We start from the raw sequence: 56821 nt of genomic DNA, 5'->3' as shown, positions 1-56821 counted from the left end.
TTGGCGATAAATGATGAAGTGCGGCCGGTCGCGTCAGCCGGCGGCGCGGCTGTGGCGGGCCGACAGACCCCAGATGACCAGCAGCCCGGCCGAACACAGCATGTTCCAGGCCGCCATGGACAACGTGAACAAGCGCCATTGCACCTCGTCGCAACGCACGACCGGCGCGCTTTGCAACTGCGTCATCAGGTCCTGGGTCGACATGGTCGCCAGATTGCCAACCCCGCCCGAACAATGGCTTGGCCCCGGCCACCAGCGATACTCGACGCCCACATGATACAGCGCCAGCCCGACGGCGACGCCTGCCGCCGCCAGCCCCAGCACCGCCAGCCAGCGGCTCCAGCCAAGAAACCAGATCGCCAGTGCGATCAACGCCGCCGCCACATGCGGCCAGCGTTGCAGGATGCACAACTCGCAAGGGGCATAGCCGAGGGATTGAAAGGTAAAGGCCGCAGCCAGCAGTGCGGCCGAGCCAAGTCCGGCAAGAACTGCCAGCATCCGGGGGGAAATATCGTTCATGACCATCGAGTTAGGGCCGGGCGCGGGCGCCCGCAAGTCTCATTCTCGTGAACTCAATGCGGTTTCCAGGTGATGACGCGATAGAGATAGATCACCACCACCGTGATCACCACCAGCTTGGACAGCGGATCGACGTAATCGGCGACGCGGGCATAGTTTTCATGCAGGATCAGCCCGGCAAAGGTCAGCAGCCCGGTCCAGATGGCACTGCCCGCCACCGTATAGGCCAGGAACTTCCACAAGGGCATCCGCGCCAGACCGGCGGGAACCGAGATCAGCGTGCGGATCGCCGGGATCATGCGGCCAAAGAACACCGCCATCGCGCCGTGGCGCTGAAACCAGTCATGCGCGGCGTCGATATCGCCCGGCGACACCGTCAGCCAGCGGCCATAGCGGGCGGCGAAACGCTTCAACCGCTCGGTCCCGAACCACATGCCGACGTAATACCACATCAGCGTGCCAAGGACCGATCCAAGCGTGCCGATCAGCACGGTCAGGGTCAGCGACATCTTGCCACTGCCGACCAGAAAGCCGGCAAGTGGCATGATCACCTCGGACGGAATCGGCGGAAAGACGTTTTCGGCCACCATCAACAGCAGCACGCCCAGATAGCCCCAGCTGTCGATCGTCGTCACTACCCAGTCGAACATCGCGGTTCCTCATGATTTCCGGCTAGGTCGCCGCCAGCGGCGGAACTGTCAACCCCATGGCAGAGTTGCGCAGCCACAGGGTTTGCATAAGATCGCCCGAGACACAGGTTTGCGGCCGGTCCGGTCGAGGAGGTTCAGCAATGGAATGGCGGGGGCGGCGCGGCAGCCGTAACGTAGAGGATCGCCGGCGCATGGGCGCGGGCGGGGCCGGCAGCATCGGCATCGTCGGCATGCTGGTCGTGCTGGCGGTGGGTTACTTCTTCGGGGTCGATATCTCGCCCATGGTCAGCCAGATGGATGGCGGCAGCAGCCAGACCGGCGAGTTGAGCGAGCGCGACCAGCAATATGGCGAGTTCTCCTCGGTCGTGCTGGCCGATACCGAAGAGGTCTGGGGCAGCGTCCTGCCGGAACAGGCGGGGGTTGATTATGTCCTGCCGACGCTGGTTCTGTTCCGTGGCTCGGTGCAGTCGGCCTGTGGCGGTGCTTCGGCGGCGATGGGGCCTTTCTATTGCCCCGGCGACCGCAAGCTGTATCTGGATACGCAATTCTTCGACGTCATGTCGCAACGCATGGGCGCGGGCGGGGATTTCGCCGCCGCCTATGTGATCGCCCACGAGGTCGGCCATCATCTGCAAAACCAGCTGGGCCTTCTGGGCGAGGTGACGCGGATGCGTCAGCAGTCGAACGAACGCACCTCGAACGCGCTGTCTGTGCTGACTGAATTGCAGGCCGATTGCTTTGCCGGCATCTGGGCACGGCAGGCCAGCGAACGCTTCGGCACCATCGAGGAAGGCGATCTGGAAGAGGCGCAGAATGCCGCCCGCGCCGTGGGCGACGATGTGATCCAGGCCAGCGCCGGTCGCACGCCTGTGCCCGACAGCTTCACCCATGGCAGCGCCGAACAGCGGCAGGAATGGCTGTTGCGCGGCTTCCGCTCGGGTCAGCTGGATCAGTGCAATACCTTTGCCGAGGCCGGGCTGTAGGCCCGTATCACAGCCGCGGCATCGGCGGGCGGCGCGGATTGTCCAGCGTCGCCCAATCGGGCCAAAGCCCGAAATGTTCCAGCCCCAGCAGCGTCAGTCCAAGCGCGACGATGGCAAAAACCAGCATCACCATCCGCCGGCTTGGCGGGTTTCGTGCCCAACGCGAGGCACGGATCAGCCAGATCAGGTTGTTCATCGCGTGGCCTTTTTGCTATGCCCGCATCCGATATAGTCACCCAGACGCAAAGTCACGAGACCGCCTTGCCCCAATCCCATGACAGCCGCGTGCTGCCCTATACGGCGCGCCAGATGTATGACCTTGTCGCCGATATCCAGCGCTACCCGGAATTTCTGCCCTGGAACAGCGCCGCCCGCATCCGGTCGCGCAGCCCGCGCGATGACGGCGCCGAGGTGGTCGAGGCCGATCTGGTCATCAGCTTCAAGGTCTTTCGCGAACGTTTCGGCAGCCGGGTGGTGCTGTGGCCCACCGATACCGATGGCCCCTTGCGAATCGATACGGAATATCTGGACGGCCCGTTCAAATACATGCGCAGCGGCTGGACCTTTACCGACCTTCCCGACGGCGGCAGCCGGGTCGATTTCCATGTCGATTTCGAATTCAAGAACGCCATCCTGCAAAAGCTGATCGGCGTGGTCTTTGGCGAGGCCATGTCGCGCATCATCCGCGCCTTCGAGGAACGCGCCCGCAAACTCTATGCCTGATCGCGGTTTCGGGCTATCCTTGCACCATGCTTCGTCGTCGCACCCTTCAGGCCGGTCTGGCCGCCCTTTCCGCGCTGCTGTTGCCGCGGCGACGTGGCGCATCGGCGCAGCAGGGGCCGGTACCTGATTTCACCTTTCCCTCGATCGACGGTGGCACGCTGAACATGGCCGATTGGCGGGGGCGTCCGGTGCTGGTGGTCAATACCGCCTCGCTATGCGGCTTTACCCCGCAGCTTGAGGGGCTTCAGGCACTGCATGAGGAATTGGGGCCCAAGGGGCTGGTGGTTCTGGCCACGCCTTCGGACGACTTTGCGCAGGAACTGGATGATGCGCAGAAGGTCAAGGAATTCTGCACCCTGACCTATGGCATCACCCTGCCGATGACCGACATCATCCATGTCGCGCGGGGCGATCTGCACCCGTTCTATGCCTGGCTGCGCGAGACGCGCGGCTATGCGCCGGCGTGGAATTTCTACAAGGTGCTGCTGGGGCCGGACGGGCAGGTGGTCCAGACCTGGCCCGCCACGGTAAAGCCCGGATCCGACGTGATACGGCAGGCGATCACGCCCTATCTGTCGGCGTGACCCGTGGCGCCCGCATGCAGGGCGCAATCCTCGGCCAGATGATCGCGCAGCGCCGCCTCGGCGGCGGCGGACAGCGGCGTGTCAGCATCGGGAGAGGCGTTCAGCCAGTCCAGATCGACCGTGCGGCCCAACTGATCGGCCAGATAACGCGTCAAATCGCCCATGTTTTCATAGCGATAGACAAGGTCGGCACCAAGCCGGCCATCCTTGTCCGCCAGAAAATCGGCCTGTGTCCCGATCCGTGCATAGGGCGCGCGGTCGCCGGGTTTCATGACCTCGGCCACGAAATCATGGAAGGACAGGCCGCGCGTGCTGGCGGGGCGGCCAACCAGATCATCGCGGTTGCGGTATCTATACCAGCTGCGCAACCGGTCCACCGGGTCACGGACAACGGCAATCACCCGGAACGGTGCCCCATTGTCGTTGAACAGCGGGGCGATGCGGTTCTGGTAGCCCTTCAGTGGCAGATGCTTCAGATGCGGCGGGTTGCGCAGCACCAGATCGGCGTCGTCCGACAGTGCCGCCTCCAGCGCGGTGGTGCCGGTCTTGGGGACCGACAGCAGCACCAGCCGGGGGCGGGCAAAGACCAGCACCGGGTCAGTCCGACAGCGCCGCGCGCAGCGCCTCGGCCCGGTCCGTGCGTTCCCAGCTGAAGGCGGTGCCGCCGGCCAGCGCATAGGGATCACGCCCGAAATGGCCATAGCTGGCGGTGGGGCGATAGATCGGATGCAGCAGGTCCAGATCGCGGATGATGGCAAAGGGGCGCAGGTCGAAAACTTCGCGCACAGCTTTGATAATCTGGTCTACTGGCATGGTTTCAGTGCCAAAAGTGTTCAAACTGATCGAGGTCGGCTGCGCCTCGCCAATGGCATAGCTTACCTGAATTTCACAGCGCCGCGCCAGACCGGCCGCGACGATGTTCTTTGCCACCCAACGCCCCGCATAGGCCGCGCTGCGGTCGACCTTGCTGGGATCCTTGCCCGAAAACGCGCCGCCGCCGTGACGCGCCATGCCGCCATAGCTGTCGACGATGATCTTGCGCCCGGTCAGGCCGCAATCTCCGACGGGGCCGCCGATCACGAACTTGCCGGTCGGGTTGATGAAATATTTGGTGTCGGCCGACAGCCATTCGGCGGGCAGCACGGGTTTGATGATTTCCTCGATCACCGCCTCGCGCAGGTCCTTCAGCGCAATCTCGGGATTGTGCTGCGTGGACAGCACCACGGCATCAATCGCCTCGGGTCGGCCATTGTCGTCATAGCGCAAGGTGACCTGCGACTTCGCGTCCGGACGCAGCCAGTTCAGTGTGCCGTCGCGGCGGACCTGGCTTTGCCGTTCCACCAGCCGATGCGCATAGGTGATCGGCGCCGGCATCAGAACGCTGGTTTCGTCGCTGGCATAGCCGAACATCAGCCCCTGGTCGCCGGCCCCCTGATCTTCGAGGTTCTCGCGGTCAACGCCTTGATTAATCTCGGGTGACTGCTTGCCGATGATATTGATGACCGAACAGGTCGCGCCGTCGAAACCGACCTCGCTGCTGGTATAGCCAATATCGTTGATCACATCGCGCACGATGGATTCCAAATCGACCCAGGCACTTGTGCTGATCTCGCCCGAGATGATCGCCACCCCGGTCTTGACCATGGTTTCGCAGGCGACGCGGGCGCGCGGATCCTCGGCCAGAATGGCGTCGAGGATGGCGTCCGAAATCTGGTCGGCGATCTTGTCGGGATGGCCCTCGGACACGGATTCCGAGGTGAACAGCGAATATTCGGTCATGGGTCAGTACCGGTAATGGTCGGATTTGAAGGGGCCTTCGGGCGTGACGCCGATGTAATCGGCCTGTTCACGCGACAGGGTGGTCAGCTTCACACCGATCTTGTCCAGATGCAGGCGCGCGACCTTTTCGTCCAATGCCTTGGGCAGGATATAGACGCCGGGCTGATAGTCATCGCCTTTGGTCCACAATTCGATCTGGGCCAGCACCTGATTGGTGAAGCTGGCCGACATGACGAAGGACGGATGGCCGGTGGCATTGCCAAGATTCAGCAGACGACCCTGGCTCAGCAGGATGATGCGATTGCCCGAGGGCATCTCGATCATGTCCACCTGGTCCTTGATATTGGTCCATTTGTGGTTGCGCAGGGCGGCCACCTGGATCTCGTTGTCGAAATGGCCGATATTGCCGACGATGGCCATGTCCTTCATCGCGCGCATGTGTTCCAGCCGGATGACGTCCTTGTTGCCGGTGGTGGTGACGAAGATGTCGGCGCTGTCGGCGACGTCTTCCAGGGTCACGACCTCGAACCCGTCCATCGCGGCTTGCAGGGCGCAGATCGGGTCAACCTCGGTCACCTTCACGCGGGCACCGGCGCCGCGCAGGCTGGCGGCGCTGCCTTTGCCCACATCGCCATAACCGCAGACGACGGCGACCTTGCCGGCCATCATAACATCGGTGGCGCGGCGGATGCCGTCGACCAGCGATTCCTTGCAGCCATATTTGTTGTCGAACTTCGACTTGGTGACGCTGTCATTGACGTTGATCGCCGGGAAGGGCAGCAACCCCTTCTTGTGCAGGTCGTAAAGACGATGCACGCCGGTCGTGGTTTCCTCGGATACGCCCTGGATCGCCGCGCGCTGTGCGGTGAACCAGCCGGGGCTGGCCGCAAGCCGTTTGCGGATCTGCGCGAACAGCGCGATTTCCTCGTCGCTGGTGGGCGCGTCGATCAGCCCGGTCTCGCCGGCCTCGACCCGTGCACCCAGCAGGATATACATCGAGGCATCGCCGCCATCGTCCAGGATCAGGTTCGCCATGCCCGGCTGATCTTCATTGGCGGGGAACTGGAAGATCTGGTCGGTATAGGACCAGTATTCCTCAAGCGTTTCGCCCTTGATCGCGAAAACCGGAATACCTGCCGCCGCGATGGCGGCCGCCGCATGATCCTGTGTCGAATAAATGTTGCAGGATGCCCAACGCACCTGCGCGCCCAAGGCCACAAGCGTCTCGATCAGCACGGCGGTCTGCACCGTCATGTGCAGCGATCCGGCGATGCGCGCGCCTTTCAGCGGTTGCGCCGCGCCATATTCGGCCCGCAGAGCCATCAGGCCGGGCATTTCGGTTTCAGCGATATCCAGCTCTTTGCGGCCATAACCGGCCAGGGCGATATCCTTGATGATGTGATCGGTCACGGGGGCGATCCTTCGGTATTCGATGTCAGGCTGCGACATAAGCCAAAGCCGCTGGCGCTGAAAGGGGCAGGAAGAAATGAAAATGCCGGGACGCAGGGTCCCGGCACCTGATTTCGGCAAAAGGCCGGGTCAGCCGTCGAAATTCACCTCTTCGATCAGCTTCAGCGCCTCGGGGCGCAGGGCGCTGATTTCCGACAGCGGCGTGCTGTCGGCGGTGAAATCGCCCCAGCTGGCCACAAGCTCGGACCGCTTGACGTGATCGGAAACCGGGAACTCGTTATTCGTCTCGGCATAGATGGCCTGTGCCTCGTCGCTGACCAGGAAGTCCATGAGTTGCTGCGCGGCTTCCTTGTTCGGCGCCGCGGCGGTCATGGCCACGCCCGAGACGTTCACATGCGTGCCGCCGCCTTCAAAGGTCGGAAAGACGATGCGGACGGATTCGGCCCATTGCTTCTGTTCGTCATCCTTCAGCATCGCACCCATGTAATAGGTGTTGCCCAGGCTGATGTCGCATTCGCCGGCCCAGATCGACTTGACCTGGTCGCGGTCGCCGCCCTCGGGCTTCTTGGCCAGATTGGCCTTCAGGCCTTCCAGCCAGGTTTTGGTGGCCTCGGGGCCGTGATGGGCCAGATAGGCGGCGGTCAGCGCAACGTTGTAATCATTGGTGAAGGAACGGGTGCAGATGCGGCCCTTCCATTTCGGATCGGCCAGATCCTCATAGGTCGTGACGTCGCCATCGGCCACGCGATCCTTGCTGGCATAGACGATACGGGCGCGGGTGGTCAGGCCGAACCACTGGTTGTCAGCATCGCGCAGCCACTCGGGCACGACGGACAGCGCCTCGTCGGTCACGGCCTGCGTCACGCCGGCATCCTTGACCTCGCCCAGACGTGCCACGTCGACGGTCATGACCAGATCGGCCGGCGAACGGTCGCCCTCGGCCTTCAGACGCTCGACCATGCCCTTGTCGACAAAGGCCACGTTCACCGTGATGCCGGTCTGGGCGGTAAAGGCGTCGATCAGCGGTTGCAGCAGTTCCGGCTGGCGGTGCGAATAGACGTTCACTTCCTGGGCCAGGGCGGGCAGGGCGGTCGCGCTTGCCAATGCGGCAAGGATCAGAGTACGCATCGTTGACTCCTTTGGTCAGAATTATGCCCGGATTTCTGGCATCCTAGCGTTTAGGCGTCAATAGTTGACTGAAAAAATTAGTTATCTGGCTGATTGACCGGATGCCGGGCGCGCATTACGTGGCGCGGCATGGCACGCGCACCTTTGTTACAACTGACCGACATTTCGCTGACCTTCGGCGGCAATCCTGTCTTTGACGGGCTGTCCCTGACCATCCAGCCGGGCGACCGGGTGGCACTGGTCGGGCGCAACGGCTCGGGCAAGTCGACCCTGATGAAGGTGATGGCCGGGCTGGTCGAACCTGATCGGGGGGCAGTCGTCACCCCGTCCGGCATCAGCGTCGGCTATATGGAACAGGATCCTGACCTGTCGAGCTTCGCCACGCTAGGCGATTTTGCCCGCGCGGGGCTGGACGAAGGGCAGGGCTACCGCGTCGAGATGGCGGCCGAGGGGCTGAAATTCGACCCTGACCGGCCGGTTGCCACGGCATCGGGCGGCGAACGCCGCCGCGCCGCGCTGGCCCGTCTGCTGGCCGAGGCGCCCGATCTGATGCTGCTGGACGAACCGACCAACCATCTGGACATTCAGGCGATCGGCTGGCTGGAAGAACAGCTTTCCAGCATCAGATCCGCCTTCGTCCTGATCAGCCACGACCGCGCCTTTCTGCGTGCGCTGACCCGTGCGACCCTGTGGATCGACCGGGGCGAGGTGCGCCGGCAGGAAAAAGGCTTCGAGGCGTTCGAGGACTGGCGCGAAACCACTTGGGCGGCCGAGGACGAGGCCCGCCACAAGTTGGACCGTAAAATCAAGGCCGAGGCGCGTTGGGCAGTCGAGGGCATCAGCGCCCGGCGCAAGCGCAATCAGGGCCGGGTGCGCGCACTGGCCGAGCTGCGGGCTGAACGGGCCAGCCAGATCAGGCGGCAGGGCACAGCCGCCATGGCGATGGATGCCGGCCAGCAATCGGGCAAGCGGGTGATCGAGGCCAAGGGGATTTCAAAGGCCTTTGGTGATCGGGTGATCCTGAAACCCTTTGACCTGCGGGTGTTGCGCGGCGACCGGGTGGCCTTCGTCGGCCCCAATGGCGTGGGCAAGACCACGCTGATCAAGATGCTGACCGGCGAGGTCGCGCCCGATCAGGGCGTCGTCACGCATGGCACCAATCTGGACATCGCCGTTTTCGACCAGACGCGCAGCGCGCTGAACCCCGATCAAAGCCTGTGGGACGCGCTGACCGGCGATCCCGATATGCGGGTCTCGGGGCAGTCCGATCAGGTGATGGTGCGCGGTGCGCCCCGTCACGTCGTGGGCTATCTGAAAGATTTCCTGTTCGACGAAGGCCAGGCCCGCGCCCCGATCCGCAGCCTGTCGGGCGGCGAAAAGGCCCGGCTTTTGCTGGCGCGGATCATGGCGCGGCCCTCCAACCTGCTGGTGCTGGATGAGCCGACCAACGATCTGGACGTGGAAACGCTGGATCTGTTGCAGGACATTCTGGGCGATTATGACGGCACCGTGCTGCTGGTCAGCCACGACCGCGATTTCATCGACCGGGTGGCCGATACGACTGTCGCAATGGAAGGCGATGGCCGTGCGGTGATCTATCCGGGTGGCTGGTCGGATTACCGCGCGCAACGCCCCGATGACGCGCCCGAGTTGACCGCGGCCCCGGTGGCTGAACCCGAAAGGGCAAAGCCAATGGACAAGCCCAAACCCGCACGCGAAGGGCTGAGCTTCACCGAAAAGCACCGGCTGGAGGCGCTGCCCGGCATCATCGAGCGACTGGAGGCCGAGATTGCCAAACTGTCAGAATTTCTGGCCGATCCGCAATTGTTCTCGACCGCGCCGGCCAAGTTCCAGAAGGCCAGCGAAGGCCTGGCTGAACGGCAGGGCAAGCTGGCCGAGGCCGAAGAAGAATGGCTGATGCTGGAAGAAAAGGCAGCCGGATAGGCGGGTCAGCCGTTATCCGGCTCGGCCAGCAGTTCCTCCATTAACACGGAAAAAAGCTGCGCCCGGCCATCCACCCCGGCTTTGGCATAGATACGCGCCGATTGCGCCCGCCCGTGCTGTCCGCCCCGGAAAAATCATGTCGGGGCATCGGTCTATTCCGTCTCGTAGGACATTTTGGTGATCATGCCGGTCTCGGGGGAAACATAGACCTCGCCCATTGCGGCATCGGCGGTGAAATAGACCTCGATCTTTTCATCCTCGGCCTCGCCCTTGCGAATCTCGAAGCCAAGGGCTGTCAGGTTGGTTCCCACCTCGTCCAGCGTTTTGCCCAGCACGGCACCGGTCGCCAGACCCTGCGGGCAGGTGGCATCCTGTGCCAAGGCCAGACCGGGGGCGGCAAGGGTGGTGAGAACGGCGATTTGAACAAGCATGCGCATCGTGATGTCCTTTCCTGTATCGGCGCGGCGTCATGCCTACGCCAAGGAAAGGAAAAAGCCTGTCTGCCCGGCAAAGGCGATTGGCCCGAAACCTATATCACGGCCCATAAGCGCGGGCTTACGGGGCAGCCGGAATCGGATCGACCCGATATTCGCCTATTTCCACAAGGCCGCAAGCGCGGCGGCAGGGTCGTCGGCTGTCCATATCTCCGCCCCGAAGGCGATGAAATCGGCAACGGGCGACAGTTCGGCCAGAAGCGCGGCGGTAATGGCGCCCTCGGCCACGACAGGCACCTCGATCATCTCGGACCACCACTGGAACAACTCGACCGGGGCCGGCTCGCCCCGGCCAAGCTGGGTGTCGCCCACCGGGCCAAAGCTGACATAATCCGCCCCCGCCTCGCCCGCCGACATCCCGTCATGACGCGAGGTTCCACAAAACGCCCCCACGATGGCATCGGCGCCCAGTTCCTTCCGTGCGGCCCTGACGCCCCGCGCGCCATCCGTCAGGTGCACCCCGTCCAGCCCGTGCCTTTGCGCCAGCTTTACATGGTCGTCGATCACCACGGCCACATCGCGGGCATGGGCGATCTCGCGCGCAAGATCGGCGATGCGGCCCAACTCGTCCTCGTCGCCGGTGCCGCGGATCCGCAGGCAGGCGGGGGGAAAGCGGTCCATCACCTCGGCCAGCAGGGGTCCAAGCGCCGAGGCCTGTGCGCCGGCCGGGGTGATCAGGTAAAGCTGGGGGGCGTCAGCCATTTCGGGGCTCCTTCGTTTCAACCGGAAATAGCGCAGCTTGCCCGTCGCCGCCAGAGTGGCTATTGCCCGGCCCATGCAAACCGACCGCCAACCCGTCATTATCCTCGTGCGCCCGCAAATGGGCGAGAATATCGGCGCCGCCGCGCGTGCCATGCTGAATTTCGGCCTGACCGAGATGCGGCTGGTCGATCCGCGCGATGGCTGGCCCAATCCGCGCGCCGTGGCCATGGCATCAGGCGCAGCGGGGCGGGTGCTGGATACCGCGCGGGTCTATCCGACGCTGGCCGAGGCGATGGAAGGCGTGGATTACGCCTTCGCGACCACCGCGCGCGGGCGCGAACTGACCAAGCCGGTCTTTACCCCCGCCACCGCGATGGAACAGGCCCGCGCCCATGACGGGCGCACGGCGATCATCTTTGGCCCCGAACGCGCCGGGCTGGAAAACGAAGATGTGGCCCGCGCCAATGCCATTGTCACAGTGCCGGTGAACCCGGATTTTCCATCGCTGAATCTGGCGCAGGCGGTTTTGCTGATGGGCTATGAATGGGGCCGCGATACATTGCCGCCCGAACCCGCACCACAGGGCCGCCGGCCGGCGGGCGAAATCGCCGCCGACCGGATCGAGATCGAGAAGCTGGGCGATCACTATGAGGAAAAATTGCAGGCGGCCGGTTTCTTCTTCCCCGAAACCAAGGCGCCGGCGATGCGGTTGAACCTGCGCAACATGTGGTCGCGGCTGACCCTGACGCGGGGCGATGTCCAGATCCTGCACGGCATGCTGCGCCAATTGACCCGCCGCTAGGCCCGTCCTAGGGTCCGCCCGCGATTCCAAGGAGCCAGCCAATGGCCAAACGTCCCGTATTCGAGGAAATTTCAGATCCCGCCGCAGCCACCCGGCCGGTGGCAACGACCGGTGCGATCGACGCGGCCCCCAAGGGCGCGCGACGGGCGATAAGGGCCTGGCTGGCGGTGCTGTTCCTGCTGGTCGTGGCCATGATCGCGCTTGGGGGCGCGACGCGGCTGACCGGCTCGGGGCTGTCGATCACCGAATGGGCGCCCGTCACCGGCGCGCTGCCGCCGATGGACGAGGCCGCATGGCAGGCGGAATTTGAGGCTTACAAGCAGATCCCGCAATTCACCGAGGTGAACCCGGATATGGATCTGGCCGGGTTCAAGCAGATCTATTGGTGGGAATGGTCGCATCGCCTGCTGGGCCGCGCCGTGGGGCTGATCTGGGCCCTTGGTTTCCTGTTCTTCTGGGCCACCAAGCGCATTCCGACGGGCTGGACGCCGCGCCTGCTGGGGCTGGGCGCGCTTGGCGGGCTGCAAGGCGCAATCGGCTGGTGGATGGTGTCATCCGGGCTGGTCGAGGGTATGACCCGTGTGGCCAGCTATCGGCTGGCGATCCATCTGGGGCTGGCCTTTGCCATTCTGGGCCTGATCGCCTGGTATGCGCTGCTGCTGGGCCGGTCCGAGGCGGAACTGATGCGCGCGCGCCGGGCGGGCGAGGCGAAGCTGTTTTCGATGTCCACCGGGTTGATGCATCTGGCCTTTCTGCAAATCCTGATCGGCGCGCTGGTGGCGGGCATCGACGCAGGCCGGCAATATACCGGCTGGCCCACCATGGGCGGCGAATGGATCCCGACTGAAATCTGGGACGCGACGCTTGGCTGGCGCAATTTCTTTGAAAACCCGGCGCTGGTGCAGTTCATTCACCGCATGACCGGCTATCTTCTGGCGATCTTTGCCGTCGTCGTCTGGCTGCGCGCCCGTCGTTCCCCCCATCCCGTGACACGCGGTGCCTTTACCGCCATGATCACCATGGTTGCGGTTCAGGTGGGTCTGGGGATCATGAACGTGTTGCATGCCTCGCCGCTGGCGCTGGCGCTGGCCCATCAGTTCGGCGCGGTGGCGCTGTTCGCCCTGATCATCCGTGCGCGCTATCACGCGCGCTATCCCTATGAAACCTCTGTCCGGGGGACCATCCGATGAGCGCATTCGACGACCTTCTTGCCTTTCAGCGCCAGACCGAGGCGCTGTCCTCGGTCGCCGAACGCCTTGGCTGGGATCAGGAAACGGTCATGCCGCGCGGCGCGACCGAGCAGCGATCCGAGGAAATGGCCGCGATGGAATCGGTGCTGCATGAACGCCGCACCGATCCGCGCATCGGCGAATGGCTGGAGGCCGCGCAACCCCGGACCGAATCCGAGACCCGAGCGGTCGAATTGATTGCCCGCGATTTCACCCGCCAAAGCCGGATTCCGGCCCGGCTGGCTGCGGAACTGGCGCGGGTGACCTCTTTGGCGCAGGGGATCTGGGCCGAGGCGCGGGCGAATGACGCCCCTGACGAGTTCCTGCCGACGCTGGACAATGTCCTGATGCTGAAACGCGAGGAAGCCGCCGCCCTGGCCGATGGCGGCGATCTGTATGACGCGCTGCTGGACGATTACGAACCGGGCGTCACCGGGGCCGAAGTGGCCGCGCTGTTCGATGCCATGCGCCCGCGTCTGGTGGCGCTGCGCGAGGATGTGCTGGGCGCCGATAACCAGCCGGCAGCCCTGTCCGGGCATTTCCCCCATGACACGCAATTGCGGCTGGCCCGGTCCTGCGCCAGCGCCTTTGGCTATGACTGGTCGCGCGGGCGGATGGATATCGCCGTTCACCCCTTCAGTTCCGGCCGCTGGCAGGACAGCCGCATCACCACCCGCGTGGTCGAGACCGAACCCTTCAACTGCCTCTATTCCACCATCCACGAGGTTGGCCATTCCAGCTATGAACTGGGCATTGACGAGGATTATGCCTTTACGCCGCTTGGGCGTGGTGTCTCGCTTGGGGTGCATGAAAGCCAAAGCCGCATCTATGAAAACCAGATGGGCCGCAGCCGCGCCTTTACCGGCTGGCTGTATTCACGGATGCATGATGCGTTCGACGGGCTGAACATCGCCGATGCCGATGCCTTCTATCGCACCGCGAACCGGGTGACGCCGGGCTATATCCGCACCGAAAGCGACGAGGTGCAGTATAACCTGCACATCATGCTGCGCTTTGATCTGGAACGCGATCTGGTCGCCGGGCGGCTGGACACGGCCGATCTGACCGAGGCCTGGAATGCCCGTTTCCTCAAGGATTTCGGCGTGGCCGTCGACCGGCCGGCCAATGGCGTCTTGCAGGATGTTCACTGGTCGGTGGGGCTGTTCGGCTATTTCCCGACCTATGCCCTTGGCAATGTCTATGCCGGCTGCCTGAATGCGGCCATGCGTCAGGCCGTGCCCGAACTGGGCGATGCGCTGGCGCGCGGCGATGCCGGGCCCGGCGTGGAATGGCTGCGTGAGAATGTCCAGCGTCACGGCGGGCTGATGCCTCCGCGCGAGCTGATCCAGCAAGCCACGGGCGCCGAGGTAGGGCCAGAGCCTTTGCTGGATTATCTGGAAGAGAAATTCGGCCGGATCTACGGGCTTTGATGCGCGAAGCCGTCGGTTTCGGCTGATGCAATCCATGGCTGATCAAGCCCGCACCGGATCCCGTCTGCTGCCCGAATTGACTGGACAGCGGGCGGCGCGTCTTTAGGCTGGGCGGAACGCGGTTTTCTGTAACGGGGAGGAAGTATGGCTACCGAGGGTCTGGGTGCGATCATGGCGCCGGCCGTGGCGCTGCTGGGTGCGACGGTACTTGCGATTCCGCTGTTCCGGCGATTGGGGCTTGGGTCCGTGCTTGGCTATTTCGCCGCTGGCGTGGTCGTCGGCCCGTTCGGGCTGGGTCTGTTCAACGATCCCCAGGCGATGCTGCATTTCGCCGAATTGGGCGTGGTGCTGTTTCTGTTCATCATCGGGCTTGAACTGCGACCGGCCCGGTTATGGGCGATGCGGCAACAGATTTTCGGCGTCGGCCTGTTGCAGGTTCTGACCTGCATCGCGCTGCTGACCGTCACCTGCATGGGCTTTGGCTATACGCTGATCGTGTCCTTTGTCGCATCGTCCGGCTTCGTGCTGTCCTCGACCGCGGTGATCATGTCGATGCTGCGCGAGCAGGGCGAGCTTGCGACGCCCGATGGCCAGAAATCGGTGGCGATCCTGCTGTTTGAAGATCTGATGATCGTGCCGCTGCTGGCCATCATTGCGCTGTTGTCACCGGTCAGCTCGGGCGAGCCGACAAATCTGTGGCTGGATTTCGGCATTGCCATCGGCGCCATCGCCGGGCTGCTGGCGGCAGGCCGCTGGCTGATGGACCCGATGTTCGCGCTGCTGGCCCGTGCCGGATCGCGCGAAGCCATGAGCGCGGGCGCGCTGCTGGTGGTGCTGGGTGCGGCGCTGCTGATGGACAAGGCCGGCCTGTCGACCGCCATGGGCGCGTTTCTTGCCGGGGTGATGCTGTCGGGGTCGAACTATCGCCATCAGATCGAGGCCGATATCGAACCGTTCCGGGGCATCCTGATGGGGCTGTTCTTCCTGTCGGTGGGCATGGCGCTGGAACTGGGCATCGTGGCCAGCCAGTTGGGATTGGTCGTCAGTTCCGTCATCGCGGCGATGCTGGTCAAGGGCCTTGGCGTCTATGCGGTGGCGCGGCTGACCGGCAGCACCTCGCGCGCGGCGATCAGGCGAACCGTGCTGTTCGCGCAGGGCGGTGAATTTGCCTTTGTGCTTTACACTGCGGCGGGCACGGCCAGCATTCTGACCCCGGAAGCCGAGGCGCTGTTCTCGGCCGTGGTGATCCTGTCGATGGCGCTGACGCCGCTGGCGGTGCTGGCGATGAACCGATATCTGCCGGCCGAGGGCGAAACGGTGGATGGCGTCGAAACGCCCGAGAACCTGCATGGCCGCGCCTTGCTGATCGGCTTTGGGCGTTTCGGGCAGGTGGCCAGTCAGGGCTTGTTGGCGCGCGGGGTCGAGGTGTCGATCATCGACACCGATACCGAGATGATCCGCGCTGCCGAGGCACTTGGTTTCAAGGTGTATTACGGTGACGGCTCGCGGCTGGACATCCTGCATGCCTCGGGCGCGGAAGAGGCAGAGCTGATCCTGGTCTGTGTCGACAATCCCGTCTCTGCCAACCTGATCGTCGAACTGGCGAAAAGCCATTTCCCGCAGGCCAAGCTGCTGGTTCGCGCCATCGACCGACGCCATGCCATCGAATTGCGCGGCGCGGGCGTCGATTTCGAGATCCGCGACACCCTGGAATCGGCAATGCAAATGGTCCGGGAATCCATGATCGAGATCGGCCTGGACGACGAAGAGGCAGATGAGGTCCTCAACGACCTGCGCAGCCGCGACAGGCGACGGATGGCGATGCAGGCATCCGGCGGGATGCTGGAGGGGCGCGATCTGCTGCATCACAATATCGCCGACAGCTTCCGGCAGGGTGGCGGCAAGTGATGCCGATCAGGGCAGGCTGCCGATTATTTGATCGTTCGGTCAGTTTCTCTTAACCTTTGACGGGAATTGCGTATTCTGTCCTTGCTCTGTCTGGCCTGGCGCGTGACCCTGGCCCGACAGGCGGACCCGACCCGCAAAGAGAGGACCGAAAGGTGACCGACAAGCACGATCTATTCATGGCACAGGCTTTGGCCGAGGCCGAACAGGGTATGGCCGATGGCGGCCTGCCCATTGGCGCGGTTCTGGTTCGCGATGGGCAGGTGGTGTCGCGCGGCCATAACCAGCGCGTCCAGCAGGGCGATCCGATCGCCCATGGCGAGATGGACTGCCTGCGCAAGGCCGGCCGTCAGCACAGCTATCGCGACACGGTGCTTTATACGACGCTCAGTCCCTGCATGATGTGCACCGGCACCATTCTGCAATTCGGTATCCCCAAGGTCGTGGTCGGCGAGGCCGAGACCTTCGAGGGCAATATCCCCTTCCTGCGCGAACGCGGGGTCGAGGTCGTGCTGCTTGACGACGAAGGGTGCAAGGATGTGATGCGGCGTTTCATGGCGCAGCCGGGCAACCTGGCGCTGTGGCACGAGGACATCGCCGAGGATTGAGACCCGGCCGAAAGGAGCAGCAGCCATGACCCAGCAAGACGCAATTCCAGGCGGCGCAGGCGAGGCCCAGGACTATCCGCTGTCCGAGGTGCCGCCCGGCGCCCGGAAAAGCTTTGGCTCGCTGGTGGTGGTGCTGCTTGGATTCACCTTCTTCACCGCCACGATGTTCGCGGGTGGACAACTGGGCGTTGCCTTTCCCTTCTGGCCCGATCTGGCCGCGATCATCGTGGCGGGCAACCTGCTGCTGGGGCTTTATGTGGCGGTGCTGGGGCTGATCGGTCAGCGGACCGGGCTGAACACGGCGCTGCTCAGCCGGTTCAGCTTTGGCCGGATCGGGGCGCGCCTGCCCGATGCGCTGCTTGGGTTCACGCAGATCGGCTGGTATGGCTGGGGCACCGCGACCATGGCGGTCGTGCTGCTGAGGCTGCTGGGGGTCGATGCTGATGCCAATCCGACGCTGACCTATGGGCTGATGATCGCCTTTGGCATGGCCTTCTGCTGGACCGCCTATATCGGCTATCGCGGGTTGGAACTTCTGTCGCTGATCTCGGTGCCGTTGATGGTGTTGCTGCTGGCGGTCTCGCTGTGGATTGCCCTGGGCGATGCGGGCGGGTTGCAAGGGTTGGCGGCGATCCAGCCGACATCCAGCCTGGGAATCGGCGCGGCCATCACCATCGTTTTTGGCACCTTCGTATCCGGCGGCACGCAGGCGACGAACTGGACCCGCTTTGCCGCAACGCCCGGCCATGCGGTCTGGGGGGCCTTGGTCGCGTTCTTTATCGGCAACGGGCTGATGATCACGACCGGTGCCATCGGTGCGCTGGTCTATCAGCAACCCGATGTCGTCGAGGTTTTGGTGATCCAGGGACTGACCATGCTGGGCATCGTCATGCTGGTCCTGAACCTGTGGACAACGCAGGACAACACCATCTACAATTTCTCGGCCGTGGGCTGCACCGCGCTTGCCACCGACCGCCGGCGGATGGTCACGATCGTTGGTGCGGTGATCGGAACGGTTCTGGCGCTGCTGCGGATCGACCTGCATCTGGTGCCTTTCCTGCTGCTGCTGGGCACCTTCATCCCGCCGATCGGTGGTGTGATCATGGCCGATTATTTCTTCAAGCGCCGGGGGAAATACCCGGCCATCCAGGGGGCCGATCTGCCGGCATTCAATGTTGCGGGGCTGGCCGGCTATGGCGGGGGCTGTCTTGTCGCCTATCTGACGCCGGGCATCCCGCCGTTGAACGGCATCTTCGCCGCGATGGTGATCTATGTGCTGGTCGACAGGGCGTTGCCAAAGCCGGGTTAAGGCCCTGTGCAGGTCCGGGGGCGTCGACAGGGTTATGGCATCGAACGGGCCATCGACAAGGCCCGTCAGGATTCGCGGCGCGGGCCGGGATAGGGCTGGTTGTGTTTGCCGGACGCCAACGGCGGTGCTGACCACAAGCTCGGGCCATGTCGTGACGATATAAGAGCGCAGCAGAAAGCCCGTCCGCTTCGAGTCACCGATCGCGGCGATCCGTTCGGTTATTTCGGAATGTTCCGGTCCAGGCTGCGCCGAAGGTCTGCCAACGGCAAGGGCGCCGGCGAACAGCGACGCGATCCATAGCGGGTCGACCCTGAACAGCCGCAGCGATTCCAGCGGCAGATGATTGGCATCAGGCACAAGCTGCGCGAAGGACAGGGTCTTCAGCGCGATCAGCCGGTCGAACCAGCCCGCCGGAAAGCCGGGGCCGTCGTCGGGCATCGTGTATGGCAGATGCGCCAGCCGGTCGGACATTCCGGCCCGCCGGTAATGCGTCGGCGTTGCTCCACCGGCCCGCGCCTGATTGCCGTCTGTGCCCGCACGCAGAAAGCCGATGCCGACCCTCTGCGCCATCGCCTTCAACCCGGCCGTGATTGCCGGTCGGACATGGAACCGCCAATGGCCAAGGCAGACATATCGGATGTAGGACTTGCCCAAGGCCGAGGCCAGCGTGCCAAGTTTGCCGTCAGGCGCAAAATGCCCCTCCAGCGACAGCAACAGCAATGTTGCGCGGCAGGGTTTGGGCGCCCGGTTGCAGATCAGCACCGCAGGTTCCTGATCATCGGGAGGCTCCGGCGGGGGTGGTTCCAACAGGCCATCAGTATCAAGACCGAAGAACGGATTATCCACGGAATCTTCCGGCGCAACGGCCGGTTTCTTCTCAGGCGCCGTATCGGAATTTGTGTTGGGTGGTGGTGCGCCGTCGGGTTGATTCGTCGATGGATCGTCGTTATCGGGCAGGCCAGCAATGGTCCCATCGCGCATCACGACGGATTGGCGCATCAATGCCGGCCGTTCCGGGACGAGCGTGTCTGCCAGAGCGATCGCGAGGTCGATCACCTGGACCTGCCCGGTTTCAGGGTCGGATTTTTCGGCACTAAGGGCCGGGAAGAATGCGTCGGAATCGGATGAATCACCCACGGTAAGCAGGATTTTCCCATCGCGCTTTGACAGGACCGCGCTGCGCAATGGCCTCTTGCCATCATCGGCCAGACGGACACCCGCCAGATCGTCCTCGTTCAACATGACCAGGGCAAGCCAGGGTGTCGGCAGTTAGCTATCCGGCGGGGTATTCGGACTGGGGATGGGGGAACGTTCCCAGGGCAGGGTTGGCCGTGTCAGGATGACATGGGGCAGCACCATCGAGAAATCGCCGTCAGCGCCATCCGCGGGATAGACGGCGCGGATATCGCCCGGCGAAAGCGCAAAACGCGGGCCGGCAACGGTGAAGTCCCGCTCGGCCTCGAACGCGTCGGGGATGTTCACCGCCTGATCATTGATAGTCGTGGCGCTCATCGTCTGGGTGACCTTCAGGACATAGTCACCGGGCTGAAGGTTGACGGTTCGGCAGTCGTCAAAGACGATTGCTGCGGCGGGGCGGTCATCAGCCATGGGCGGTTTCCGCCTGCCTGGATTCTGGCGCAGGCCTGCCCAGATGAACGACCTCCCAGACAAGCCCGCCGGCCGGCGGCGGCATGGTGGCGCGTTCATGGGTGAATTCATGCTTGATCCAGCGCGGCGTGCTGGTCGCGGATCTCGAAAGAGAAAGACGCCGCCCGATCACGGCCTCATCAAGGGTCCGGTCGCCGTTCAGTGACGGCTCCGAGACAAGGATGGCGTTGTCTTTGAAACTTGGCTTGCTTGCGCCCCAAAGCCAAGCCGGCACACTGCCCCGGATCGCGTCGACCGCAAAATGTCTGGTCACATCTATGTCTTGGCCGTCACGCCGCGGGGCGAGCTTCAGGCTGCTTTCGTATTTACCGGATGGCACACCCAATGGTGGCAGACCATGTGCTTGAGAATGCCCCGCGTCGACAAGGGGCGCAGAAAGGGCGATGTCGATGACCACATCATGCGGATCGACCTGCCAGACCTGATCGCTGGATCCGACCAGCGCGCCCTTGCGGCAGGTCATCGCGATGGGTTGCGCGGGCAGAAATGCCGCGCGGACGCGTTGCCAGTCGATTGCCTTGGCTTGTGCGAGACCGGCACCGAAGCAGACGGCAAAGTCGATGCGGATGCCGATCACCTTCAGGTGGACTTCGGCGTTTCCGGCAAATTCCGGGCCCCAGATATGCATCGAGGCGCTGGCATCCAGTGTATATGTTCGGCTGACGAAGAAATTCACCGTCAATGACACGCTGAGACCAGCCACCCGATCACCGGAGGATCGGGGCCCTGGGCCTCGACCATCTCGTTGTCATTGTCATCCAGCCAACGGAACACAGGCGCGCCGGCTGCGCAAGCCTGGGCGGCAGCGGAACCTGGCCGTCATGGGGCCGATGGTTCTCGCCCATGGTGCCGGCGGCAAGCACCTGCGAGCGGTCGAAATCCAGATCCTGAAAACGGCCAAAGCTGTCCGGCAGCCGCAGGGCGCGCACCGACATTGCCCCCGCACTGATCGGCACGAAGGCGTTCCATGGCAGGACGCCGGTATGTGTTTCTGGTCCGACCGCCTGGCGCATTCGTGCCGCAAAACGCTGGTCGGAATCGAACCCCAACGGATCGTCAATGGGTAACTGAGGGGCCTGATGCCGCATGGCCAGCGCCTCGGAAAATCCGCCGATCGCCTGTGAAAGCACCCTGTATTCGGCCGGATCGTCCGCCTGATACAGCCGGTAATGCGTGGCGATCAGCTCGGCGGCGACAGGGTCGTCGACAAAGGTGCGGCTGAACCAGACAGAAAGCGTGGCGAATGCTTCTGCGTCGCTGCCAAACTCGGGCGGTGGGGTTCCTGCGACTGTCATGGCAGCGGCGTGGCGTGGTTCCAGAATCTGCCGGATCATGGCTTCGATCCGACCGCGCAGTTGCAGCTTTGCATGCGGTGTCAGAATCGAGGCGGCCCGATGGACCTGCGGCTCGGCCTCGATGTCGGCCCAAACGGACCTTGTCGCGCCATTCGCGCCGGGCGCCAGGTCGACGCAATCACTGGGCAGGTGCCAATGTCCGATCAGCGCATTGGTATCGAGTCCCGCATCCGTCCTTGTGGGCGAAATTCCCCGCGCGGGGTAGAAAGCCACCTCCCCTTCAAGGATCAGCGGATTCCACGGCTCTTCATGACAATGGTTGCAGCTGGCGGACCCGTCCATGGCGCAGGCGGGGATCGCCGCGACAAGCTGGTCTAGCGCGAGGTCGATTGACGCGGCCGAGACAGGCTGAACCCGGCAGGCAAGGTTTCCGTCCTCGCCATGACGGGGCGGGACAGTCGCCGCCTCGCCGGTGATCAGCAGAACCGCATCGTTGGCGCGCCAATAACGTAGCCCGGTCGTCGGTTTCAGCTTCAAGCCGGGATATGCGGCCAGCGCCACGGCGATCCTATGCAAATCGCCGTCTCACTGCCCGCATAACCGGGACAGTTGGCTTTCCGGCACGGTGATGTCATCCCGCTTCAGCGCGGCCAGAGGCCCCGCCTCGATCAGGGCGCGCAACGTATCAGGCCTTGGTTCGGGGTCGAACCCTTCACTGCCCGGATAGCTGACGGCGAGATATTTGCACCAATCAGCGAAAAGCTGCATCCGCTCGGCCGAAACCCGAGAGGCGGCGGCCTCTATCTGCCGCTCGCGCGCATTGAGCATCTGAAGATCCGCGAGGATGGGGCCATAGATGTCGGCAGGTGGCGTGCCGTCGGGTGGCGCGTCCTTGTCTGCCACGATGGTCCAGACCCGGCCACCTGCCGAAACCCCGGTGAACCCCTGCCCGTGCCGTTCCTCATGCAGTGCGGGCAGCAGATCGGGGTCGCCTGTCGGCAGGCGGTCGGCCAGCTGAACGGCCTCTGGCAGTTCTTCCATGCGCCTCGCTGGCCAGTGGGTCCTGTTCGGGTCGCGGAAACCAGCCCAGGACGTCATAGATCAACTGTTCCGGCCCTGATCCCGGCTTGGTCGGTGCCTCGGCGTCGTGCATCCCGAAAACGCCACGACAGTTCGGATAAAAGGTGGCGAAATTCGCGTCCCCATAGCCCAGCGCCGTCAGTTCCGGCAGATAGGCCTGGGGCAGGTCGGGCCGCCATGACGTGCGGGGTGTGGTGCGTGGCAGGCGCCCGAATGGCGGGGTTCCGGTCCGTGGATAGCTTGTGCCGTCAGGCCCGGCTTCACCAGGGGTCAGTTGATCGCTTTCGATGATCCACTGGCCGCTAATAGCATTGTCGGCCCGCCGCGTGACCAGCCAGCGGGTCGGCAGGGCCGGGAAGGTCAGCGTGGTTTTCACGATCCGAAGCCGGCTGCCGCCGCGTTGATGATCCTGAACCAGCCCAAGGGCGAGATGGGTTGTTCTGCTCAGATCCGTGATGCGCCATTGTCGCGGCCCCTGGGCGGCAATGACCGGCGAGCGCGCGTCAAATGCGGCCGCAGCTGCGCAAGTCGCGGCGTAACCTCGGACCGGTCAAGTGCTGCTATCTGATGTTCATCCGCCGCCATGCCAGCCACCGGGACGCTGCTTGCGCCCTGATGAAAGCTGTCGGGCAGCGTCCAGTGCAGATGCATCCCGCCCCACAGCACGGTCGCGCGGGGTGCAAAACTTCCTGTGTCGCGCTCGGAAAAGGGCGGGGTGGTCAGCACCTCGGCAAGATAGGGCAGATCACCGTTACTGTCGCCATCGAGGGCCGTCCAGGGCATCCGCGAGAAATCCAGAAAGGGATGCGCCACCGCCATCGGTGTCCCGACCAGCAGGGCATCGACACGCATGGGAACCATCACAACCGGAAAGCCGGACATCGGATTTCATTCTTTCTTTCTTGTTGCAGGGAACCTCATGTCGGATCGGATCCTGACAACTGTTCGGGTGGTGATCGACCAGCACCGGTTTCAGGGCGACAGCCCGCCGTGGTGCGGTCCAGCGATCCGGCCGGCAGGCGAGACAGCCAGCGGCCAAGTTCCCTTGGATCGCAGGGGCAATCGGCCAACCATTCGGCAAGCGGCGCTGTCGTTTGCGCCGCAACAGGCGGGGGGCGATCTTCTGCGGCTTTTTGGAGGGGCAACCGCCGGCTTCGGTCACGGCCAGAAGGAAATCGCGGTAATTGTCGGCAATCCGGTCCCAGCAATCCGCGCCGTTGACGGTAGGCCGCGCATTTTTCAGATCATCTGTGCCGTCGCTTGGCAGGTAATGGGCGATGCCCTTGCGCCCCCCGTTCCAGCGCCCGTCCATCAGCCCGAGGATCGGGATTCGGGCCGAGCTCTGGGGATCCATCATTGCATCGGGCTCGGCCTCCAGGTCGACGCCGGCATCGGCCGAGCAGGCACGATAATTGTCCAGCCCGGTCCATCGCGGCGGTCCCTTTCGCCGTGGATCGCGTCAGGCTTGCCCGACTTCGCCGAATCCGGCGTCGGGGCGTCATCCGCGAACTTGATCGTGGTGCTGTCCATGTATTACCCTGCATCTGGCCGCTGCGGGGGCCGCGACCCCGGCAGTGAGGGCAGCAAGAAGCTGACCCCGGCGTGCTGATGCTTTTCTACCAGCTTGTCCTGTCGTCCTTGCCGGTTCTGTGTTCGTGCTGCTGTCGGGCCGGCTTGTGGCGCATCGGACATCCATCAGCGGACGTGATCTGGTTCTCAGCGTATTCCGGCCCGGCACCCTGTTTGGCGAGATGGCTGCGCTTGAAGATCAGCCACGCTCACTGCGTGTCTATGCCGAGACACATTGCAGGCTGTTATACATGCCGACCGGCGCTTTTCGTGACAGCCTGCTTGCCCAGCCCATCATCGCGCTGAATCTGGCGACCGAACTGTGCCATCGTCTGCGCAACAAGAACGAGCAGATGTTCGGCTTGGTGATGCAGGATGTCGAGGCGAGGCTGCGCCTGTTGTTGCTGCAACTGGCTCGGGAAAGCGGCCAGGTCCGCACGCATGCCCTGCTGCGGCCTGCCCCCACGCAAGAGGCCCTGGCCGCCAGGATCGGCGCCAACCGAGAGGCGGTTTCACGTGCGCTATCCCGGCTGAAGCGCCTCGGGCTGATCGGGACCAGCAGGCGGAACATCGTGATCCGAAATATCGACGCTCTGGCCGCACATGCCGAGATATAGCGGCGCGATGGGCGCCATTGCCGTCGCCAGACAGCCGCCATTATGGCCCTTAATCCGTGGTGTGCTGTCGCAATAGGGTGGAATACCCACTGTAAACGATCGCTTTCTTCGTCGCGGCCCGATGCGTCCTGTTGCGTCCTGCTGCACGGCTAATGGCGGGTAACAATTGGGGGTGCAGAATGCAGCGAATTTCCAAGGAACTTACGGCGCTGGATGTGAAGCGGTTGCAGCATCCGGGCAGGGGCCGGAACACCACATTCAACGTCGGCGGTGTCGCCTGGCTGGTCCTGTAGATCAGTCCCAGCAGATCACTTCCAGCGGCGGGGGCTGGCCTTCGCAGATGCGGTGGACCGTTACCCTGAGGCCAAGTTGGACGCCTTCAAGAACCCGAAGCACCGGCAACAATGGCGCAACACGCTGACCACCTATGGCGCGCCGCAACTCGGCGCGATGCTGGTGCAGGATGTGACTACGCAGGACGCGCTGCGGGTGCTGAAACCAATCTGGCAGGACCGGACTGAAACCGACTCCCGGATTCGCGGTCGCATTGAAAGCGTGCAGGCATCGGCGGCCGTAGCCGGACATCGGACGGGCGACAACCCTGCGCGCCGAGCGGGGAACCTGAAAGAGCTGCTGCCTGCTTTGACCAAGGTGGCCAAGAGCGGCAATCATCCTGCCGTGCAGCTGAACAATGCCCCGCGAACGTAGAGTCTTCTCGGCAAAATGAACGTGACGATCCCGATGAAGAAAAGCCGTTTCGGGGCGACACGGTTTTGCGCCGCATCGCCCCCTGGTCTTAGGCCGCGCAGGCGGTGATGGTCTGGCGTCGTCCGAGCCAGACCAGTGTTAGGCCTGCTGCGGCGGTCATCCCGCCGACGACCGGCACGGCGGCATAGCCGAGATCGGCTGCGATGACCGCCCCACCAAGTGCCGCGCCGATGGCGTTGCCAAGGTTGAAGGCACCGATATTGACCGACGAGGCAAGGCCGGGGGCATCCGCCGCCGCCTGCATCACCCGCATCTGCACCGGGGGCACGATGGCAAAGGCCGCAACGCCCCAGACGAACAGCGTGACCGCCGCGCCGATCTGGCTGCCCAGTGTCAGGGGGGCCACCAGCATGATCACTGCCAAGGCACCAAGGAAGATCGCCGTCGCCCCGTCCAGCGACCAGTCGGCCGTACGTCCACCCAGCCAGTTCCCGAAGGTGAAGCCCATCCCGATCAGCACCAGCCCAAACGTGACGAACCCGTCCGATGCCCCGGCAAGTGTGGTCAGCACGGGCGCGACATAGGTGTAAAGGGCGAACATCGCACTTGCCCCCAACACGGTGGTCAGAAGGGCGATTGCCACATCGGGGCGGGTCAGGACGCGCAGTTCGCGCCGGACCTCGGGGCGCGCGCCGGCATCACCAGCAGGCAGCGCCCACCACAGTGCGGCGATGGTCAAAAGGCCAAGAAGTGCAGTCCCGCCAAATGCTTCGCGCCAACCAATGCTCTGGCCGACCCATGTCGCCAGCGGTACCCCGCCGACATTGGCAATCGTCAGGCCCATGAACATGGTGGCGACCGCGCTGGCCTGCTTTTCCTTCGGCACCAGACTGGCCGCGACGACCGAGCCGAGGCCAAAGAACGCACCGTGGTTCAGGCTGGTGACAACGCGCGAGGCAAGCAGCGTCCAGTAATCCGGCGACAGCGCCGACATCAGGTTCCCCAGCGTAAAGATCGCCATCAGCGCCATCAGCGCCGTGCGCTTGCCAAAGCGGGCAAACAGCAGCGTCATCACCGGCGCGCCGACCATCACCCCGATGGCATAGGCGCTGACAAGCAGCCCGGCCGAGGGGATCGAGGCTCCGACCCCGTCAGCAATGACCGGCAGCATCCCCATCGGAGAAAATTCGGTGACGCCGATACCGAAGGCGCCGACGGCGAGGGCCAGAAGCGGCCAGTTGGAATTGCGCGTTTTCATGATCTTTCCTCATGCGTTCCAGTCGGGGGCAAGGCCCTGTGGGCGGACGATGGGTTCATCCGGCTCGCTCCATAGATTGATGGCAGGACAGATAGGCCCGATATTCCGGCTTGATAATCCGGCCAATCTTCTCATCATCTGTGAACTTGATTCACAGACCAGGGTGAGTAATGGACAACCGAGCGGGTGAAATGCAGGTCTTTCTGCGCGTGGTCGAGACTGGCAGCTTCTCTGAGGCCGCCCGGCAGCTCATGATAACACCCTCTACCGTGTCGAAACTGATCGGGCGCATAGAGACGCGGTTGGGCGTGCGGCTGCTGGAGCGCTCGACAAGGCGGCTGGTGCTGACCGGCGAAGGCGAGATTTACTATGCCCGCAGCCAGAACCTGCTGGCCGAACTGGACGCGATCGAGCATGATCTGAGCCGGGGCGCAGCCAGCATCACGGGCACGGTCCGAGTCTCGGCTTCGGTGGGGCTCGGCATGGTCGCCATCGAGCCGCTGCTGCCGGAATTCTGGCGGGAGTTCCCCAACATCGCGCTGGATCTGTCGATCTCGGACGAGGTGATCGACCTTTACCTCGACCGCACCGATGTGGCGTTCCGGGTGGGAAAGCTGGCGAATTCCGGCATGACCGCGATCCGGCTGGGGTCCGCGCCACGCAAGATCGTCGCCTCGCCCGAATATCTGCGCCGGTGCGGCCTGCCCCAATGCGTCGCCGATCTCGGCCGCCACGCCTGCCTAGGCTTCAACTTCCGCCGCGCTGCCTCGGTCTGGTCGCTGCGCGAGGGCGGGCAGATCGTCGACAGCCGTGTCTCGGGCCCGTTGTCGGCCAACAATGGCGAGACGGTGCGGCGAATGGCACTGGCCGGGATGGGGCTGGCGCGGATGGGCGAGTTCCACATCCGCGGGGATCTCGCCAGCGGCGCGCTGGTCGAGGTCCTGGCCGACGCCACCGCAGGCGAGAGCGAGGATGTCCATGCCGTCTTTCTTGGCAGCGACCACATCCCGCGCCGCGTCCGCGCCTTCCTGGATTTCATGGTGCCCAAGCTAAGGGCGTTTCTGGATGCGGCCCCAAAATGAAACCCCGCTGCATGGCTGGGTTGGCTACCTGTGAGCGGACCTTCTTGCCCGCGCAGCGAATTAGCGCTCTGTCCCGCACACGACCAGTTCACAGTCGACCCGACTTTGCACTTGCAGCGAAAGTCCAGATTGACGGGCCGCACCGCAGCGGCGGCACGGTGAGGTCAATGGCCGTTCTGGGCCGGTAATCCTCCTCATGGTTATACCCGGCGCGCGTCAGTGTTTACGCCTTGCGCACGCTCAGGCCGCTGCGTTCCGCGAATTGCCGATGCCTTCGCCCTTCACGTTAATGCACTCCCTGCTCAGCAAGGAAGCTTTGTCGTTCTGGCACAAGCTGACGCATCAAGTTGCATGCAAGCGTTTTTTGTATGGTGGGTTTGATGGTGGGTATGGATCAAGAAAATTCAAAAAATCATCATAGATCAATGGCAAGTGGCGGACCTGCCGGGAGAATGTTCGAACTCCCTGTTTGAGTTTTTGGAGGACTGGGAAGCGCAGTTGAAGCCGCATGAGGCGGACCTGCCGGGGTTGGAACCATGACCCATCTCCAGCGCCATACAATTGAACATCTGCAGCTTGCCTTCGCACCTGCTGCCCGCAAGCGTGTTCGGCGGACGGTCAAGACACCGCCGCCTTTCTCCCTGCGTCTTAGCACGGAAGAGCGTGACAAGCTGGAGGCTGCCGCCGCAGGCATGCCCCTCGGCTCCTACATCAAAACCAAGTTGTTTGGCGGCGACCTGTCTGCCCGCCGGACGCGGGGTAGCGCTCCCGTCAAAGACCATGCCGCCTTGGCACAGGTTCTGGGAATGCTCGGCAATATGCGTCTGGCCAGTAACCTGAACCAGCTCGCCCGCAGTGCCAATATCGGCACACTGCCGCTCGCGCCGGAAGTGGAAGAAGAACTGGCGCTTGCCTGCGCGGCGGTGATCGCCATGCGCGCCGAGTTGCTGCGGGCGCTCGGGTACGAGGCGGAGAACCGTCCATGATCCTGAAAGGCTCGCAGCGCAGCGGGGCCTTGAAGCTGGCAGCCCATCTCCTGAATGACCGCGACAATGATCATGTCGAGTTGCATGAGCTACGGGGCTTCATGGCGGATGATCTGCACGGCGCGCTGCGGGAATCCGAAGCTATCGCCAAGGGCACGCGCTGCCGTCAGCATCTCTTCTCCCTAAGCTTCAGCCCGCCAGACACCGAACGTGTGAGCGTGGTGCAGTTTGAAGCGGCCATTGCGCGTGCTGAAGAGAGCCTTGGCCTCTCAGGTCATGCGCGGGCGGTCATCTTCCATGAGAAGGAAGGCAGGCGGCACGCCCATGTGGTCTGGTCACGGATCAATGTGAACGAGATGAAGGCGGTTAATCTGTCCTTCTACAAGAAGAAGCTGAACAGGGTCTCCAAGGAGTTGTTCCTCGAACATGGCTGGCGGCTGCCGGAAGGCTATCGGGACAAGACTAGCCGCAATCCCCTGAACTTCACTCTCGCCGAATGGCAGCAAGCCAGACGGGCAAAGGAAGATGCGGGTGATCTGAAGCTGCGCCTGAAGGAATGCTGGTCGGTCTCCGACAACCGCGCCGCGTTCGAACACGCGCTCGAAGATCAGGGCTTCGTTCTGGCGAGAGGGGATCGGCGCGGCTTCGTGGCGGTCGATACCAAAGGTGAGGTCTACTCCCTGACTCGCTGGCTGGGGGTAAATGCGAAAGACCTCTCCGCGCGCATCGGGGACCGCAAAGACCTGCCATCCGCCGACCAGGCTAAAGACCTGATGGCCTGCCGCATGAGCGACAAGCTGCGCAGCTTCCTGCGGGAGGCTGAGGAAGAAGCGGGACGACAGGAGGAAGAGTTTAGCCGCAAGAAGGATGCCCTTAGGAAGAAACAGCGGGCTGCGCGGCAAGCCCTGAAGGACAAACAAGCGGAACGCGCCCAGGTTGAAGCCCTCCAGAGGGCGGCACGGTTTCGCAAGGGCATCGGCGGAGCTTGGGACTGGCTGTCAGGCAGGACCCGCAAGATCAGGAAACAGAATGAGATCAATGCAAATGAAAATATGAAAAGGGATGCGCGAGAAAGAGAAGTTCTTATTTCAAAGCACATTTCACAAACGCAGAAAATGAAACACGAGCTCGCAGAGATATCCAGAGGGAATCACAAATTAGATATCGAAAAAGAAATCCGCAGACTCATCGAGCCTAGAACCACCCCTCATAAACGGCTACGATTCTAGTTTTCAACAAATATGTATTGCCCAGAAACAGTCACCCATAGATTGAGTCTATTAATCAGGATCGAATCGTGAAACAATATTATAACCATAAGAGGTAAAGAATGAGGTATCAAAAACTAGTTCTATCACTGTTCATAGTGGTCGTCTCACTTTTAATAGGAACTGCAGATGTCATTTCTTCAGAGCCAGAATCGGACCCATATACAGACTGGAAACTCGCAAAAAATGAAGCATTGCAAGCGCTCAACTCTGGAAAATGTGAAAAAACGTGGATCATCTTGCTCGATGCTGCGCGTTCAGATATTCCAGAAATTGCTTATGACGCAAGGAGAACTCTATACAACTCAATCATGCCTGATAGCGGTAAGTTCAGAATGATACCACCAGGAATTCTAAAAGATGAGTTTTCCATATTGGAGCACGCGACAATTATCGCTACTCATTCAAACCCCACCCTCATTAAGAACAATAAGACACCGGCGGTTTCACTCCTAAAGGCTAGACTGCCAAAATCGAGATACAGCGATAGATACCTTGAATGCATTTCAACCTCAAAAATGGACAATTGCGCCAATATTCTAGTGCAATCGGAAACTATGCCAAGCTTTGGCGACTATTCCCGAGAGGTTCAAACGCTATGGCATAGCGGACTAAGGAGCTCCTGCGCAAATAATTAAAGAATCACCTTTAAACTCTCAATACAAGGGGAATTAATGCCTATAAGAACAAATACCAAACTGAGTACTGGCGAAAAAAACTTGCTGCGGGATTTCTTCAATGACCCCACAGGCGGATCGGAGTTGATGGATTATGATGAAATCGATGTCTTTGAATACAAATCACCAGTGAACACGAGCGGAAAGAATAACCCCCATATGGTTGGCGGCGACATGTATTTCCCAACTGCGTACGGGCTTTCCGATGATTATACGTTTTCCAACATAGTAACTCAATCCGTATTCGTACACGAAGCTTGGCACATCGCGCAACTGGAACACCCTGGAAGTCAAGAGGCTCTGTCTGAACGAAAAAAGAATTCCGTCGGAGGAAAAGAAAACCGAGACTATACGCCCTTTATCGATGGCACGATCGAGTGGCAAGACCTAGCTGTCGAAGCACAGGCAGAGTTCATGGAAGATTTATATATTCTGGAATCGGTACTGGAAAATGATCTTGATCCTGCTGATTATGCAAACCCACATTTACCGCTTATTGAATCTTTCAGGCTATCGGAAGCTCTGACATATGAGGAGGTCGCCGCCTATCTTCGATACCTATTGAATGAATCTGATTACCTTACCGTTCCTATTAGTGGCGGATCATCAAGAAATAACAATCTGATGTCGGATCAGGACGCAGATGGGACTGGCCTCACTACTGATACGATTTCTGATATCATCACGGCTGCCTTTGCGACCATTGAAACTTTTGCGTCACCACTCGTGTTTGACTTTGGAACATCTGGAATTGACCTGATAGACCTTAATTCTTCCGGATTTGTCTACTGGGACGGGGACTCAGATGGTATTGCCGAGGCAAGCGGATGGATAGGCTCATCTGAAGGGTTTTTGGCAATTGACATCAACAGCAATGGTCAGATTGACAGCAATGATGAACTCTTTGGATCAAACAGCTCGGATGGCTTTTACGATCTGTCATTACTTGACTGCAACAATGACGGCCAGATTGATGATGACGATATTATGTTCGGAGATTTGTTGGTTTGGAGGGACTTGGATACCGATGGCTATACTGATGCGGGAGAACTGAAGTCGCTTTCTGAGGAGTCAATAAAGTCCATTGCGTTAGCAAGTACGAGAACGGATACTATATCCTCTGGAAATTTGATTTTAAGCTCGGGTACCTTTGTGTATGATGATGACAGTGTTGGAATAATTCAGGACATTTGGTTCCAATATAATAACCGAAATACTATTAGTTCTGGGGCTATTCCACTTGATGATCGAGTGCAGTTTCTGCCGGAAATTCGCGGCTACGGTGATATCCATGACCTTTCCGTCGCCATGAGTATAAGTAATGGTGCCGGCGGTTTAATAGAGGATGTTGCCGAACTTTCCTCAGAAAGCCTGGCTGATCTGATGTCTGAGTCAGGATTTATGGGTAGTATGCGTCAAATTATGCACCGCTGGGCGAACGTGGATGGCGTTATTCCAAATAGTCGCGGTTATTACGTTGATGCGCGCGATCTAGAATTTTTAGAAATGTACGTAGGGCGGCCATTCCTTCAGGCAGGTTACTTGTCCGATCCCGGTGTCCAGGCTGGCAAAGCGCTGACAAAGGTTTTCTTCGACGCTGAGGCCGCCTTCACTGCTCGGCTCCTTTTGCAAGCCGATGGAACGGCACTATTTTCAGATACTGTGACTTATGATCTCGCATCTGATACTTTCACAGACCCCGGCACACTCTCTGTCACTGCCCTTGCCGACCTTGAGGATGTAGCTTCCGATGTCAGCAACGATGCCCTGGATGTATGGACCAACGTGCTGTTCTTCGTCACGGGCGTTCGCGGCGGCGATCAAGAACTGACTACCGCAGATATCAACGCTCTTGATACCGCTATTACTAACAGCGATGCCTCCTTAAGCTTTGCCGAAGTGCATGCCAACCTCTACGGCATTGAAGCTGGTAGCCTCGACCTGAACGGGACAGGCAGCGGCGAAACCCTGATCGGCTCGTCCTACGGGGATCAGATCGAAGGCGATGCAGGGGATGACACGCTATACGGCAACGGGGGTGACGACTACATCGCGACCGGGAGCGGCAATGACATCACCTACGGCGGTGCCGGACACGACGAAATCTATAACTACAGCGGCAACGACACCTTCTACGGCGGCACGGGGGCCGACCTGTTCCGCAGCGGGACCGGTAACGACACTTACGTCTTTGAGCAAGGTGACGGGGACGATACGATTGTTGAGTCCTGGGCGACCTCTGCGACTGACAAAATCCAGTTCGGCAGCGGCATCACGATCTCTGATCTGACCTTCACGCGCGTATCCAACGAAGACCTCCTGATCACGATCAGCTCAACGGTCGGCGGCGGCTCAATCCTCGTGGATGGCCATTTCAAGAACTATGCGGAAGATATCGAGCTGATCGTATTTGCCGATACCTCTACCTTCAATCCCGAGAGCATCAACTACACGCTGCACGGTATCGATGTGGCTGAAAGCCTGAACGGCGTCTTCACAGGATCGGATGACGACACGATCTACGGGCACGGCGGCAATGACTGGATATTTGGCTACCAGGGCGCAGACAACCTGTATGGCGGCGACGGGGACGATACGATCTATGCATATGACACGAGCGGTGAGAATTCGGATACCCATGCTCATACCCTTGACGGCGGGGCTGGTAACGACCTGATCAAGGCTGCGGACGGTAATGACACCATCACGGGCGGCACGGGTAATGACAGCCTGTTTGGCTTTAGCGGCAACGATACTTATCTCTTCGCTTATGGTGACGGCAACGACACGATTGCCGATGATGCCGGAACCGACAAGATTGAGCTGGGCGCAGGCATCGTTCAGGGCGATTTGAGCTATTCCGTGGTCGGCGCTGACCTGGTCATCTCAATTGATGGCGGCGCAGGCGGCAGGATCACCATTACCAACCAGTTCTACGGCACGACAAACCGCGTCGAAACCCTCGTTCTTTACGACACGACTGTGATCGACCTGCTGTATGAGGACTTGGGCTGGGTTGGCACCTCGGGCAACGACAACATCTATGGCCGCGACTTTACGACCGGGATTGATACCATCCACGGCCTAGCTGGCAACGACAACATCTACGGCTACCAGGGCGTTGATATCCTCTATGGGGATGACGGCAATGATTACATCGAAGGCGGCTATGGCAACGATGAGCTGTATGGCGGCAGCGGGGTTGATAACTTACGCGGCGGATACGGTGAAGACATCCTCGACGGCGGGGACGGCAATGACGATGTGCGCGGCGGTGAGAACAATGACATACTAAGCGGCGGTCTGGGCGATGATTATATCGACGGCGAAGGCGGCAATGACACGGTTGATTATAGCGGAAGCGCGAGCGCTGTTGTCATCGATCTGAATACCCGCACGGTCACGGGCGAAGGCACGGATACGCTCTACTCCATCGAGATTGCCAAGGGCTCTGCTCACGATGACACGCTGATCGCGGACTACTATTCCGTTGGTCTGGACGGCGGCGACGGCATTGACACGCTTGACCTGATGCAGAGCTACGGCCCCGGTTACTCCTCTACCATCAACCTTGCAGCGGGCACGTCTTCGGGCTACGGCACGACCTTCTGGCTGGCCAATATCGAGAATGTCATTGGACGCTCGGGCAATGACACGATCACGGGCAGCAGCGGTGCCAACAAGCTGGAAGGCCGCGACGGCAATGATACCCTGATCGGCGGCGGTGGTGATGACCTGCTGCTTGGCGGTAATGGCAGCGACACACTCTCAGGCGGCACCGGCGCGGACACCTTCAGATTGCTGAACGGTGAAAGCGGCACAGACACGATTGCTGATTTCAACACAGGCCAAGGCGATGTGCTCGATCTTGCGGACTTGCTCGACCTGTTCGATCCGATGAGCGATGTCATCACGGATTTCGTGGAAATCACTACCAGCGGTTCAAACTCACTGGTGAAAGTGGATGCTGACGGCGGGGCAAATAACTTCGTCCTGAAGGTCACGCTCAACGGCGTGACGGGCCTGACCGATGAGGCCGCCCTTGTGACCTCGGGCAACCTGCTTGTCGCCTAGAACAGGCAAAGCTGCCTGCTCTGCTCGACGTGCCGCTGCCATTCCTTGGACTTAGCGCGCTCATCCAGCCACCACTTGACCTGCTCGATCAATGTGCCTGCGTTGGCCTCAACGGTTCCCACGGGATGATAGTGCGAGAGATAGCCTGTTTCGGTGATCGGCAGCGGCGCGCTCTCCGGCTTGATGCTGCGCACCTCCAGATGTGCCGTCGCGCCGCCGTAAGCTTTGGGCTCGTAGATCAGCTCAATCTCAATGCCCTGCCATGTGAACGTATGGTGTTCCTTGCTCATCTCAGTGGCTCCAGAACACATGGACTTGCTCGAAGCCTGTTTCGATGGTGAACACGTCCCCGATTTCCATGTCCCGCGCCATGCGGTCGTAATCAATGTAGAACCGCAAACGCTCTGGGATGTCGCCTGTCTCTTCGGTCAGCTCTTCCGCAAAGTCGGCCAAAGAGCGGTATTCACCTGCATAGGCATCCTCAATGGCCTTCCGCGCCTCGTCCAGATTACCGAAATGCCCGACCAGCTTGCCGCCGATCTCGCCGTGTTCCTCGATGAACGCCGCCAGCTCTGCCACCTGTTCAATGCCCATGTATTCGGACACCTCCGCTCCCTCGAAGCCCTCATGGTCATGGATTGCCCATTCTTCGGCGTCCTCAATGGGTGAGGCTGCCAGCATCGCGCGGATGTCAGCATAGATGTCGTAAGCCTCGCGGCTTGCAGCGATCCAGCGCCCGTGCAGGATGCCGTTGTTGTACGCTGCCAGACAGGCCACATAAATTCTTATAGTTCCTTGATCTTCTTCCACTTTCTTTTCCTTCCATTGGGTATGGGTTGCTCATGCAACCCTGCCTCGTGGCGAACAGTGGGTGTGCAAGGGGCAAGGAAAATCGGCGAAAGAATCTTGCTTTGTTGGCGGCGGCCTTCAGGGGGAACCGACAAAGCAAGATTCTCTTCGATCTGTTTTGCTTGAACCGCGCCGAGGGCGAAGCCCTAAGCCTTCTTCCTTGCGCAAGGGATGGACGCCCAACGAGCCGGGACAGATTTTTCTTGCCCGGTTCACGACAGCCCTGCCCCGCAAGGGGTGAGCATGACTTTGCAGCAGGATCAGGTTGCCTAGCTGATCGGCCAATCATAAGGAACAAGCGCGCTATCACCGCGCCATTCTTCAACAATAGCGTCCTCAAACCACTGTTCACGCAAATGGGCGTGATCCAGAACAATGAGCTGGAAGGGAAACTCGATTTCTTTACAAGCGTCGAACATTAGCCGGAACAGAGAAAGCACAGCCGTTCGGTCTTCATCGACTTCGATTTCCTCCAGACTGCCGTCCTGAGCATCTGCGGGATAATACGCCTGTGTTGGCTGATCGAGGATCAGAAACGCGGGGACCGGACGCGACCTGCGCCGGAACCACCAGTGCAGCGCAAGATGTGCGAGCACATGATATCCTACCCAATTCTCGCCGCTGCCCATCCGGTTGAGCGGGATCGGGCCGTCTTCGGTATTCGCCACCACGGTCAACTTTTTTATATCTAGGCGAAGTGAGCTGCCTTTGTGCTCCAGATCGAGCCGATTAGAATAATCCGTCATTTTCTGCCCGATTAGGTCGAGGAAAGTATCCATCTTGGATTCAACTTCTTCAGACCGTATTTTGGAGAGCACAGCCTCGATCATAACCTTGATCTGATCGATCTCGCTCTCCTCCGGGCCATCCTCTTCGCTCGGCGAAATCGTCTCCAGAAGATTCGTAAGACGCCCGATGTACCGCGCCCTTGCGATAAGCTGTTCCTGTGCGGCCTTGGCTTCCTCATCAGACGCAATGGCGGCACGAAGTTCCCGCGATGTTTCGCGCAGCTCAGCAGAGAGGCGTTCGATCTCGTTGTCCAGTGAATTGATGTGCCGTTGCAAATGCGGGCTTTCCTTGTGGACTGAAGAGAGCTGTTCATCCACGCCGGCCAGAGACTTTCTAATGTCTTCAACGGCAGCAATTGGCTGGTCATGTTTTGCGCTGCAGATGGGGCAATGCGTCTTGTCTCCTACATCCGTCTTATACATACCAATACTGCTAAGCCGGGCACGCTGCTCGGATACCTCTCTGCCGAATTCACTCTGGGCTGAGACGTAACTCTGGGCGGCCTTGCGATCTTGGTTCAACTCGGAAATCCGCCCCCACAGCGCTGTACGTTCCTGCTCAAGCTGGGCGACGGTCTCCCCGAAATCGGTGTAGATGGCGACTTCATCGATATCTGTGCTGCCAACCTGCGTCAGATAATCGAAGACTGTGTCATCGATCACCTGATAGTCTTGGGGGATGAGAGCGAGCCTCTTGCCCTCATTGACCAGACGGACAACGCGCTCCCTGCTGATCTCGACAGCCTGGAGCTTCTTTGCCTCCTGCGCCTCCAGCAACCGCAGCTTGCGTCGGAGTTCATCCAGTTCGGCCAGATGTCGGAAATGATCCTCATCCACCGCCCCGAGAAAGTACGGCAGGGTATCGCGTAGAGCTAGCATCCTGAACGTATCGTTCATGCGGTTGAAGAGCTGATCCTTGCTGGCAATGATACCTTGCGGCTGAAAGCACATGAAGAGCGCATGGGAGATATTGGCGCTCAAGGGATCGCGTGTGCCGGTGGTCGGGCGATGCTCATTTTCTGCAATGCCCGCGAATTGTGTCATCAGCGTCTTCAGGCTGGAACCCGTGATATTCTTCTCGATCTCCTCCAGGTCCGGATACTCCTCCACACGGCCACGCTGATAGTAGACCTTTGACCCGGTTGAGGTCCCCGGACCCGGATTGTCTCGGGCAACGAACACCTCATCACCGGCGTTTTCAAGGTGGAGGCCGTACCAGGACACGCGGCGTCTGATTTCACCCTCGGCGATGTTATAGCTGCCGCGTCCGAGGCAGTAGTCCACGATATCGATAATAGCCGACTTTCCGGTCTTAGACTTGCCCGTGATGATGTTGAGGCCGGAAGATGTGAACGGAAGAACCCGCTTCTGTCCGTCATGGCTGTATAGAACAATCGCACGGATGAAAAAGCTCATGGGCGTAATCCCCAGGCGGCCAAGATTGATGCCTCAGACCCGGATTTGGCAAACCATCTGGCAAGAAACCGCATGCGCTGCACAATGTCGGTCATCTCTGCAGTGCTTGCCTCCAGCACTGCGGGCGAAAAGTGACCCTTCTTCCCTCCGGCGGCCAGGCCGTGCCCAGACTCAAACCTGAGCGTGTCTTGATGGAGCGTGAACAACAGGGCCTCACGCAGAAATGGTGAAAGACCTCGTAACCGGCGGGGGAGATCGACAAGAACATCCTGATGATCCTGCAGCCACTCATATAGCGCTGTCGCAGTTGTGCCGGGAAGCTTCTGGCGGGTCTGGCGGTGGAGACTTACGCCGGAAGCGAGAAATACAAGCGTCACAGGGCACGGCGTCCTCTTTGCCTTGGAGAATTCCCGCACGAAATCCGTCAGGAGTGAGCCCAGAAAGGCTGGATTGAAGAGAAAGCTCTCTTCACGTGCATGAGCCAACCAATGTTCACGCATCCTCCATCTCCGCGTCCTTCAGAAGGACCTGAAAGTCCGGATGCCAACCGATGCGCAACTGATCGGAGAGGCCATGAAACGATCCGGCTGTGATCCATTTCTCGACAACATTCCGGATGCCAACCGACTCCTGTGACGCCCAGACGTAGAGCGTTTTTCCGAGCTTCAGCTTGTCCGCATCGGATTGCGGCTCTGCAGCGATGCATTCCCCGTCAAACTTGCGTTGCCACGAATCCTCCAGCTTCCTGTCGTAGTCGCCAAGCTCATTCTCAAGGATCAGGTTTTCGCGCGCCCATTTTGAGCGCTGCGCATAAGCGCGGTAGTAGTCGTATACCGCGCTTTCAACATGCCGGTCTGCAAGCTGTATGGCCCGCATCTGTCGCACAAATACCCGTTTCTCATCCCCGTCCGAGTATCCCTTGACCTCCAACGCTTCGGGATCGTCCAGCGGCAATGCATCCTTTTTGAGCGTATGACCGATCTCGTTGGCCTTGGTGATGATATGCTGAACCGGGATGGCTGAGCTTTGCGCGGCGACCAGCTGCTTGCCAACCACATTCAGCCACCACCCTTCCAGATACTGTGCCGCCAAGGCCGTCTTTCCGGGGGCGACCAGAATAAGCTCCGCTTCGATATCGCTTGTGACATCGGTGAGGTTAGGGTGATTGTCGTAGACGACGATTCTGCTGATCAGAAGCCTGGCCTCGTCATCGGTGAGCTTCAGAAACTTCTGTCGCGCCGCCGCGGTAGTCTTGTTGTCCGACTCCTCCGCGGCCTTGCGGAGAAAATCAAACGCCTCCGCCCGGTTTTGTTGAGAGGCTCCCTCCCGGAGGTTTGCCAGCGCTGATCCGTCTGCAGCCGTGGCCGTGGTGATGAGAAAAAAAGACGTCTTTTCGGCCTGAAAGACACCGGCGTTGAAACTATCGGTCCAGATTCCGAGCGTCTTCCAAACATCGACGCTCTTGTTATCTACGGATTTGGCGGTGATATGGTGTTTGGCCTGAATGAGGCATTTTGCAACATCCTCAGTCTCAAAGGCAATATCGTCAAACTTCTCGATGGAAATGACGCTGGCCGGGCTTTTCCTTGCAAGCTCAAGGCCGCGCAGCAGCGCCAATCGGCACTGAAACAGGTATCCCGCGAGTGAACCGCCTGCGCTATACTTTGAGTTTTGATCCATCCTGCCTGCTCACTTGTTTGAGAGACGATAACATACTGGAAAGACAAGTCAAAAACTATTGATTTGCCCGTGGCTTGTTCGACTTCGCATTGCGCCGTGGGACGGGTGGAGGGTGTCGGCCGAGAGAATGACGACTCGCGCGATTGGTGACCGAACGGCTCGAAGGCCATGCTTGGTTCGACGTCGGTGGAGAAGTAAAGTTCTCCAAGCCCTGCGAGCTGGGTTCAGGGGGCGGCGCGTGGCCCCCTGATCGGGTTCAGCGCCGATGCGCTGACGGCATCCAACCTGCGGAAGGTTGGTCGATGGGATGGGTCCAGGGAAGGGCAGCTATGAAGTGCTCCCGTCCTTGGTCTCGATGAAGTCGTCTCCATGACATGGTCTGGGGTCTTGGGGGCAGGAACGCCGCCCAAGTCGATGGGTGCAGGGAGAGCGACGTCTCCCTGCTCGTGATTGAACGGCGACACGTTCTACTGGCTGGGTGACGGGCTCAATGCCCTGAGACCAGCCACGGGCCGGGGGGATGCAACGGGGGCGCGCAGCGGGTCCCCTTGCCAAGATAGTGCTGTACTACAGCACACATCTTGCGGTCGTCGTTAACGTGAAAACCGGGAAGAGATTGGGGACGGAGCGGAAGGTCAGCCAAGGGTCACTGGTTCGGCATGACGCGGGTGGCTGCCCATGGCGCGATAAAGGACGTGATGGGGGAAGTGGGCAATGCGCTTGCCAGCCTGTCCGACCCGAACCTGCGCCGTGCGGTATCGCCGCCGTTCTCGCTGTCCCTCGCCGATGACCTCTGCGCGGCTGAGCGCTTCGCCAACCTGTTCATTGTCTGCGAGCCGGAACGAATGATCACCCATGCGCCGATCATCAAGGCGCTGCTCTCTGCCCTGTTCGTGATCAAGTCGAGAAAGCCGTCTGCCCCGAAGCAGGACTGGATACTGGATGAATGCGCGCTGCTCGGCGGGTTCGATCTTGTGCCCAAGCTATTTAGCTATGGGGCTGGCATCGGCATCAGGCCGTTCGCGGTCTTCCAGTCGCCAGCGCAAATGGAAGCGCTCGGGGCGCATGCCAAGACGATTCTGCTCTCCAGCGCGCAGGTGCAGCTTTATTTCGGGATACGGGATTTCGAGACAGCCAAATCCATCTCTGACATGATCGGCGCGCAGACGCTGGAGATTGCCGACCCGCTGGTCAATGCCCGCGCGGCGGCAGAACGGCAAAAGCTGATGAGCGCCATCCTGAACGGGGCAGACCCGTTCGCAGGCGCTGCGGAACTGAAAAAACTCACCTATGAGAGCGGACATAAGCGCCTGATGCGCAGGCATCTCGTCACGCCGGATGAACTGCTGCATCTCCCGCCTGACAAGCTGATCGTGTTTGCGGATGGTCTGTCAGGCCCGCTGCTGGCCTCGCGCACGCCGTACTGGCGGCAGCGCTTGAGCGCAGGAAAATACCTGCCTGATCCATACCATCCGCCGCTCGATAGCGTGGTGATCCAGACCCTGTGGGGGCAAAGGCGGCGGAAAATCATCACGGAATCCGTACCGGAGCGCTTCGCGCACCTGCCGCAATATCGGCAAGGCTCCTGGTCTTACGTGGAGGGAATGCAACATGAGTGATGAGAAGCAAACACCGAATGCTGGGGCAAAGGTCTATGATCAACCACAGCCCCAACCTCAGCCGCACATTCCGTTCAATCCCACGGCGCAGAGCATGGCTTATGAACAGCGGGGTGAGTTGCCTACCTCGTTCGATACGGCGTTCTACCGCGATGCAGGGCTGGCGAAGGAAGAGTTCCTGTCGGGCCTGCGAGGGCCTGACCTTTTGGCAAGTAGGGATGCGGCCAAGACTGCCGACCGTGCCGTTGGTGGACGCACGCCCAAAACCCCAACCGCTGCTCTCCCCGATCCGCATCCGTCCTTCGCGCTGCCAAACCGCAAGCTCTATGAAGAGAACTGGTTTGCGAAGCTTGAACAGCGCGCAGACGGGCGGGCGGTGACCCGCGCGGAAACAGAGGCCATGCAGGCGTCGAAGACAGCAGAGCGCGGTCGCAAGCCGCGCATGCGCTCCCGCTAATATAATGAAACAGTTCACAAATTTCTTGAAAACGGAGATGCCTATATGATATGTTCTTTCTTTGTTCTTTTGCGCTTCGAGGCAATCCTCAGCCAATCGGACGAATAAACATCCCCGATCATTAACCAGCCACCATGAAAGGAGCTTTCCATGGACCAGACAAACACGCCTGCCCAAACCCCTGCCAATACCCCTGTCCAGACGTTTCGTGACGGACGCCTGAAAGCCGTCCTCTGGGAAAACCAGGGCGCGGACGGCCCGTATCATACCGTCACGCTGGCCCGCACCTATGAGGACAAGGAGGGGCGCTTGCAGGACAGCAATTCGTTCTCGCGCAGCGAACTGCTGCGGATCGCCGAACTTGCGCGTGAAGCCCATTCCGCCATGCGGGACCTTGGGCGCGAGCGCGGGGAAGAGCGCGAAGCACCAGCGCCGCAGCAAGGCAATACCCGCAAAGAAGGTCGCTACCGCTGAGGCGAACAAGAGAGGCGGACGCTTGGCTGTGTGGGGCGTCCGTCTCTTTTGACGAACAATAACAAATCAAAAAAGGAGCAAGCCATGGAAGATAGAGGAAAGACACAATCGCAAGCACTGGGGGAGCCGCCGCCTGATCTGGGTCAGCGTTTGCTTTCGCGCTACGGGCAAGAGCTGGATGATCAGGCTCTGTCGGATGATCAGAAGGCCGAGTTCCTGATTGCCCTGTGGCAGATCATGGTCGCGTTCGTTGACCTTGGCTTCAGCGTGCGGGCTGGGGATAAAATCACCCCGGAAAGTGGCTTCGGCTTCGATGATGTGCTACAGTATCTCATACCCGTAGAGACAGCGCATGAAACAGTTGCATCCGAATTTAATCATAAAAACAAGGAGTAACGCTCATGCCAAAACCTAACGCCAAATCTGACAACCTTCTTGATACCGCGCTAGCGCCCCGCGCCGTCATCTATTGCCGCGTGTCTTCCGCCCGCCAGGTCGAAGAAGGCCATGGCCTTGAAAGTCAAGCCACGCGCTGCCGTGAATATGCGCAGCGCAAAGGATATGAGGTCGTCAAAACCTTCCATGAGCGCGGGGTGTCAGGCGGCAAGGTCGAGCGTCCGTCCTTCAATGAGCTGATCACCTTCATCAAGGGACAGAAGAGTGAAGGGATTATCGTCATCATCGATGATATCAGCCGCTTCGCACGTGACATCGAAGGGCACTGGACCCTGCGGCGCACCCTAAAGGATATCGGCGGCAAGCTGGAAAGCCCCTCGATCACCTTCGGCGAGGATTCCGATTCCATCCTGATCGAGAACCTGCTGGCTTCAGTGTCACAGCACCAGCGCCAGAAAAACCGCGAGCAGACCAAGAACCGCATGCGGGCGCGGACCCTGAACGGCTACTGGTGTTTCCCCGCGCCTCCGGGCTTTCGCTATGAACGTGTGATCGGGCGCGGCAAGATGCTGGTGCGCGACGAACCTCTCGCCACGATCATTGCCGAGGCCCTGGAAGGCTTTGCAACCGGGCGTTTTGCCTCGCAAGGCGAGGTCAAACGTTTCCTCGAAGACGAACCTGCCTTCGCTGACCGCTTTCCTGATGGCGTCATCCGTTATGAAGAAATTATCCGCCTGATGACCCGCCCGCATTATGCAGGGTACATCGAAGTTCCTGCCTGGGGTATCTCGCTCCGCAAGGGCCAGCATGACGGCCTGATCTCTCTGGAGACCTATGCCCGCATCCAGGAGCGGATCAAGGAAGGTGCGCGCGTGGCTGCCCGCGCCGATATCTCGGAAGACTTTCCGCTGCGCGGCTTTGCCCTGTGCGGGGAGTGCGAGCATCCGCTGACCTCTTGCTGGTCCACCAGCAAGACGGGCGCGAAGCATCCTTATTATATGTGCTTCCAGAAAGGGTGCGAGGCTTACCGCAAGTCCATCCGCCGCGATGAGATGGAAGGCGCGTTCGAAGGCCTGCTGGAATCCATCACGCCGTCTCCGATCAAGCTGGCGATTGCCAAGGACATCTTCGCAACCGAGTGGGACGCCCGCCAGGCCCGCGCCAAGGAACAGGGCGCGCTCTACAAGGCGAAGATCGCTGACCTGTCCAAGCAGGTAGATACGTTGCTCGCCCGTCTGGTCGAGGCCGAGAACAAAACCGTTATCAAGGCCTACGAAACCAAGATCGCGGCGCTGGAACAGGACAAGCTCATTCTCGAAGAAAAAGCGGCTACTTCAGGCCGCCCGAATCCCGCCTTCACCCAAATGTTCGAACTCGCAATGGCCTTCCCTGCAAACCTTTGGAAAGTCTGGCAAACAGGGCGCTTCGACCTCCAGCGACTCGTGCTCAGACTGACCTTTGCAGAGCGTTTGGCCTATGACCGGAAAATGGGGTTTCGAACCCCGAAACTCTCGTTGTTCTTCAATGCTTTAGAGGGTGATTGCGGGGGTAACTGTAAAATGGCGGAGGAGGTGGGATTCGAACCCACGGTGGACTTTCACCCACGTCGGTTTTCAAGACCGGTGCATTAAACCACTCTGCCACTCCTCCGGTGTGGGGGGATTAGCCTGTGTCGGCGGCGGTGGCAATGGTCTGCTTGTGCGCTTGCATGCAACGGGAAAAGCTGATGAATGTAGGGGCCGGATCGGACCAGACAAGGCAGATGCATGGATCGCAAGCTTATCCTTGATGTCTCGGCTAATCAGGCCTTCGGCTTTGCCCGGCGCAATCGGCTGCGGCGCTATCCCTCGCCCGAACAGGGCGGCGAGCGGCTGTATCCGCTGGCATGGCCCGTGGCGCGGCCCAGCTTTCAGATTCTGCCGACCGATACAGTCTTTACCATCGGGTCCTGCTTTGCCCGAAACGTCGAGGCCGCGCTGATCGAAAATGGCATGACCGTTCTCAGCCGCGATTTCGATCTGGGTGAGGTCGGGGAAAGCGTTGGCGAGGCCTCGAATTTCTTCAACAAATACTCGATCCACTCGATCTACAACGAATTGAAATGGGCGCTGGAACGCGACAGCTTTCCCGGCGAGGCGATTCTGTACAGTGGCAACACAGATCAGCCGATCTTTGATCCGCAGCTGGGTCAGGCGCGCATTGACTTTCCGATGGAAAAGGTGCTGGCGTTCCGGCACCGCTATCTTGATGCGATGGCGCAGGTGAAGGATGCCGATGTCATTATCATCACGCTGGGTTATGTTGAGACCTGGTATGACCGCGAGCTGGACATCTATCTGAACGTGATCCCACCGGTCGAGATCCTCAGGAAATATCCCGACCGGTTCCAGTTCCGTGTGCTGGGCTATGCCGAGATCCTGGAGATGCTGCATGCGCTTCATGCCTTGTTGCTGAAGCACCGCGAAAAGCCGCTGAAGATGCTGATCACCGTCTCGCCGGTGCCGCTGTTGGCGACCTTTCGGGATATGGATGTGCTGATGGCGAATGCCTATTCCAAATCGGTGCAGCGCGCCGTGTTGGACCAGTTCGTCACCGAGGTCGAACAGGTCGACTATTTCCCGTCCTATGAATTTGTCACCCTGTCCAATCCGACGATTGCCTGGTCGCGGAATGATTATCGCCATGTGAACCCGGATCTGGTGGCACGGATCATGTCCAGCGTGATCGCGACCTATTTTCCGGCCGACGCGCAGCCCAAGCCGCAGGCGGCGGCATCTGGGACCAAGGCGGAAGCCGTCGCCAGCGCACCGGCCGGTGCCGCGCCGGCCGCCGAGGGGCTGACGCCCGCGGCCATCATGTCCACCGCCAAGCTGATGCTGAAGCTGGAAGAATGGGACAAGCTGGCGGCGCTGTTTGTCGATAATGCCGCCGTGGTCGATGGTCATCCCGATCTGTTGCTGCAAAAGGCGGCGATGCATCGCCAGAAACGCCAGACGGCCGAGGAATATGCGGTGCTGGAACAGGTGCATCAGCTGGCGCCCGACCGGCCCTGGCCGCTGGAACGGATGATCCGCCTGTGCCGGCCGCTGCGCCGTCAGGATCATATCGGCGACCTGCTGGCGCGACATGTCGAACGCTTTCCGGCCCGCAGCGAGTTCCGCGACCAGCTGGCCTGATCCGGCGGGGCAGGACGGGGCAGGCGGCGCGCGGCCGGGGTCTAACCGGCCTGCTTGCGTCCCGATTGCAGGTGGCGGCGACGCAACCCTTTGGCCAAACGGGTCATGTCGTGTGCCTCGATGGCGCGGATATAGCGGCGCAGCAGGCGGGTGCGGCCTCGTTCGGCCAGCTTTTCGGCGACTTCGGACAGATAGGCCGGTGTGCGGCGGCAGGGCTGATACAGCGCGGGGAAATCCGCGCGGGAAAAGCTGCCGCCTACGATCTCGCGTACAAGGCGCGACAAGACGCCGCCGGCACGCAGGACCAGCGCGGTCTTGTGTCCGGCCAGCCGCATTTCCAGCCGCTCGGCCCCCGGCGCGGTAAAGCGCTGTGCGTGGCGCAAATCCGGGGCGAAGCAGGGGTCATAGAACAGCCAGGATTGCCCCGCCGCCTCCAGCCCCTGATCGGCCGAGGAGAAGCGCCCGGTCCAATTCGCCTTGCGCCCCGAGCCAAAGCGATTTTCCCAGGGGACCAGTTTCGGATCCAGCGTTTCCTGCGGCGAAAAGGCGATGACGGTGCAGCCCGGCGCCAGGGGTGCGAAGGCACAGGCCGCAAAGGCGCCCATCGAGGTTCCCATGAAGGTGACATGCCGGTATTGCGCGAACAGCCCCTGATCGCGCAGTCGCGTCAGCTCGTCCATCAGCGCGCCACTGCGATACCAGTCGCCGGCATAGCCCATCACCCCCAGATGCGACCACCCCGATTTGCGCACGAATTCATAGCCCCAGGGGTCGCGATCCACCGGGTTGTCGCGCACCGATGACAGGTTGTCGAAGCTGACGATCAGATGATCATCGCTGCGGTGAACATGGGTCAGGGCATATCCGGGGATCGAATGATAGAAACCCCGGCCATGCGGTGAAAGCCGCAGATCGGCCAGCCAGGCAGGGGCCTTGATGACCAGATCGGGGTCGTCCTTGTCGAATTCGGGCCGCTCGTCGGCGTCAAGGAACAACTCGTCATCGTCGCGCCCGGCATTATGCGCCTCGGCCAGCTTGCGCCATTTGCCGCTGTCGACCCGGTGCGAGACCCGGCCCGTGGTTTCCCATTCCAGCAATTCGGCCGGCACATCCTGACCGGTCAGGAACAGATCGACGGCCTCGCGGGCATTGCCTTCCAGCCCGGCCGAGAAATCCGCGATGCGCTGCGACAGATCGGTGACGGCGTCGGTCTGCGCCTGGCGCAGTTGGGGGTGGGATTGCAGCAACTCGGCCATGCCGGTCTCGATGCGCGCGGCCCAGGGCTGCATGGCGTCCTCGTCGATCCGGTTGACGTTGATGCGGCCGTGCTGGGTCAGCAGGTTGCGGAAATCGGCAGGCGTCAGGCCGCGGGCGCGCTGGGCCGGGTTCATCGCCCGGACCAGCCAGCTGGCATTGTCGCGCGTGGCGTAAAAGGCGATTCGGCCATGGCCGAAGCCGGGCTTGTCGGCCAACGCGAACCAGCGGCTGTCGCGGTAATATTCGGTCACGTCCTGACCCGCGCCGTTCACCCAAAGGTGCCTGCCCTCCGCCAGCATCGGGCGGTGCCTGCCAAGCCGCTCGGCGGTGTGCGGGCGCAGCAGGGTCTTGACCCCAAGCGGCGCCACCAGACGGCCCTGCTGGACGGGTGCCGCGCGGGTAAAGCGCCGGGTAACCAGCCGGTCGCTGAAATCGCCATGGCCCGCATTGCCAAAAATCTGCCAGGTCAGGCTGATCAGTCCGGCATCGGGCGGGACAGCCCCCAGCAGGGCGCCAAGCCCGCCGTCGCCTTCTTCGACCAGCAGAAACTCCTCGATCCCCAGGGGCAGCAACCATTCGGTGCCATCCCGACGCGCGCGGGACAGAAGATCGCCCAGACAGGCCGCCAACGCGACGCCGGGGGCAGAATCGGGGGCCGCCACGCCTTCGCGGAACTTGATCAGGCCGGCGCTGGCAAGGGCGCGGCCAAGCTGGCTGGCCTGCTCGGTGATGCCGTCGCCATAGACGGTGATCCTGTCAAAACCGATCAGGCGGTGATGCAGAACCCATTCCAGCAGAAACGGCGCGTCGTCATGGGCGATCGCGGCAAGATGCGAGCCGGGGATGATCTGGGGATGTGACAATATATGGACCGGCAAAACAGTGAACGGATCAAAACGAAACCTGGCGTAATACAAACGCAACGCGGCCAGAATTGGCTGCCGCGCCGCGCAACGTCAAGTTGCGTCGGCCGTTTACCGCCGGATCGTGATCGTATTGGTCGCGCCCGAGATCTGCACCTGCTGAACCCCGGCCAGCACATTCGACGACAGGGTCAGCGCCACGCTGATCGTGTCGGTCTCGGGGCGGGCAGGCATGCGCGCGGCATCGCTGTCAGCAGGCGGCGGCCAGGCGACAAAGCGCAGGCGCAGCACGCCGTCGGGATCCGGCGTCAGCCGGCCCGAGGGGCTGGGCGCCTCGGTGATCAGTTCGGCATCCCAATAGCCCTTGGTGGCACCAAGGCCGGTCACGACCAGCAGCCGCCCCTCGTTCAGCACTTCCCAATGGGCGCCGGTGATGGCCGGGATGCCGGGGCGGGCATCGGTATTGGTCGTGGCATAACCGCCCTCGGGTTCCAGCGAGGTCGGGCCGCGATCCGATCCGAACCACCCCAACGGGTTCCAGCCGCTGTCGCTGTAACGTCCGCCGCAGCCGGCCACAGCCAGCGTCGCGATCAGCAAGGGCACCGTCAGTCGTTTCATGTCACCATCCCCGTTTCTTGCCCGATTGATAGGGGAAAGCCGGCGGCTGTGAAAGCCTCTTTGACCTTGGCCCCCGAGCGCGCTAACCCCAAGGCTGTCGCGAAAGGAATGCACATCATGGCCACCCCCGCCTTTGAAGAGATCGCCGAGACCTTCGATTTCCTCGATGACTGGGAAGATCGCTATCGCCACGTGATCGAGCTTGGGCGCGCCATGCCCGCCATGGACGAGGCGCTTTGCGTGCCCGCCACCAAGGTGGATGGCTGCGCCAGCCAGGTCTGGATCATGCCCCGGATCGAGGCCGGGGTTTTCGATTTTCAGGGTGAAAGCGATGCGATGATCGTGCGCGGGCTGATCGCCATCCTGCATGCGCTGTATTCCGGCGTGCCGGTGGGGCAGGTGGGTCAGATCGACGCCCCGGCCGAGTTGGCACGGCTGGGGCTGGATGAACATCTGTCCTCGCAACGCTCGAACGGGTTGCGGGCGATGGTGGAACGGATCAGGCTGCTGGCCGCCGCCGAACAGTGATCCAGCCGCCGCCCAGCACCCGGCTGCCGCCCGATTCGTAAAAGACGCAGGCCTGACCGGGGCTGACGCCCTCTTCGGGGTCCAGAAGCTCCACCTCGGCCTTGCGACCGCCAAGGGCGCGCAGGATTGCGGGCCGGGGCGGGCGGGTCGAGCGGATGCGGACCTCACAGGCGATCTCGCCCTCGAAGGGCTGATCGCCAAGCCAGTTGACCTCGCCCACAGGGACGATTTTCGTCGCCAGTGCAGATTTCGGGCCGACAACGACATGGCGCGCATCCGGGTCAAGCCGCACGACATATAGCGGATCGCCAAGGCCGCCGATCCCCAGCCCGCGCCGCTGACCGATGGTATAGTGGATCACGCCGCGATGCTGGCCCAGCACATTGCCCGCCTGATCGACGATATCGCCGGGATCGGCCGCGCCGGGGCGCAGCTTCTCGATCACGCTGGCATAGTCGCCATTGGGGACAAAGCAGATATCCTGGCTGTCGGGCTTGTCGGCCACAGCCAGCCCGAACTCGGCCGCAAGTGCCCGTGTCTCGGCCTTGCTTTCCAGATGGCCAAGCGGAAAGCGCAGGAAATCAAGCTGTTCCTGGGTGGTTGAGAACAGAAAATAGCTTTGGTCGCGGGCAGGATCGGCCGCCATATGCAGTTCCGCCTGCGCAGCACCTTCCTTGCGCTGGATATAATGGCCGGTCGCCATGCAGTCGGCGTCCAATTCCCGCGCCGTCTGCAACAGATCGCGGAACTTCACCCGTTCGTTGCAGCGGATGCAGGGCACCGGGGTCGCGCCGGCAAGATAGGCATCGGCAAATTCGTCGATCACCGATTCGCGGAACTTGTTCTCGTAATCCAGAACGTAATGGGGAAAGCCCATGCGTTCCGCCACGCGGCGCGCGTCGTGAATATCCTGCCCGGCACAGCAGGCGCCCTTCTTGGCCAGCGCCGCGCCATGGTCGTAAAGCTGCAAGGTGACGCCCACCACGTCATAGCCCTCGCGCGCCAGTTTCGCCGCCACGACCGAGCTGTCGACACCGCCCGACATCGCCACGACCACACGGGTCTGGCTGGGGGGCTTGGCGAATCCAAGGCTGTTCAATGCGGGTTCTGGCGCCGCGTTCGGCGCGCCGGTGGCGATGGTCATGGCAGGGTCCTGGCCGTGGGGCGGCGGAAATTTCCGTCGAAATATAGGAAAATGCCCCACATTCTCAAGCGGCGCCGGGCAGTTTTCCGCCATGCGCTAACGTCACATTAAGTCGAGCAGGTCATTCTTCGGGTCAAGTTATCCGGGAAATACCGCATGTTCATACGAAAATCCTCTCGCCCGCGCACCATCACCTTGTCTGACGGGTCGATTCTGACGATGGCCGATCTGCCGCCTGTGCCGACAAGATGGGTGGCAAGTCGCAAGGCCACCGTCATCAACGCCGTTCTGGGCGGCCTGTTGACGCGGGAAGAGGCGTTGGAACGCTATGACCTGACGGATGAGGAATTTGACGCCTGGGTGGTCGCGGTGGAACGTTTCGGCAGAAACGCCCTGAAAGTGACCGCATTGCAAAAATACAGACACTCTTAGGTTGAGTTATCGGACAGATTCAAGATAGTAACGCTATATTAACGTTTACGTTGCATACCTACAGTCGACCGAGGCTGAACTGGAACTTATCAAGAATGCGTATCCTACTTGTCGAGGACGAGCCCAGCACCGCACGCGCGATCGAACTGATGCTGACGGCTGCCAATTACAACGTCTTTCTGACCGATATGGGGGAAGAGGGCGTCGATCTGGCCAAGCTTTATGACTATGACCTGATTCTGCTGGACCTGGATCTGCCCGATATGAACGGGATGGAGGTTTTGCGCCACATCCGTCTGTCGCGGATCGACACGCCGATCCTGATCCTGACGGGGTCGGATGACACTGAAAGCAAGCTGCGCGGCTTTGGCTTCGGTGCCGACGACTATATGACAAAGCCCTTTGTGCGCGAAGAACTGGTGGCGCGCATCCAGGCGATCATCCGCCGCTCGAAGGGTCACAGCCAGGCGGTGATCCAGACCGGCGATCTGGTGGTGAACCTTGATTCGCGCTCGGTCGAGGTCAAAGGCAAGCCGGTGAACCTGACGGGCAAGGAATACCAGATCCTCGAACTGCTCAGCCTGCGCAAGGGCACGACGCTGACCAAGGAAATGTTCCTGAACCATCTTTATGGCGGCATGGACGAGCCGGAACTGAAGATCATCGACGTCTTCATCTGCAAATTGCGCAAGAAGCTGTCCGAGGCGCTTGCCGGCGAGAACCATATCGAAACGGTCTGGGGGCGTGGCTATGTGCTGCGCGACCCGGCGCCTGCCGATGAAGAAAAGATGGCTGTCGGCCTGTAATCCCTTGCGGGCGGGGATATGTCCGCGCCCGCTATCCCCGCCAGCCCGGAACCGGTGGGTGACGACTGGAACAGCCGCCGTCCCGGTGGGACCGACCGCCCAAGGCAGCGACCGTCGACCGCACGGCTTCTGGACAATTTCCCCCTCACGCCGCTATCACGGCTGCATCCGGCCTGGCCATTTGCTCCGGTGGTCTTGTGCCGGATGCAAGTGTTTCTGACGGCGGATGTCGAACCGGCTGGCCTGCGAATGACCGGTCGCGATGGATGCGCCGGCGCGGTGCGAAAATGGCGTGGATTGAATGCCGACAGGGTGGGGGCCGGGACGAATGGGCGACAAGAATCGGCAACATGAGGCAGCCATTGCTGCACAGGCTACGGACCCCGCGGCGATGACCCGCGAACAGGCCGCAGCCGAGATCGCAACGCTGGATGCGCAGTTGCGGCAGGCGAACGAGGAATATCACAACCTCGATGCGCCCACGATCAGCGACGCGGATTATGACGCGATGAAACGTCGGCTGGCCTGGCTAGAGGCCGCCTTTCCTGATCTGGCATCATCCGACAGCGCCACCGGGCAGGTCGGTGCGACGCCAGGATCCGGTTTCGGCAAGATCACCCATGCGCGACGGATGATGTCGCTGGAAAACGCCTTTGCCGAAGATGAGGTGACCGATTTCGTCACCCGCATCCGCGGCTTTCTGAACCTGCCCGCCGATGCCCCGCTGGATTTCACCGCCGAGCCGAAGATTGACGGGCTTTCCCTGTCGCTGCGCTATGAGGACGGGCAACTGGTGCAGGCGGCGACGCGCGGCGATGGCGCCGTGGGCGAAAACGTGACCGCCAATGCCCGGACCATCGCCGATATTCCCCAGACCCTGATGGGCGACGCGCCCCGCATCGTCGAGATCCGGGGCGAGGTCTACATGTCGCATGACGACTTCGCCGCGCTGAACGCAGGCGACAGTGGCCGCACCTTCGCCAATCCCCGCAATGCCGCTGCCGGTTCGCTGCGACAGCTGGACCCGGCGATCACCGCCGCGCGGCCGTTGAAGTTCTTTGCCTATAGCTGGGGCGAACTCGGCGCGCCGCTGGCCGATACCCAGATGGGCGCGGTTCGGCGAATGGCCGCGATGGGGTTCAAGACCAACCCGCTGACCCGGCTTTGCCGCGATGCCGCGCAGATGGTGGCCACCTGGCGCGAGATCGAGCAGCAGCGCGCGACGCTTGGCTATGACATCGACGGCGTGGTCTATAAGGTCGACGATCTGGCCTATCAGGACCGTCTGGGGTTCCGCTCGACCACGCCGCGTTGGGCCCTGGCGCATAAGTTTCCCGCCGAAACCGCCTGGACCCGGCTGAACGGCATCGACATCCAGGTCGGTCGCACCGGCGCCTTGTCGCCCGTGGCCCGGCTGGAGCCGGTGACCGTGGGCGGTGTCGTCGTCTCGAACGCGACGCTGCATAACGAGGATTACATCGCCGGCCGCGACAGCACGGGCGCACCGATCCGCGAGGGGCGGGATATTCGCGTTGGCGATTGGGTCAAGGTCTATCGCGCCGGCGACGTGATCCCGAAGATCGCCGATACCGATCTGTCGCGTCGGGCCGCTGACAGCCAGCCCTATGTTTTCCCTGAAATCTGCCCTGAATGCGGCTCGGCCGCGGTGCGCGAGCCGGGGGATTCGGTTCGCCGCTGCACGGGTGGTTTGATTTGCCCGGCGCAGGCCATCGAAAAATTGAAGCATTTCGTCAGCCGCGCCGCCTTTGACATCGAGGGCCTTGGCGCCAAACAGATCGAGATGTTCTTTGCCGATGACCTGCTGCCGATCCGCGAGCCAGCCCAGATTTTCACCCTAGCCCAACGCGACGCTGCGAACCTCGGCAAGCTGAAGAACCGCGACGGATTTGGGGATCGTTCGACACGGAAGCTGTTCGAAGCGATCGAGGAAAAGCGCCGTATCCCATTGGCCCGGCTTATCTTTGCGCTCGGCATTCGCCATGTGGGCGAGGTGGCTGCGACGACGCTTGCACGGCATTTTGGCACCTGGCAGGCGATGATCGCAGCATTGGATGCCGCGGCGCCGGCCGCCGAGCGACATTTGCGGGCCGAGGAAGCCGTGGCGCGGGAACGTGCCGAGGCGGCGGAACAGGGTCGGCGCGCGCGGCTGAAGGAAAGCCGCGATCTGGTCTGGTCGGCCGATCCGCCCGTCCCCGCCCAGGCCCGCGCGGCCTGGGATGATCTGGTCAGCATCGACGGCATTGGCGAGGTGCTGGCGGGGTCGCTGGTGACGGCCTTTGCCCAGCCCAACGAACGGGGCGGAATCAACCGGCTGATGGCGCAGCTTGATCCCCTGCCGGCCGAGGTCGCATCCAGCGACCAGACCGAAATCACTGGAAAGACGCTGGTTTTCACCGGCACGCTGGAAAAGATGACGCGGGCCGAGGCAAAGGCGCGGGCCGAGGCGATGGGCGCCAAGGTCGCGGGCTCTGTCAGTGCCAAGACGGATCTGCTGATCGCCGGGCCGGGCGCCGGGTCCAAGGCGAAGAAGGCCGAGGATCTGGGAATTACCGTCATTGACGAGGATGAATGGCTGCGGATCGCGGGGCGATGACCCCACCGCGCGGACGTCCTCCGGTCCTGTTTCCGCTGTTCGCGGCCGCCGATACGCTGCCGGGCGTCGGTCCCAAGGCACAAAGCGCACTGGCGCAGCTGGGGATAGACCGGCCCCGCGATCTGTTGCTGACCCTGCCCAACAGCGGTGTGCGGCGTCGCCCGGTCGCCCGGCTGGCCGATATCCGCCCGCCCGAGACAGTGACGGTCTCGGTTCTTGTCGGGCGCCATGCACCGCCCACGGGGCGCGGCCGTCCCTGGCGGGTGACATGCAGCGACGGGGCGCAGGATCTGGTGATCGTGTTCTTCCACCCGCGTCGCGACTGGATCGAAAGCCAGCTGCCCACGGGCCAGCGACGCATCGTCAGCGGCAAGGTGGAACTGTTCGATGGCGTGGCGCAGATGGTTCATCCCGACCATATACTGCACGAGGACGCATCATTGCCCTCCGAATTCGAGCCGGTCTATCCGCTTGGCGGCGGACTGACGCAACGCATGATGGCCACTGCCGCCAGTGGGGCGTTGGCACGGGCACCCGACCTGCCGGAATGGATCGACCCCGAGTTGCTGCGGACGCAAGGTTGGCCGGACTGGCACGCCGCGCTGACCCAGGCACATGCGCCACAGTCGCCCGGCGATCTGTCGCCGCTTGCGCCGCCGCGTGTCCGGCTGGCCTATGATGAATTCCTTGCTCATCAGATGACTTTGGCGCTGATCCGACGTGACAACCGGCGCCGCAAGGGTCGCCAGACGCAGGGCGATGGCCGTTTGCAAGGCAAGGTGATCTCGGCGCTGCCATGGCCTCTGACCGGGGCACAATCGCGCGCCGTGACCGAGATTGCCGAGGATATGGCCAGCGACAGGCGCATGAACCGGCTGCTGCAAGGCGATGTGGGCGCGGGCAAGACGCTGGTTGCGATGCTGTCGGCGCTGATCGCGGTCGAGGCTGGCGGTCAGGCCGTGCTGATGGCCCCGACCGAGATTCTGGCCCGGCAGCATGCCCGCGCGCTGGAACCGCTTGCCCGTGCCGCAGGGATTCGGCTGGCAGCATTGACGGGTCGCGACAAGGGCGAGTTGCGCGCGCAGCTGCTGGAGGATTTGCGCATGGGTCGGATCGACATTCTGGTCGGCACCCATGCCGTGTTCCAGAAAGACGTGGAATTTCATGACCTGCGCCTTGCCATCATCGACGAACAGCATCGTTTCGGCGTAGCGCAACGGTTGGAACTGTCGGCCAAGGGCGACATCCCGCCCGATGTTCTGGTGATGACCGCCACGCCGATTCCGCGTTCGCTGGCAATGACGCAATTCGGCGATCTGGATCTGTCGGTTCTGGATGAAAAGCCGCCGGGCCGTCAGCCGATCACCACCGTGATGATCTCGGACCAGCGGCTGAATGCGGTGGTCGAGCGGCTGCGGGCGGCGTTGGATTCCGGCGCGCGGGCCTATTGGGTCTGCCCGCTGGTCGAGGAAAGCGAAGCGGTGGATCTGACCGCCGCCGAGGCAAGGTTTCAGGCGCTGCGCGCTGTTTTCGGTGACGATGTCCGGCTGGTTCACGGCCAGATGCCGCCCGAACAGAGGGATACGGCCATGGCTGATTTCGCCAGCGGCAAGGCGCGGATTCTGGTCGCCACCACGGTGATCGAGGTCGGCGTTGACGTTCCCGAAGCAACCATCATGGTGATCGAGCGGGCCGAGAATTTCGGTCTGGCACAGTTACATCAGCTGCGCGGGCGGGTGGGCCGGGGGCAGGGCGCCTCGACCTGTTTGCTGATGTATCACGCGCCCCTGACCGAGGGCGGGCAGAAACGACTGGAAATCCTGCGCGAGACCGAGGACGGGTTTCGCATCGCCGAGGCGGATCTGGAAATGCGCGGCGCGGGCGACATGATTGGCACGGCGCAATCAGGGCTGCCGCGTTTCCGCATTGCCGATCTGGAACATCAGGCAGGGCTGATGGCGACGGCGCGGCAGGATGCGCGCAATTTTCTGGAACGCGATCCGCAAATGGACAGTCCGCGCGGTCAGGCTATCCGAACGCTGCTGTGGCTGATGGAACAGGACAAGGCCGTTCGGCTGATCGGTGTCGGTTGATCCGTTAAACTTTCCTAAGATGTTCCTAAAAAGTTCTTTACTTTGATTGCGCAACGTGAGAACAAATGAGCAACACAGGAGGATAGCCAGATGACCCGCGAGATATTGAGTGATGTTCTGGGCGTTGCCGCGATTTCGGTGACAACCCTGGTTGTTCTGTGGTTGCCGGCGATTCTGAACGGCTGATCCGGTTTTTGTGTTTTCTGCCCCGCGTTGCTTTTGGCTGGTGCGCTCGCCTGTGCGCCGCCTTCGGTTCCCCTGCACGCGCAACTTGACCGGCCCTGGCAGGGGCCGGTTTTTTCATGGCAATCGGTCCTGGGCTTTCGGGCTGCCGGGTTCAGGCTGCGGCCTGGTCCATTGCGGCTAGCGTGGCATCCCAGGCCAGCATGATCGAGGCATGCCGATTGGGATAGTCGCGGGCCGGCAGCAGGGCTTCCAACTCGGCAAAGGGGGCTTGCGGGGGATGGCCGCCGGCGGTCAGCATCTGGTGCAGGGCGTTGCGGGCTGTCAGGATCTCGTCGCGGCTGCGGCCGGTTACGCCGCTGCCCAGGACCGAGGCCGATGCCTGACCAAGCGCGCAGGCGCGCACCTCTTGGCCGAAATCGGCGATGCGTCCGTCCTTCAGCGTCAGGTCGATGGTTACGGACGAGCCGCATTGCGGGGACCGGCGCATCGCACTGCCCTGCGGTGATTGCAGCCGCCCGGCATGGGGCATTGCGGCCGTCAGCGCCAGAATCCGGCGTGAATAGAGCTGCATCAGGTCGCTGTCTGACATGGAACCCCCGTCGCTTCCGTCCTAGATAGGTAGGCGCAGAACGAAAGGAAAGACGATGTTCGCGCCCGAAAGCCTGAAATATGATGCCAACGGCCTGATCCCCGCCATCGCGCAATCGCCCGAGGGCGAGGTGCTGATGATGGCCTGGATGAATGCCGAGTCACTGCGGCGGACGCTGGAAACCGGCCGGGTGACCTATTGGTCGCGCTCGCGGCAGGATTTCTGGGCAAAGGGTGAAAGCAGCGGCCATGTCCAGCGATTGATGGAATTGCGGGTGGATTGTGATCGCGACACTTTGCTGCTGATCGTCGATCAGACCGGGCCAGCCTGCCACACCAACCGGCGCAGCTGTTTC

Annotated in this window: 54 protein-coding genes, 1 tRNA gene and 1 pseudogene (1 of these 56 running past the window's edge); 31 read left to right on the top strand and 25 right to left on the bottom strand. The window is 61.6% G+C overall.

Annotation, left to right across the window (positions count from 1 at the left end):
- Positions 1-33 precede the first annotated feature (33 nt).
- Complete coding sequence (locus tag FNJ84_RS13585; RefSeq protein WP_143793703.1) at positions 34-519, bottom strand: disulfide bond formation protein B; 486 nt, start codon at positions 517-519, stop codon at positions 34-36.
- Between the two features lie 53 nt (positions 520-572).
- The gene (locus FNJ84_RS13580) at positions 573-1169 is read right to left on the bottom strand and encodes a DedA family protein (RefSeq protein WP_143793701.1); all 597 of its coding nucleotides are present in this window, start codon (positions 1167-1169) and stop codon (positions 573-575) included.
- A gap of 140 nt (positions 1170-1309) precedes the next feature.
- Here FNJ84_RS13580 and FNJ84_RS13575 point away from each other — a divergent pair, with 140 nt between their 5' ends.
- Positions 1310-2152 carry a neutral zinc metallopeptidase gene (locus tag FNJ84_RS13575; RefSeq protein ID WP_143793699.1) on the top strand — a complete coding sequence of 281 codons (843 nt, stop codon included), beginning with the start codon at positions 1310-1312 and terminating at the stop codon, positions 2150-2152.
- Between the two features lie 7 nt (positions 2153-2159).
- On the opposite strand, the gene FNJ84_RS13570 is transcribed toward FNJ84_RS13575, so the two are convergent.
- On the bottom strand, positions 2160-2348 hold the full coding sequence (locus FNJ84_RS13570; protein ID WP_143793698.1) for a hypothetical protein: 189 nt from the start codon (positions 2346-2348) through the stop codon (positions 2160-2162).
- Positions 2349-2413: 65 nt separating this feature from the next.
- On the opposite strand from FNJ84_RS13570, the gene FNJ84_RS13565 reads away from it, so the two are divergent.
- The gene (locus FNJ84_RS13565; protein WP_143793768.1) at positions 2414-2875 is read left to right on the top strand and encodes a type II toxin-antitoxin system RatA family toxin; all 462 of its coding nucleotides are present in this window, start codon (positions 2414-2416) and stop codon (positions 2873-2875) included.
- A gap of 26 nt (positions 2876-2901) precedes the next feature.
- Positions 2902-3459 (top strand): glutathione peroxidase, encoded by a 558-nt coding sequence (locus tag FNJ84_RS13560; protein WP_143793696.1) that lies wholly within the window; start codon positions 2902-2904, stop codon positions 3457-3459.
- Here the strand turns inward: FNJ84_RS13560 and FNJ84_RS13555 are convergent.
- From FNJ84_RS13555 to FNJ84_RS13540, 4 genes are all read right to left on the bottom strand, one after another.
- Positions 3444-4052, bottom strand: coding sequence for a sulfotransferase family 2 domain-containing protein (locus tag FNJ84_RS13555; RefSeq protein WP_143793694.1), 609 nt, complete (start codon positions 4050-4052; stop codon positions 3444-3446). The two genes, FNJ84_RS13560 and FNJ84_RS13555, sit on opposite strands and share 16 nt — an antisense overlap.
- 4 nt (positions 4053-4056) lie before the next feature.
- The gene (gene metK / locus FNJ84_RS13550; RefSeq protein ID WP_143793692.1) at positions 4057-5238 is read right to left on the bottom strand and encodes a methionine adenosyltransferase; all 1182 of its coding nucleotides are present in this window, start codon (positions 5236-5238) and stop codon (positions 4057-4059) included.
- A 3-nt stretch (positions 5239-5241) separates the two neighbouring features.
- Positions 5242-6648, bottom strand: a complete 1407-nt coding sequence (gene ahcY / locus FNJ84_RS13545; RefSeq protein ID WP_143793690.1) for an adenosylhomocysteinase — start codon at positions 6646-6648, stop codon at positions 5242-5244.
- A 129-nt stretch (positions 6649-6777) separates the two neighbouring features.
- A complete protein-coding gene (locus FNJ84_RS13540) occupies positions 6778-7776 on the bottom strand; it encodes a Fe(3+) ABC transporter substrate-binding protein (protein ID WP_143793688.1) in 999 nt (332 codons plus the stop codon).
- Between the two features lie 129 nt (positions 7777-7905).
- On the opposite strand from FNJ84_RS13540, the gene FNJ84_RS13535 reads away from it, so the two are divergent.
- Positions 7906-9720, top strand: a complete 1815-nt coding sequence (locus tag FNJ84_RS13535) for an ABC-F family ATP-binding cassette domain-containing protein (RefSeq protein WP_143793686.1) — start codon at positions 7906-7908, stop codon at positions 9718-9720.
- Positions 9721-9872: 152 nt separating this feature from the next.
- Here FNJ84_RS13535 and FNJ84_RS13525 read toward each other — a convergent pair whose 3' ends face one another.
- Entirely contained in the window at positions 9873-10157 is a 285-nt protein-coding gene (locus FNJ84_RS13525; protein WP_143793684.1) for a PepSY domain-containing protein, read from the bottom strand.
- A 156-nt stretch (positions 10158-10313) separates the two neighbouring features.
- Complete coding sequence (locus tag FNJ84_RS13520) at positions 10314-10916, bottom strand: thiamine phosphate synthase (protein ID WP_143793682.1); 603 nt, start codon at positions 10914-10916, stop codon at positions 10314-10316.
- A 73-nt stretch (positions 10917-10989) separates the two neighbouring features.
- On the opposite strand from FNJ84_RS13520, the gene FNJ84_RS13515 reads away from it, so the two are divergent.
- The 7 genes from FNJ84_RS13515 (at position 10990) to FNJ84_RS13485 (ending at position 19327) form a co-directional block, all read left to right on the top strand.
- Positions 10990-11718, top strand: coding sequence for an RNA methyltransferase (locus FNJ84_RS13515; RefSeq protein ID WP_143793681.1), 729 nt, complete (start codon positions 10990-10992; stop codon positions 11716-11718).
- A 41-nt stretch (positions 11719-11759) separates the two neighbouring features.
- Positions 11760-12908 carry a heme A synthase gene (ctaA, locus tag FNJ84_RS13510; protein WP_143793679.1) on the top strand — a complete coding sequence of 383 codons (1149 nt, stop codon included), beginning with the start codon at positions 11760-11762 and terminating at the stop codon, positions 12906-12908.
- Positions 12905-14377 carry a carboxypeptidase M32 gene (locus FNJ84_RS13505; protein ID WP_143793677.1) on the top strand — a complete coding sequence of 491 codons (1473 nt, stop codon included), beginning with the start codon at positions 12905-12907 and terminating at the stop codon, positions 14375-14377. Before ctaA ends, FNJ84_RS13505 begins: the two co-directional genes overlap by 4 nt.
- A gap of 144 nt (positions 14378-14521) precedes the next feature.
- Positions 14522-16285, top strand: a complete 1764-nt coding sequence (locus tag FNJ84_RS13500; protein WP_143793676.1) for a monovalent cation:proton antiporter-2 (CPA2) family protein — start codon at positions 14522-14524, stop codon at positions 16283-16285.
- Positions 16286-16437: 152 nt separating this feature from the next.
- Positions 16438-16890: a nucleoside deaminase gene (locus tag FNJ84_RS13495; RefSeq protein ID WP_255471204.1), complete on the top strand. Its 453-nt coding sequence runs from the start codon at positions 16438-16440 to the stop codon at positions 16888-16890.
- Positions 16891-16915: 25 nt separating this feature from the next.
- Complete coding sequence (gene codB, locus FNJ84_RS13490) at positions 16916-18199, top strand: cytosine permease (RefSeq protein ID WP_143793674.1); 1284 nt, start codon at positions 16916-16918, stop codon at positions 18197-18199.
- Positions 18200-18538: 339 nt separating this feature from the next.
- Entirely contained in the window at positions 18539-19327 is a 789-nt protein-coding gene (locus tag FNJ84_RS13485) for a hypothetical protein (RefSeq protein WP_143793672.1), read from the top strand.
- A gap of 141 nt (positions 19328-19468) precedes the next feature.
- On the opposite strand, the gene FNJ84_RS13480 is transcribed toward FNJ84_RS13485, so the two are convergent.
- The 5 genes from FNJ84_RS13480 to FNJ84_RS13460 form a co-directional block, all read right to left on the bottom strand.
- The gene (locus tag FNJ84_RS13480; protein ID WP_143793670.1) at positions 19469-19807 is read right to left on the bottom strand and encodes a hypothetical protein; all 339 of its coding nucleotides are present in this window, start codon (positions 19805-19807) and stop codon (positions 19469-19471) included.
- Positions 19800-20570, bottom strand: a complete 771-nt coding sequence (locus FNJ84_RS13475) for a DUF6603 domain-containing protein (RefSeq protein WP_143793668.1) — start codon at positions 20568-20570, stop codon at positions 19800-19802. Before FNJ84_RS13475 ends, FNJ84_RS13480 begins: the two co-directional genes overlap by 8 nt.
- Before the next feature lie 4 nt (positions 20571-20574).
- Positions 20575-21699, bottom strand: a complete 1125-nt coding sequence (locus tag FNJ84_RS13470) for a hypothetical protein (RefSeq protein ID WP_143793666.1) — start codon at positions 21697-21699, stop codon at positions 20575-20577.
- Positions 21700-21747: 48 nt separating this feature from the next.
- Positions 21748-22203 (bottom strand): hypothetical protein, encoded by a 456-nt coding sequence (locus tag FNJ84_RS13465; protein WP_143793664.1) that lies wholly within the window; start codon positions 22201-22203, stop codon positions 21748-21750.
- A gap of 483 nt (positions 22204-22686) precedes the next feature.
- Positions 22687-23094, bottom strand: coding sequence for a hypothetical protein (locus tag FNJ84_RS13460; protein ID WP_143793663.1), 408 nt, complete (start codon positions 23092-23094; stop codon positions 22687-22689).
- Between FNJ84_RS13460 and FNJ84_RS13455 the strand changes: the two genes are divergently transcribed.
- From FNJ84_RS13455 to FNJ84_RS13445, 3 genes are all read left to right on the top strand, one after another.
- Complete coding sequence (locus tag FNJ84_RS13455) at positions 23093-23851, top strand: hypothetical protein (protein ID WP_143793661.1); 759 nt, start codon at positions 23093-23095, stop codon at positions 23849-23851. The genes FNJ84_RS13460 and FNJ84_RS13455 overlap by 2 nt on opposite strands.
- 40 nt (positions 23852-23891) lie before the next feature.
- Positions 23892-24428 carry a Crp/Fnr family transcriptional regulator gene (locus FNJ84_RS13450; protein WP_143793659.1) on the top strand — a complete coding sequence of 179 codons (537 nt, stop codon included), beginning with the start codon at positions 23892-23894 and terminating at the stop codon, positions 24426-24428.
- A 369-nt stretch (positions 24429-24797) separates the two neighbouring features.
- On the top strand, positions 24798-25136 hold the full coding sequence (locus FNJ84_RS13445) for a hypothetical protein (RefSeq protein WP_185968528.1): 339 nt from the start codon (positions 24798-24800) through the stop codon (positions 25134-25136).
- Positions 25137-25224: 88 nt separating this feature from the next.
- On the opposite strand, the gene FNJ84_RS13440 is transcribed toward FNJ84_RS13445, so the two are convergent.
- Positions 25225-26394 carry an MFS transporter gene (locus FNJ84_RS13440; protein WP_143793657.1) on the bottom strand — a complete coding sequence of 390 codons (1170 nt, stop codon included), beginning with the start codon at positions 26392-26394 and terminating at the stop codon, positions 25225-25227.
- A 170-nt stretch (positions 26395-26564) separates the two neighbouring features.
- Between FNJ84_RS13440 and FNJ84_RS13435 the strand changes: the two genes are divergently transcribed.
- The 5 genes from FNJ84_RS13435 (at position 26565) to FNJ84_RS13415 (ending at position 34481) form a co-directional block, all read left to right on the top strand.
- Positions 26565-27476: a LysR family transcriptional regulator gene (locus tag FNJ84_RS13435; protein WP_143793655.1), complete on the top strand. Its 912-nt coding sequence runs from the start codon at positions 26565-26567 to the stop codon at positions 27474-27476.
- Positions 27477-28012: 536 nt separating this feature from the next.
- Positions 28013-28462, top strand: a complete 450-nt coding sequence (locus tag FNJ84_RS13430; RefSeq protein WP_255471203.1) for a hypothetical protein — start codon at positions 28013-28015, stop codon at positions 28460-28462.
- Positions 28459-29691: a relaxase/mobilization nuclease domain-containing protein gene (locus FNJ84_RS13425; protein WP_143793653.1), complete on the top strand. Its 1233-nt coding sequence runs from the start codon at positions 28459-28461 to the stop codon at positions 29689-29691. Before FNJ84_RS13430 ends, FNJ84_RS13425 begins: the two co-directional genes overlap by 4 nt.
- Positions 29692-29792: 101 nt before the next feature.
- Complete coding sequence (locus FNJ84_RS13420; protein WP_143793651.1) at positions 29793-30368, top strand: hypothetical protein; 576 nt, start codon at positions 29793-29795, stop codon at positions 30366-30368.
- A 36-nt stretch (positions 30369-30404) separates the two neighbouring features.
- A complete protein-coding gene (locus FNJ84_RS13415; RefSeq protein ID WP_143793649.1) occupies positions 30405-34481 on the top strand; it encodes a calcium-binding protein in 4077 nt (1358 codons plus the stop codon).
- Here FNJ84_RS13415 and FNJ84_RS13410 read toward each other — a convergent pair.
- The 5 genes from FNJ84_RS13410 to FNJ84_RS13390 form a co-directional block, all read right to left on the bottom strand.
- Positions 34478-34771 (bottom strand): hypothetical protein, encoded by a 294-nt coding sequence (locus FNJ84_RS13410; RefSeq protein WP_143793647.1) that lies wholly within the window; start codon positions 34769-34771, stop codon positions 34478-34480. The genes FNJ84_RS13415 and FNJ84_RS13410 overlap by 4 nt on opposite strands.
- Position 34772: 1 nt before the next feature.
- A complete protein-coding gene (locus FNJ84_RS13405; RefSeq protein WP_143793645.1) occupies positions 34773-35291 on the bottom strand; it encodes an antirestriction protein ArdA in 519 nt (172 codons plus the stop codon).
- Positions 35292-35599: 308 nt separating this feature from the next.
- The gene (locus FNJ84_RS13400; RefSeq protein WP_143793643.1) at positions 35600-37534 is read right to left on the bottom strand and encodes a DUF3732 domain-containing protein; all 1935 of its coding nucleotides are present in this window, start codon (positions 37532-37534) and stop codon (positions 35600-35602) included.
- Positions 37531-38034 (bottom strand): three component ABC system middle component, encoded by a 504-nt coding sequence (locus FNJ84_RS13395; RefSeq protein WP_143793641.1) that lies wholly within the window; start codon positions 38032-38034, stop codon positions 37531-37533. The genes FNJ84_RS13400 and FNJ84_RS13395 overlap by 4 nt, the downstream gene beginning before the upstream one ends.
- Positions 38027-39151 carry an ABC-three component system protein gene (locus FNJ84_RS13390; protein ID WP_143793640.1) on the bottom strand — a complete coding sequence of 375 codons (1125 nt, stop codon included), beginning with the start codon at positions 39149-39151 and terminating at the stop codon, positions 38027-38029. Before FNJ84_RS13390 ends, FNJ84_RS13395 begins: the two co-directional genes overlap by 8 nt.
- Positions 39152-39873: 722 nt before the next feature.
- Here FNJ84_RS13390 and FNJ84_RS13385 point away from each other — a divergent pair.
- The 5 genes and pseudogenes from FNJ84_RS13385 to FNJ84_RS13365 form a co-directional block, all read left to right on the top strand.
- Positions 39874-40833: a type IV secretory system conjugative DNA transfer family protein gene (locus FNJ84_RS13385; RefSeq protein ID WP_143793639.1), complete on the top strand. Its 960-nt coding sequence runs from the start codon at positions 39874-39876 to the stop codon at positions 40831-40833.
- On the top strand, positions 40826-41290 hold the full coding sequence (locus FNJ84_RS13380; protein WP_143793638.1) for a hypothetical protein: 465 nt from the start codon (positions 40826-40828) through the stop codon (positions 41288-41290). Before FNJ84_RS13385 ends, FNJ84_RS13380 begins: the two co-directional genes overlap by 8 nt.
- Before the next feature lie 150 nt (positions 41291-41440).
- A complete protein-coding gene (locus FNJ84_RS13375; RefSeq protein WP_143793637.1) occupies positions 41441-41764 on the top strand; it encodes a hypothetical protein in 324 nt (107 codons plus the stop codon).
- Between the two features lie 84 nt (positions 41765-41848).
- Positions 41849-42160, top strand: coding sequence for a hypothetical protein (locus tag FNJ84_RS13370; RefSeq protein WP_143793636.1), 312 nt, complete (start codon positions 41849-41851; stop codon positions 42158-42160).
- A 5-nt stretch (positions 42161-42165) separates the two neighbouring features.
- Positions 42166-43170, top strand: a pseudogene (locus FNJ84_RS13365) (recombinase family protein); the annotation flags it as partial.
- A gap of 550 nt (positions 43171-43720) precedes the next feature.
- Here FNJ84_RS13365 and FNJ84_RS13360 read toward each other — a convergent pair.
- Positions 43721-43810: transfer RNA gene (locus FNJ84_RS13360), tRNA-Ser, on the bottom strand.
- Between the two features lie 116 nt (positions 43811-43926).
- Here FNJ84_RS13360 and FNJ84_RS13355 point away from each other — a divergent pair.
- Complete coding sequence (locus FNJ84_RS13355; protein ID WP_143793635.1) at positions 43927-45336, top strand: GSCFA domain-containing protein; 1410 nt, start codon at positions 43927-43929, stop codon at positions 45334-45336.
- A gap of 41 nt (positions 45337-45377) precedes the next feature.
- Here the strand turns inward: FNJ84_RS13355 and FNJ84_RS13350 are convergent, their stop codons facing one another.
- Together FNJ84_RS13350 and FNJ84_RS13345 are read right to left on the bottom strand one after the other, a co-directional pair.
- Positions 45378-47456 carry a glycosyltransferase family 2 protein gene (locus tag FNJ84_RS13350; RefSeq protein WP_185968527.1) on the bottom strand — a complete coding sequence of 693 codons (2079 nt, stop codon included), beginning with the start codon at positions 47454-47456 and terminating at the stop codon, positions 45378-45380.
- Positions 47457-47567: 111 nt separating this feature from the next.
- The gene (locus FNJ84_RS13345) at positions 47568-48074 is read right to left on the bottom strand and encodes a hypothetical protein (protein ID WP_143793633.1); all 507 of its coding nucleotides are present in this window, start codon (positions 48072-48074) and stop codon (positions 47568-47570) included.
- A gap of 117 nt (positions 48075-48191) precedes the next feature.
- Here FNJ84_RS13345 and FNJ84_RS13340 point away from each other — a divergent pair, with 117 nt between their 5' ends.
- Complete coding sequence (locus FNJ84_RS13340; protein WP_143793632.1) at positions 48192-48602, top strand: SufE family protein; 411 nt, start codon at positions 48192-48194, stop codon at positions 48600-48602.
- On the opposite strand, the gene mnmA is transcribed toward FNJ84_RS13340, so the two are convergent.
- On the bottom strand, positions 48574-49746 hold the full coding sequence (gene mnmA / locus FNJ84_RS13335; protein ID WP_143793631.1) for a tRNA 2-thiouridine(34) synthase MnmA: 1173 nt from the start codon (positions 49744-49746) through the stop codon (positions 48574-48576). The genes FNJ84_RS13340 and mnmA overlap by 29 nt on opposite strands.
- 156 nt (positions 49747-49902) lie before the next feature.
- On the opposite strand from mnmA, the gene FNJ84_RS13330 reads away from it, so the two are divergent.
- From FNJ84_RS13330 to recG, 4 genes are all read left to right on the top strand, one after another.
- The gene (locus FNJ84_RS13330) at positions 49903-50178 is read left to right on the top strand and encodes a DUF1153 domain-containing protein (RefSeq protein WP_143793630.1); all 276 of its coding nucleotides are present in this window, start codon (positions 49903-49905) and stop codon (positions 50176-50178) included.
- Between the two features lie 95 nt (positions 50179-50273).
- Positions 50274-50984, top strand: coding sequence for a response regulator transcription factor CtrA (gene ctrA / locus FNJ84_RS13325; RefSeq protein ID WP_143793629.1), 711 nt, complete (start codon positions 50274-50276; stop codon positions 50982-50984).
- A 391-nt stretch (positions 50985-51375) separates the two neighbouring features.
- Positions 51376-53598: an NAD-dependent DNA ligase LigA gene (gene ligA, locus FNJ84_RS13320; RefSeq protein WP_143793628.1), complete on the top strand. Its 2223-nt coding sequence runs from the start codon at positions 51376-51378 to the stop codon at positions 53596-53598.
- The gene (recG, locus tag FNJ84_RS13315; RefSeq protein WP_143793762.1) at positions 53595-55691 is read left to right on the top strand and encodes an ATP-dependent DNA helicase RecG; all 2097 of its coding nucleotides are present in this window, start codon (positions 53595-53597) and stop codon (positions 55689-55691) included. The genes ligA and recG overlap by 4 nt, the downstream gene beginning before the upstream one ends.
- Positions 55692-56028: 337 nt before the next feature.
- Here recG and FNJ84_RS13310 read toward each other — a convergent pair whose 3' ends face one another.
- On the bottom strand, positions 56029-56466 hold the full coding sequence (locus FNJ84_RS13310) for an iron-sulfur cluster assembly scaffold protein (RefSeq protein WP_143793627.1): 438 nt from the start codon (positions 56464-56466) through the stop codon (positions 56029-56031).
- A 55-nt stretch (positions 56467-56521) separates the two neighbouring features.
- Here FNJ84_RS13310 and hisI point away from each other — a divergent pair, with 55 nt between their 5' ends.
- On the top strand, positions 56522-56821 hold the 5' portion of the coding sequence (hisI, locus tag FNJ84_RS13305) for a phosphoribosyl-AMP cyclohydrolase (RefSeq protein WP_143793626.1). 60 nt of this gene lie beyond the right edge of the window; the window shows 300 of its 360 coding nt (coding positions 1-300); the start codon lies at positions 56522-56524; its stop codon lies beyond the right edge, outside the window.

Origin of the sequence: Paracoccus sp. M683 (assembly GCF_007096355.1) — a bacterium.
Lineage (GTDB): Bacteria > Pseudomonadota > Alphaproteobacteria > Rhodobacterales > Rhodobacteraceae > Paracoccus.
Note: the sequence above shows the minus strand (reverse complement) of the source record. Positions and strands in the feature narration are given on the sequence as shown.

Bases quoted from the DNA above. Each gene is read 5' to 3' on its own strand.
- FNJ84_RS13515 (WP_143793681.1), top strand. From the start codon at position 10,990: ATGCAAACCGACCGCCAACCCGTCATTATCCTCGTGCGCCCGCAAATG.
- FNJ84_RS13540 (WP_143793688.1), bottom strand. From the start codon at position 7,776: ATGCGTACTCTGATCCTTGCCGCATTGGCAAGCGCGACCGCCCTGCCC.
- FNJ84_RS13455 (WP_143793661.1), top strand. From the start codon at position 23,093: ATGGGAACCATCACAACCGGAAAGCCGGACATCGGATTTCATTCTTTC.
- FNJ84_RS13345 (WP_143793633.1), bottom strand. From the start codon at position 48,074: ATGAAACGACTGACGGTGCCCTTGCTGATCGCGACGCTGGCTGTGGCC.
- FNJ84_RS13485 (WP_143793672.1), top strand. From the start codon at position 18,539: ATGATTGGCATCAGGCACAAGCTGCGCGAAGGACAGGGTCTTCAGCGC.
- FNJ84_RS13440 (WP_143793657.1), bottom strand. From the start codon at position 26,394: ATGAAAACGCGCAATTCCAACTGGCCGCTTCTGGCCCTCGCCGTCGGC.
- FNJ84_RS13430 (WP_255471203.1), top strand. From the start codon at position 28,013: ATGACCCATCTCCAGCGCCATACAATTGAACATCTGCAGCTTGCCTTC.
- FNJ84_RS13435 (WP_143793655.1), top strand. From the start codon at position 26,565: ATGGACAACCGAGCGGGTGAAATGCAGGTCTTTCTGCGCGTGGTCGAG.
- ligA (WP_143793628.1), top strand. From the start codon at position 51,376: ATGACCCGCGAACAGGCCGCAGCCGAGATCGCAACGCTGGATGCGCAG.
- FNJ84_RS13465 (WP_143793664.1), bottom strand. From the start codon at position 22,203: ATGGAAGAACTGCCAGAGGCCGTTCAGCTGGCCGACCGCCTGCCGACA.
- FNJ84_RS13480 (WP_143793670.1), bottom strand. From the start codon at position 19,807: ATGGCTGATGACCGCCCCGCCGCAGCAATCGTCTTTGACGACTGCCGA.
- FNJ84_RS13400 (WP_143793643.1), bottom strand. From the start codon at position 37,534: ATGAGCTTTTTCATCCGTGCGATTGTTCTATACAGCCATGACGGACAG.
- ctaA (WP_143793679.1), top strand. From the start codon at position 11,760: ATGGCCAAACGTCCCGTATTCGAGGAAATTTCAGATCCCGCCGCAGCC.
- recG (WP_143793762.1), top strand. From the start codon at position 53,595: ATGACCCCACCGCGCGGACGTCCTCCGGTCCTGTTTCCGCTGTTCGCG.
- FNJ84_RS13395 (WP_143793641.1), bottom strand. From the start codon at position 38,034: ATGCGTGAACATTGGTTGGCTCATGCACGTGAAGAGAGCTTTCTCTTC.
- FNJ84_RS13355 (WP_143793635.1), top strand. From the start codon at position 43,927: ATGGATCGCAAGCTTATCCTTGATGTCTCGGCTAATCAGGCCTTCGGC.
- FNJ84_RS13380 (WP_143793638.1), top strand. From the start codon at position 40,826: ATGAGTGATGAGAAGCAAACACCGAATGCTGGGGCAAAGGTCTATGAT.
- FNJ84_RS13570 (WP_143793698.1), bottom strand. From the start codon at position 2,348: ATGAACAACCTGATCTGGCTGATCCGTGCCTCGCGTTGGGCACGAAAC.
- FNJ84_RS13370 (WP_143793636.1), top strand. From the start codon at position 41,849: ATGGAAGATAGAGGAAAGACACAATCGCAAGCACTGGGGGAGCCGCCG.
- FNJ84_RS13310 (WP_143793627.1), bottom strand. From the start codon at position 56,466: ATGTCAGACAGCGACCTGATGCAGCTCTATTCACGCCGGATTCTGGCG.
- FNJ84_RS13580 (WP_143793701.1), bottom strand. From the start codon at position 1,169: ATGTTCGACTGGGTAGTGACGACGATCGACAGCTGGGGCTATCTGGGC.
- FNJ84_RS13505 (WP_143793677.1), top strand. From the start codon at position 12,905: ATGAGCGCATTCGACGACCTTCTTGCCTTTCAGCGCCAGACCGAGGCG.
- metK (WP_143793692.1), bottom strand. From the start codon at position 5,238: ATGACCGAATATTCGCTGTTCACCTCGGAATCCGTGTCCGAGGGCCAT.
- FNJ84_RS13375 (WP_143793637.1), top strand. From the start codon at position 41,441: ATGGACCAGACAAACACGCCTGCCCAAACCCCTGCCAATACCCCTGTC.
- FNJ84_RS13425 (WP_143793653.1), top strand. From the start codon at position 28,459: ATGATCCTGAAAGGCTCGCAGCGCAGCGGGGCCTTGAAGCTGGCAGCC.
- ctrA (WP_143793629.1), top strand. From the start codon at position 50,274: ATGCGTATCCTACTTGTCGAGGACGAGCCCAGCACCGCACGCGCGATC.
- FNJ84_RS13535 (WP_143793686.1), top strand. From the start codon at position 7,906: ATGGCACGCGCACCTTTGTTACAACTGACCGACATTTCGCTGACCTTC.
- mnmA (WP_143793631.1), bottom strand. From the start codon at position 49,746: ATGACCATCGCCACCGGCGCGCCGAACGCGGCGCCAGAACCCGCATTG.
- FNJ84_RS13575 (WP_143793699.1), top strand. From the start codon at position 1,310: ATGGAATGGCGGGGGCGGCGCGGCAGCCGTAACGTAGAGGATCGCCGG.
- FNJ84_RS13585 (WP_143793703.1), bottom strand. From the start codon at position 519: ATGAACGATATTTCCCCCCGGATGCTGGCAGTTCTTGCCGGACTTGGC.
- FNJ84_RS13385 (WP_143793639.1), top strand. From the start codon at position 39,874: ATGACGCGGGTGGCTGCCCATGGCGCGATAAAGGACGTGATGGGGGAA.
- FNJ84_RS13410 (WP_143793647.1), bottom strand. From the start codon at position 34,771: ATGAGCAAGGAACACCATACGTTCACATGGCAGGGCATTGAGATTGAG.
- FNJ84_RS13520 (WP_143793682.1), bottom strand. From the start codon at position 10,916: ATGGCTGACGCCCCCCAGCTTTACCTGATCACCCCGGCCGGCGCACAG.
- FNJ84_RS13340 (WP_143793632.1), top strand. From the start codon at position 48,192: ATGGCCACCCCCGCCTTTGAAGAGATCGCCGAGACCTTCGATTTCCTC.
- FNJ84_RS13460 (WP_143793663.1), bottom strand. From the start codon at position 23,094: ATGCGTGTCGATGCCCTGCTGGTCGGGACACCGATGGCGGTGGCGCAT.
- FNJ84_RS13420 (WP_143793651.1), top strand. From the start codon at position 29,793: ATGAGGTATCAAAAACTAGTTCTATCACTGTTCATAGTGGTCGTCTCA.
- FNJ84_RS13560 (WP_143793696.1), top strand. From the start codon at position 2,902: ATGCTTCGTCGTCGCACCCTTCAGGCCGGTCTGGCCGCCCTTTCCGCG.
- codB (WP_143793674.1), top strand. From the start codon at position 16,916: ATGACCCAGCAAGACGCAATTCCAGGCGGCGCAGGCGAGGCCCAGGAC.
- FNJ84_RS13330 (WP_143793630.1), top strand. From the start codon at position 49,903: ATGTTCATACGAAAATCCTCTCGCCCGCGCACCATCACCTTGTCTGAC.
- FNJ84_RS13415 (WP_143793649.1), top strand. From the start codon at position 30,405: ATGCCTATAAGAACAAATACCAAACTGAGTACTGGCGAAAAAAACTTG.
- FNJ84_RS13525 (WP_143793684.1), bottom strand. From the start codon at position 10,157: ATGCGCATGCTTGTTCAAATCGCCGTTCTCACCACCCTTGCCGCCCCC.
- FNJ84_RS13500 (WP_143793676.1), top strand. From the start codon at position 14,522: ATGGCTACCGAGGGTCTGGGTGCGATCATGGCGCCGGCCGTGGCGCTG.